The following is a 56,870-nucleotide window of genomic DNA, read 5'->3' on the forward strand; positions in this document are numbered from 1 at the left end:
AAAACGCTCGACTGGGACACCCCAGCCGAGCGCTTGCGTGATCTACTCACTACCTAGAAACCAGCACGGTGTTGCAACGACCCCTAGAAATCGCCGACAGTGGAGGGGCCAGTTTCGTTAGAGGACTGGAGCGCCGGCGCCGGGGTCGGTGCTCAGGGGGAGTGGTGCTGGGCCGCCGGTGATCTTGCGCTGACGCCGGGAGCGGCCCTCGAGGTAGCGGGCCAGCAGTGACAGCAGCGAGCAGAGCCCGATGTAGATGACCGCGACGACGATGTACGTCGGGATGTACGGGAAGCCGTACTGGAGCCGCCCACCCATCTGCTTGGCCACGTACAGCAGTTCGCCGTACGTGATGATGAACCCGAGCGCGGTGTCCTTCAGCAGTACCACGAGCTGGCTGACGATCGCCGGCAGCATCGCGCTGATTGCCTGCGGCAACAGGATCAGCCGGACCACCTGGTTCTTCCGCAGCCCGGTCGCGTACGCCGCCTCCCGCTGACCCTTCGGTACGGCGGCGATACCGGCCCGGAAGATCTCCGCGAGCACCGAGCCGTTGTACAGCGTGAGCCCGAACACGACATCCCAGAACGGGCCGATGCCGAGGTGCCACTGCAGGTTGCCGTAGTAGAAGAAGAACATCAGGATCAGCAGCGGGATCGCCCGGAACAACTCGACCACCACGGTCGCCGGTACCCGCAGCCAGGCGTGATCGCTGATCCGGGCCGCGGCGAACACTGCGCCGAAGATCAGCGCGAACACCGTCGCCAGGCCGGCTGCCTTCAACGTGTTGAGCAGACCGTGGAGCAGTTCGCGCTGGATCGAGCTGTACTCGAGCTGCACCCAGCGCCGGCTCTCGAACTGGCCGGAGGCGTTCAGCCGGTAGATGATCCAGGCGATCGCGCCCAGCACCAGCAGGAGGACCACGACGTTCAGGATCCGGTTGCGGACCTTCGCCCGCGGGCCGGGTACGTCGTACAGGACCGCACTCATCAGGCCACCGCCGTCCGTCGCTCGGCCCACCGTTGCAGGAAGACCAGGGGGGCGATCACGATCAGGAAGCCGATCGCGATCCAGAGCAGGGTGAACACCTGGTTCTGACCCCGCTCGGCCATCACCGCCGGGATCGCGCCGGCTTCGGCGACCGAGAAGCCGGCCGCGATCGTGGTGTTCTTCAGCAACGCGATCAGCACGCTGGTCAGCGGCGGGACGATCGCCCGGAACGCCTGCGGCAGAACGACGATGTTCAGCACCTGCATGAACGTCATGCCGACCGAACGAGCCGCCTCGGCCTGACCGGGCGAGATCGTGTTGATCCCGGACCGGACGACCTCGCAGATGAAGGCCGAGGTGTAGACGGTCAGCGCGGTGACCGCGGACCAGAAGTACGACGGAAGCTCGATCTGCATCTTCGGTGCGCCGAAGACCAGGAACGCGAACACCAGCGTCAGCGGAGTGTTCCGCAGGATGTTCACGTACCCGGTGCCGATGCCGCGTAACGCCGGCACCGGGGAGACCCGGAACCCGGCCAGCACGGTGCCGAGCACCAGGCTGAGCACACCGGAGACCAGGAACAGCCTGATCGTCGTCCAGAAACCGTCGACGAACAGTTCCCAGTTGTCGGTGAGGACCGAGAGCATCGCGACCTTCCAGGAGTAGGGCCAGAAGTCAGGACAGGTCCGGCCAGGGGCCGGATCAGGAGTACAGAACCCGGCCGCGGCGCCGGAGTACGACGCCGCGACCGGGGAGGAGGATCAGTACTTCTCGAGCGGCGGCGGGGTCGAGTCCGACCCCGACTTGCCGAGCGTCTCGCCGTAGATCGCCTTCCAGGTGCCGTCGGTGGCCGACGTCTCCAGGATGCTGTTCACCTTGTCCCGCAGGGCCTTGTCGGCCAGCGGCAGGCCGATGCCGTACTTCTCGGTGCTGAACGTCTTGCCGACCACCCGCAGCTCGTCCGGCGCCGTGGCCGCGTAGCCCTTGAGGATGGCGTCGTCGGTCGTGACGGTGTCGACCTTCTTGTCCAGCAGCTGCGAGACGCACTCGGAGTAGGTCTTGAACTCCGAGATGTTGCTCGCCTCGGTCAGCCCCTCGTCCTTGACCCGCTGGATCGGGGTCGAGCCGGTCGCCGAGCAGACCTTCTTGCCCTTCAGCGCGGTCTTGCCGGCGTCCATCGAGGTGTCGTCCTTGCGGACCAGCAGGTCCTGGCCGGCGATGAAGTACGGACCGGCGAACGAGACCTGCGTCTTGCGCTTGTCGGTGATCGAGTAGGTGCCGACGTAGTAGTCGATCTCACCGCCGGAGATCGCGGTCTCCCGGTTCGCCGACGGGATCTCCTTGTACTCGATCTTGTCCGGGTCCAGACCCAGGCCCGCCGAGACCATCCGGGCGACCTCGATGTCGAACCCGCAGCGCTTGCCGCTCGCGTCCTTGTAGCCGAGGTTCGGCTGGTCGGCCTTGACCCCGACCGTGACCTTGCCGGCCGACTTGATCTTGGTGAACGTCGGACTCCCGGCCACGTCCACGCCGGATGCGGTGGTGAACTTGTGCAGGTCGCCGCAGGAGTCGGACGCGTTGCCTCCGGTGCTGCCACCGGCGGCCGGCTCGTCCTTGCCACAGGCGACGGCGGTCAGCGCGAGCGCCGCGACGCCGAGCGTGGCGGCGAGGTTGCGCATTCTCATGATGAGGTTCCCCTTCGTTGGTTACAGGTACAGCGGCGGGCGGAAGAGCTGTGAACGCGTCGGCGTCAGTGCTTGAGGATCTTGCCGAGGAAGTCCTGCGCGCGCCGCGAGGTGGGGTTGGTGAAGAACGTCTCCGGGTCGGCCTGCTCGACGATCTCGCCGTCGGCCATGAACACGACCCGGTTCGCCGCACTCCGGGCGAACCCCATCTCGTGGGTGACGACGACCATGGTCATCTGCTGCCTGGCCAGGTCGATCATCACTTCGAGGACTTCCTGGATCATCTCCGGGTCGAGCGCCGAGGTCGGCTCGTCGAAGAGGATCACCTTCGGATCCATCGCCAGCGCCCGCGCGATCGCGACGCGCTGCTGCTGGCCGCCGGACAGCTGAGCCGGGTACTTCTGGGCCTGTGTGGCCACCCCCACCCGTTCCAGCAGTTCCATTGCCCGTGTCTCGGCCGTCTTGGCGTCCGTCTTGCGGACCTTGGTCGGGCCGAGGGTGACGTTCTGGAGGATCGTCTTGTGCGCGAACAGGTTGAACGACTGGAACACCATGCCGACATCGGCGCGGAGCCGGGCCAGGGCCTTGCCCTCGCTGGGCAGCGGCTGGCCGTCCAGCGTGATCGTGCCCGAATCGATGGGTTCCAGCCGGTTGATCGCACGGCAGAGCGTCGACTTACCGGACCCGGACGGTCCGATCACCACGACGACCTCGCCCTTGGCGATGGACAGGTTGATGTCCTTCAGGACGTGCAACTCGCCGAAATGTTTGTTGACGTCGGTCAGCGCTACCAGACCCGTTCTCGTCAAGGTGTCGGAATCGCTCATGGCCAGAACCTACTGGAGCCGGGGGCGAGGCCGCAGCGCTGGGTGGTTCCACGGTGGTAACGATCTGCAATGAACCGGCGCTGACTGTAGCCGGATGATCACGGATTGCGAGCAGTTGTTCGTTTGTGAGCGACCCGCCCGCTCAGGTGACGATTCCGTACTCGCGGATCTTGCGATAGATCGTCGCCCGGGACATCCCCAACGCGGCCGCGGCGGTCGTCTTGTCACCGTCGTACGTCGACAACGCGTCGACGATCGCGTCCCGTTCGAGGGCCTCGATCGGGGTCAGCTGCCGGCGCGTGGTGGCCCTGCACTCGGGCGGCAGGTCCGCGAGCTCGACCACTCCGGACCGGCGACGCCTGGAGACCGCGGTGAGGACCGCGCGGAGATGGGTGATGTTTCCGGCCCACGGCAATCGCATCAGCTGGTTCATCGTGGCAGTGGAGAAGGTGAGGCCGCTGATCCCGGCCTTCGCCAGGAGCGACCGGGCCAGCACCGGAACGTCCTCGACGTGATGTCGCAGCGGCGGCACCTCGATGGTCCGGGGAAAGAACGCCAGCAGCTCGTCGGCGATCTCCGACCGGTCGGCGGGCAGCGTGAGCGCGACCCACGCGTCCCCGGCGAATGCTCCGTCGCGGACGTTCTGCAGCAACTCGGTGAGCCCGTCGAGCACCTCGCCGCTCAGCAGGTGCGCCCGCCGGATGATCAGGTCGGCGCCGGAATCCAGTTCGGCCTGTGCCTCGGTCAGCAGGTCGTCGCCCATCGCCTCGGGATCGAGGACGACGAGCCGACGGTCAGGTGCCACATGCCGGCGGACGGCACGCAGCATGGACAGCTTGCCCGTCCCGGCTTCGCCGTCGGCGATCAGCCACTCGGCTCGGCCGCACGCCTCCAGCAGCTCTTGGGTGACGTGCTGCCAGACCGCACTCGTCCCGGTTGTCCCAGGAATCAAGGCCGCGCGGGCGACCTGAGGGCTGCGGATCGGTGCTCGTTGCTCTCTGATCTGAATGACTCCGCCGGCCAGGGTGTCGCCGAGGAACGTCGGCCGGTAGGCGAGTCGCGCGGTCGTCCCACTGGGCAGGTCGGTGATGAACACCAGTGGCTTGGTCCCGCCGCGCGCGTCCCGCGTCCTGTCGATCAGCGCCGCCTGGTCGATGGCGTCGAACCGTGCCTGTGCGTAGGCGTTCATCATGAATACCTCGTCACCGAGGGCGAGCACCGGGCCGCCGCTGTGCCGGCAGGCCGCGTAGTAGTCGCTCAGCAGCGCGTGGTCCAGCGCGTTCGCTTCCTCGACGACCCGTTCGTGGATCCGCCGCGCGGCGAGTTTGGCGAACGGCAGCAGGATCGAGTTCGAGTTCTTGGCCTGGGTGGTGATGTCGAGTACGCCGAGCAGGCCGCCGGTCACCGGATGGGTGATCGGGGCGCCGGCGCAGGAGAACATCCGCAGTTTCCCGTTGTAATGCTCGCCTCCGTCGATCTGGATCGGTCCGCACACCTCGAGCGCCGTACCGATCCCGTTGGTGCCGACCGCTGACTCGACGTACTGGAATCCGGGCGCGAGGTCGACCGAGTCCAGTCGCCGCAGCAGGGACGGATCGCCGCCGCGGCGGTCGAGGACGACGCCCTTGGCGTCGGACAGGATGATGCAGACCGGCTCGTTGTGCAGCTCCGACGACAACGCGTCGATGACCGGCCGGGCCGCCCGCATCAGCGTGGTCTCCCGGTCGATCCGGTCGAAGTACTTCGGGGCCGGGCGGTCGACGTCGACCTGCGACGCGTGCGAGCGCTCCCATGACACCCGGATCGGATCGCGGACCGGCTGTGCAGCGCCCATGGCGGCCTCCTTCACGTCCGTCACCAGCGGAACTTTCACCAACGGTAGCTCGCTGGGCTGTGACCGCCATCTCACATTGAGACACAGGGACGTCCAGCAGGCGGCTTTCATCTCGTATCAACCCGATGATGGAGGCCCACATTGAGCAGGCAGAGTCTCACCAAGGCCCACGCCAAGATCACCGAGCTGTCCTGGGAACCGACCTTCGCGACCCCGGCCACCCGGTTCGGCACCGACTACACCTTCGAGAAGGCGCCGAAGAAGGATCCGCTGAAACAGATCATGCGGTCCTACTTCCCGATGGAGGAGGAGAAGGACAACCGCGTGTACGGCGCCATGGACGGCGCCATCCGCGGCAACATGTTCCGCCAGGTCCAGCAGCGCTGGCTGGAGTGGCAGAAGCTGTTCCTCAGCATCATCCCGTTCCCGGAGATCTCCGCGGCACGGGCGATGCCGATGGCGATCGACGCCGTACCGAACCCGGAGATCCACAACGGGCTCGCGGTGCAGATGATCGACGAGGTCAGGCACTCGACGATCCAGATGAACCTCAAGCGCCTGTACATGAACAACTACATCGACCCGGCCGGTTTCGACCTGACCGAGAAGGCGTTCGCGAACAACTACGCGGGCACCATCGGCCGGCAGTTCGGCGAGGGGTTCATCACCGGTGACGCGATCACCGCCGCGAACATCTACCTGACCGTCGTCGCGGAGACCGCCTTCACCAACACGCTGTTCGTGGCGATGCCGGACGAGGCCGCGGCCAACGGCGACTACCTGTTGCCGACGGTCTTCCACTCGGTCCAGTCCGACGAGTCGCGGCACATCAGCAACGGGTACTCGATCCTGCTGATGGCACTGGCCGACGAGCGCAACCGGCCGCTGCTGGAGCGCGATCTGCGGTACGCGTGGTGGAACAACCACTGTGTCGTGGACGCGGCCATCGGCACGTTCATCGAGTACGGCACGAAGGACCGGCGCAAGGACCGGGAGAGCTATGCGGAGATGTGGCGGCGGTGGATCTACGACGACTACTACCGCAGCTACCTGCTGCCGCTGGAGAAGTACGGCCTCACGATTCCGCACGACCTGGTGGAGGAAGCGTGGAACCGGATCACCACCAAGGGCTACGTGCACGAGGTCGCACGGTTCTTCGCCACCGGCTGGCCGGTGAACTACTGGCGGATCGACGCGATGACCGACAAGGACTTCGAGTGGTTCGAGGAGAAGTACCCAGGCTGGTACTCGAAGTACGGCAAGTGGTGGGAGAACTACAACCGGCTCGCGTACCCGGGCAAGAACAAGCCGATCGCGTTCGAGGACGTCGGCTACCAGTACCCGCACCGCTGCTGGACCTGCATGGTGCCGTGCCTGATCCGCGAGGACATGGTCACCGAGAAGGTCGACGACCAGTGGCGCACGTACTGCTCGGAGACCTGCTACTGGACGGACGCGGTCGCGTTCCGCAGCGAGTACGACGGCCGGCCGACCCCGAACATGGGCCGCCTGACCGGCTTCCGCGAGTGGGAGACCCTGCACCACAACAAGGACCTGGCCGACATCGTCCAGGACCTCGGGTACGTCCGTGACGACGGCAAGACGCTGATCGGCCAGCCGCACCTGGACCTCGACGACCCGAAGAAGATGTGGACCCTCGACGACGTCCGCGGCAACACGTTCATGAGCCCGAACGTGCTGCTGAACCAGATGTCCGACGCCGAGCGCGAGGCCCACGTGGCGGCGTACAAGGCCAACGGAACCAAGCCCGCGGCCTGACATCCCCACCCTGAATTCCACTCAGCATCAGGAGGAGGCCACCATGGCCGACACCCACCGGATCCGCTTCGAACCGGTCGACATCGAGATGGACGTCACCGAGGACGACAAGATCCTCGACGCGGCGTTCCGGCAGGGCATCCACCTGATGCACGGCTGCAAGGAGGGGCAGTGCTCCGCCTGCAAGTCGTACGTACTCGAGGGTGACCTGCAGATGGAGCGGTACTCGACGTTCGCCTGCAACGATGCCGAGGTCGCTGAAGGCTACGTGCTGCTGTGCCGGGCACACGCCTTCAGCGACTGCACGATCGAGCTGCTCAACTACGACGAGGACGAGTTGCTCGGCGGCATCGCGATCCAGACCGTCGACGCCGGCGTACTGGCGATCGAGCCGGTCACGCGGGACATCGTGGCGCTGCGGTTGAAGACCGCGGTGCCGTTCGAGTTCAGGCCGGGGCAGTACGTCGACATCACGATCCCCGGCACCGACGACCACCGGTCGTTCTCGATGGCGACGACGCAGTCGACACCGGACGAGATCGAGTTCCTGATCAAGAAGTACCCGGGCGGCCGGTTCTCCGCCCTGCTCGACGGCGGGCTCGCGGTCGGCGACCGGTTGTCGCTGACCGGGCCGTACGGCTCGTCGACGCTGAAGGACGGCCATGTGCTGCCGGTCGTCTGTGTCGCGGGCGGTGCCGGGATGGCGCCGATCCTGTCGATCCTGCGGCACCTGAAGGAGACCGGCAGCACCCGTCCGGTCCGGTTCTACTACGGCGCTCGTACGGCGGCCGACCTGTTCTACCTGGATGCGATCAAGGAACTCGGTGCGGACCTGACCGGGTTCGAGTTCATCGCCTGCCTGTCCGAATCGGCTCAGGACTCGGACGGGCTCCAGGTGGAGGAGGGCAACGTCACCGAGATCGTCGAACGGCGTGAGGCGGAGCTGCACCGCAGCGAGGTCTACCTGTGCGGGCCGCCGCCGATGGTCGACGCCGCCTTGACGTTGCTGGAGGCAAGCAACGTGCCGAAGGACCAGGTCTTCTACGACAAGTTCACCAGCCCAGCTACCGATGGAGCCTGAGATGACAGAAACCACTGAGCCGAAACAGCGCAGTTTCCCGAGCATCGAGTTCACCGACTCCGAGGCCGGCGCGCTGGAGTTCCCGAGCTCGCGCAGCCGGTCGTACAACTACTACAAGCCGGCCAAGCTGCGGGCGACGATGTACGAGGACGTCACGGTCGACGTACAGCCCGACCCCGAGCGGCATCTGAGCCAGGGCTGGATCTACGGCTTCGGCAACGGCCCCGGCGGCTACCCGCAGGAGTGGACGGCCGCGAAGTCGTCGAACTGGCACGCCTTCCTCGATCCGAACGAGGAGTGGGACCAGACGATCTACCGGAACAACTCCGCCGTTGTCCACCAGGTCGACCTCTGCCTGCAGAACGCCAAGCGGGCCCGGGCCTACGACGGCTGGAACCCGGCCTGGCTGAAGTTCATCGAGCGCAACCTCGGCGCCTGGATGCACGCCGAGAACGGGCTCGCGCTGCACGTCTTCACCAGCATCCAGCGGTCCGGCCCGACGAACATGATCAACACCGCGGTCGCCGTCAACGCCGCCCACAAGATGCGGTTCGCCCAGGACCTCGCTCTCTTCAACCTGGATCTGTCGGAGGCCGTCGGGGAAGGGAAGGAAGGAAAGAAGGGCGACGGGAGGTCGGCCGACGTAGCGTTCGACGGCGCCGCCCACAAGGAGGTCTGGCAGAGCGCGCCGGAGTGGCAGCCGACGCGCGAGGTGGTCGAGCGCCTGACCGCCGTCGGCGACTGGTGCGAGCTGCTGTTCGCCACCAACATCGTCTTCGAGCAGCTGGTCGGGTCACTGTTCCGCAGCGAGCTGGTGATGCAGATCGCCGCCCGCAACGGCGACTACATCACCCCGACCATCGTCGGCACCGGCGAACACGACTACGACCGCGATCTCGCCTACACCCGCAACCTGTTCCGATTGCTGACCCGGGACTCGGAGTACGGCGAGAGCAACAAGGAGCTGTTCGGCGAGTGGCTCGCGACCTGGGTGCCGCGCTGTCTCGACGCCGCGCACGCCCTGCAACCGATCTGGTCGCAGCCGGCCGAGAAGTCCGTCACCTTCGCGGTGAGCCTGGACGCCGCCCAGCAGAAGTTCCGTTCGCTGCTCGAGGACCTCGGGCTCGACTCTCCGAAGGAGCTGGACCAGTGAGCATGCAGTTCGGATCTGACACCGAGTTCTCCAACAAGTGTGGAGTGACCCTGATGAACACGCCGATCGGCCGGGTCGTCGCCGAGGTGATGGGCGCCAAGGAAGGCGTCGAGCTGACCGAGTACCCGTCGATGATCCGGGTCGACGGGGTGGGTCTGCTCAACTTCGACTACGCGGAGCTGACCGACGCGCTCGGGTCGGAGTTCGACGGCTCGGTGTTCGAGGAGATCTCGTCGACCCACTACGGGCGGATGGTGCACCTCGACGACAAGACCATCCTGTTCGCCAGCCCCGAGGACGCCGCCGAGTACATCGGCTTCGACCTCACCACGAAGTGAGGCCGGCATGTACGAGAAGAACGGTGAGCAGTACTACGTCTGCGACGCGCACATCGCCTTGTGGGACGCGCGCCCGGAGAACCAGCGCAACATCCACGGCAAGCAGTTCATCGACTGCTTCTACGACTACCACAAGAACCTCAGCCCCGAAGAGGTCGTGTGGGACTACGACACCTACACGTACTACGGCGAGCAGAGACTGCTGAAGGACCTGTTCGAGGACGGGTACGTCGACCACGCGATCTTCCAGCCAGCGATCCTCGGCGACTTCTACAAGCGGGGGTTCGGGCAGACCGAGGACGCCCTCGCGCTGACCCGGTCGCATCCGGACAAGCTGACCTACAACCACGCGTGGGATCCGCGCCACGAGGAGGCCGGCCTCGAGCAGCTCCGCAAGGACGCCGAGCGGATGGGTCTGAAGGGCGTCAAGCTCTACACGGCCGAGTGGCACGGGGACTCCCGCGGGTGGAAGCTGGACAGCAAGTGGTCGCGGCGCTATCTCGAGGAGTGCATCAAGCTCGGCATCAAGAACGTCCATGTCCACAAGGGCCCCACCATCAGGCCCCTCGACCGGGACGCCTTCGACGTCGCCGACATCGACCAGGTGGCGACCGACTACACCGAGCTGAACTTCATCGTCGAGCACGTCGGCCTGCCGCGACTCGAGGACTTCTGCTGGATCGCCACCCAGGAGCCCAACGTGTACGGCGGTCTCGCGGTCGCGATGCCGTTCATCCACAGCCGGCCCAAGTACTTCGCGCAGATCATCGGGGAGTTGCTCTACTGGATCGGCGAGGACCGGATCCTGTTCTCCTCCGACTATGCGCTGTGGACGCCGAAGTGGCTGGTGGAGAAGTTCGTCGACTTCGAGATCCCGTCCGACCTGCCGGAGTACGCGCCGCTGACCACCGCACAGAAGAAGAAGATCCTCGGGCTGAACGCGGCGGCGCTGTACGACCTCGACGTACCGGAGGAGCTCCGGCTGCCGGCCGGGACCGGATCGCGGGAAGAAGCCGTGGCGTCATGACCGCGGTCGCCTTGTCGCCGTCGGAATCGCTGGAGTTGGAGGCCGAGGTCGTGGCGGCGCTGGCGACCGTCATCGACCCCGAGCTGGACCAGCCCATCACCGACCTCGGATTCGTCCGGTCGATCCGGATCGACGACGCCGGCGTGACCGTGCACCTGCGGCTGCCGACCTCGTTCTGTGCGCCCAACTTCGCCTACCTGATGGCATCCGACGCGGTTGACGCGCTGCGTCGGGTGCCGGGCGTGGGCGCGGTGAGTGTGCTGCTCGACGATCACCACGACTCGGACAAGATCAACGCCGGCCTGGCCGCGAACGCGGGGTACGTCGGCACGTTCGGTTCTGAGGCCGATCAGGACCTCGACGAACTCCGCCGTACCTTCCAGCGCAAGGCGCACACTGCGGCGATGGAGCGGTGCGTGATGGCGCTGCTCCGGTCCACCGGCAAGACCATCGAGGAACTGCCTGCGGTCACGCTCTGGCATCTCCCCGGTGGTCTGCAGAAGGACGCCCTGCTCCGGCGGCGGACCGACATCGGCCTCGGGATCCGGCCGGAGGACCTGGTGCTGGTCGACGACCACGGCGTACCCGTGCCGCCGGACGCGGCGCCGATGCGACTGCGGTTCGCGAAGGCGGTCCGGATCTCGGTCGAGGGCAATGCGCACTTCTGCCGCGGTCTGCTCAAGACCCGGTACGACGACGAGCCGCTGGCAACCCGCATCACCAACACGAGGAGGACCCGATGAAGGCCGTACAGGTCGTCGGCTACCACACCAAGCTTCAACTGGCCGACGTCGCCGAGCCGAAGCTCACCGGACCGCTCGACGTCGTCGTCCGGGTCGGTGGGGCCGGGGTCTGCCGGACCGACCTGCACATCCTCGAAGGACAGTGGGCCGAGAAGAGCGGCGTACTGCTGCCGTACACGATCGGCCACGAGAACGCCGGCTGGGTGCACGCGATCGGTGACGCGGTCACGAACGTTGCCGTCGGCGACAAGGTGATCCTGCACCCGTTGATCACCTGCGGCCTCTGCCGGGCCTGCCGCTCCGGCGACGACGTGCACTGCGAGGCGTCGGCGTTCCCGGGCATCGACACCGACGGCGGGTACGCCGAGTACCTGCGGACGACGGCCCGCAGCGTCGTGAAGATCGACGACTCGCTGGAACCGGCGGACGTCGCCGCGCTCGCGGACGCCGGGCTGACCGCGTACCACGCGGCGGCGAAGGCCGCGCGAGCGCTCCGGCCGGGAGCTGTCTGCGTGATCATCGGCGCGGGCGGCCTCGGACACATCGGCATCCAGGTGATGAACGCGATCTCGGCCGCGACCCTGGTCGTCGTCGACCGCAACCAGGCCGCGGTCGACCTGGCCGTCGAGATCGGCGCCGATCACGGAATCGTTGCCGATGGCACCCACGTCGAACAGGTCCGCGCGCTGACCGGCGGGCACGGCGCGGAGGCGGTGATCGACTTCGTCGGTGAGGGCGGCGCCACCGCCGACGGGATCGCGATGCTCCGCCGGGCCGGCAACTACTACGTGGTCGGGTACGGCGAGAACCTCGACGTACCGACCATCGACGTGATCTCCACCGAGATCAACTTCATCGGCAACCTGGTCGGGTCGTACAACGACCTGCAGGACCTGATGGAGCTCGCCGCGCAGGGCAAGGTAGCGCTGCACACCACGAAGTACCCGCTGGAGGAGTTCCAGCAGGCCCTCGACGACCTCGACCGCGGCCAGGTCCGCGGCCGGGCCATCCTCATTCCCCAGCAATTCCCCAGCAATTCCCAGTAGGAGGTTGACCATGGCGAAGGAACTGCGGTTCAACACCGACGCCCGGCGGTTGCTCGAGTCCGGCGTGAACGCGCTGGCCGACGCGATCAAGGTGACGCTCGGGCCCAAGGGCCGCAACGCGGTGCTGGAGAAGCTGACCGGCCCGCCGACGATCACCAACGACGGCGTCACGATCGCCCGCGAGATCCAGCTGCGCGAGCCCTTCGCGAACATGGGCGCCCAGCTGGTCAAGGAAGTCGCGATGAAGACCAACGGGGTGGTCGGCGACGGCACCACCACGGCCACCGTGCTCGCGCAGGCGATGGTGCGCGAAGGCCTGCGCGAGGTCGACGCGGGCGCCAACCCGATGCGCGTACGCCGTGGCATCGAGCGGACCGTACCGGTGGTGGTCGAGGCGCTGCGCAGCCGGGCGGTCGAGGTTCGTGGCCGCGAGCAACTGCAGCACATCGCGACCCTGGCAGCCAGTGACGACGAGGTGATCGGCGAGGTGATCGCGAACGCGGTCGACTGGGTCGGCCGCAACGGCGTCGTCACCACGGAGGAGTCCGACACGCTCGGGATGTCGGTGGAGGTTGTCGACGGCATCGAGTTCGACCACGGGTACGTGTCGGCATACATGGTCACCGACCGGGAGCGGATGGAGACGGTCTACGACCGCCCGCTGATCCTGCTGACCAACAAGAAGATCACCCAGGTGCAGGAGATCATGCCGACCCTCGAGGTGGCGCAGCGGGCGGACCGTCCGCTCGTGGTGCTCGCCGAGGAGGTCGACGGGCCCGCGCTGCAACTGCTTGTCGGCGGCAACATGCACAACACGATGCGGTCGGTCGTCGTACGGGCGCCCGGGTTCGGTCATCGGCGGATCGCCGAGCTGGAGGATCTCGCGACCGCGCTCGGCGGTTCGGTGATCGCGAAGGACACCGGGCTCGACCTGACCGATGTCACGCAGGAGTACCTCGGCTCGTGTGACCGGATCACGATCACCGAGGACACCACCACGATCGTCGGTGGGCACGGGGACGCGTCGCTGGTGGAGGCGCGGATCTCCCAGCTGGAGAAGCAGTTCGAGCGGGCCAAGATCGACGCGGACCAGGACAGCCTGCAGCTGCGGATGGCGCGGCTGGCCGGCAAGGTCGCGGTGATCCGGGTCGGCGGCGCGACGAGTGTCGAGCTGAAGGAGCGGATGCTGCGCGTCGAGGACTCGCTGGCCGCGACCCGTGCCGCTCTCGAGGAAGGCGTGGTGGCCGGCGGCGGGACGGTGCTGACGCAGGCACAGGCAGCGCTGTCGGAGTTGGAGTTGTCGGGCGACGAGGCGATCGGGCGCGACGTCGTACGGCGCGCGCTCCCGGAGCCGCTGCGCTGGATCGCGATCAACGCCGGGTACGACGGCGACGAGGTGGTGGCCCGGGTCGCGGCCTTGCCGGCGGGGCACGGTTTCAACGCCCTCACCGGCCAGTACGGCGATCTCGTCGAGGACGCCGTGATCGATCCGCTCAAGGTCACCCGGGCGGCGCTGGAGAGCGCGGCCTCGATCGCGGCGCTGATCCTCACCACCGAGACCGCCGTGGTCGAGGAGATCATCGGCAATCCCGGCGCGATCATGGCGCCCGGCTTCGGCGACCTCGCCGAGGGCATGGTCCGTCCGTCCAACATCTACTGACCGGAATGTCGCGTTGGCGAGTTGCGGTGAGTACGACGTGCGGGTCGCCGGCAGTTCTGTACCGTCAGCGACCCGCAGGTGATCGCACTGGTCGAGCAGAGCTTCGAGTCTTGGGGTCCTAGTGGGACGGCTTGCTGCCGCAGCAGCCGCCGGCGGCGATGGTTGCCGCGGTCGGCGGCTGCTTGACCACGGTCTCGACGTCGGCGAGCATCTGCCGGCGTTGCGCGGGGGAGATGACCCGGCCGCGGGTGACCACGGCGTGGATCGTGCGGCTGTTGCGGATATCCGTCAGCGGGTCCGCGTCGAGGACGACGAGGTCCGCGATCTTCCGCGGTTCCACCGACCCGAGGTCGGCTGACATTCCCAGGAACTTGGCCGGCTCGAGAGTGGCGGCGTACAGGGCCTGGCGCGTGGTGGCGCCGGCGCTGACCAGGTGCTCGAGCTCGTCGTGCAGCGCGAAGCCGGGCACGCTGTACGGCGTTCCCGTGTCGGTGCCGGCCAGGATCGGCACGTCGTGGGCGATGAGCTCGCGGACGAAGCGTTGCCGCCAGGCCCACATCTGGTGCTGGTGCGAGATCTCCTCGGCGGTGCGGTTGGCGCCGTACAGGTTCGCGATGACGTAGTCGTAGGTGCCGATCATGTCCTCGCTCATGTACTTCGTCAGCGCCGGGTCGAGCCGGGTGTAGTCGATCTGGTCGAGCACGTTGTGCATGGTCAGGGTCGGCGTGACCCGGGTGTTGTTGCGGCGCAGGGTGCCGAAGACGTCGGCGGCGAGCGCCGGGCTGTAGGTGTTGGCGGCGATCCACTCGATCGGGTGCATCTGCCGGAACCAGCTGTTGTAGTCGCCGGTGTTCACGCTGATGGCGCGCACCATCCGGCGTACCTCGGCTTCCCGGGTGGATACCGACAGGCCGAGCGAGTGGATGTGCTCGATGCTGCGCTGGCCGGCCTTGCTGACCTCCTTCGAGCTGATCGAGTCCGGGCCGTGACCGTGCACGGTGAGGCCGAGCTTGCGGGCCTCGTCGAGGATGGCGACGTACGACTCGCGGTTGAGGCGCGAGTAGACCTTCACGAAGTCGGCGCCTTCGGCCTTGACCTGCCGTACGGCGGCTCGCGCGACCGATGCATCGCGCACGACCAGGACCTGCAGCAGGTTGGGGTCCCACAGGGTCGGGTCGCCGTCGATGATCTGGCTGGCGACGATCATCCGCGGCCCGAGGAGAGTGCCGGCGTTGATCCGATCGCGCCAGTCGTACAGCATCGAGTTGCTGGCAGCCATCTCGCGGACCGTGGTCAGGCCGTTGGCCAGATAGAGCGGTGGCGACACCCGGTCGTCGCCGAGGCTGTGGACATGCATGTCGGCGAGTCCGGGGATGACGAACTTCCCGGTCAGGTCGAGCTCGACGGCGCCACGCGGAACCGGCAATCGGCCGACGCCGACGATCCGCTCACCACTGATCAGCACGGTCTGGTTCCGGTTGCGGTGGCCGGTGGCGACGTCGATCACGGTCGCGTTGACGAGAGCGGTGAGCTGACCACCGGGCTTCAGAGCGCCGGTGGCGCTCGCGGTAGTGGCTGAGAAGGAGCCGCCGGCGATGACTGCGGCGCCGGCTGCGGTACGGGCAAGAAACTGTCGACGAGAACTGTTCATGGGTTCCAGTGTTCTGCCGATGAGCTCGTCGAGCAGGGGGCGCACATCCCCTTTCGAGGTGGAGTTAACTCTCCTACCCGGCACCTTTAAGCGGCTGCTTAACAGCGGCGGTCGGGACCCTCTGGCTACCTACTGTCATTGCCATGAAGCCCCGATCCGTCGACCGCAAACAGTTGTCCTGGCTCATTGTCGTGGCGGCGGTGGTCGTGTTGGCCGTGGCGGTCGTCGTACCGAAGGTTGTGCTTGACGCGCAACTGGAGTCGGGGACGCGCTGGACGAGTGCGCTGGCGGACAAGGACGTGGATTATCCGGGGATCGAGTCCTGGGTGGTGGGCGACCGGATCTACGTGGCCAGCGAGCAGGTACCGATGCGGTCGTACGAGCGGGCGACGGGCCGGGTGATTGCGACGTACCCGACGGCCCGATCCAATCGAGGGGCCGTCACGGCCGATGGTTCGGTGATCGGCTGGGTGACCGCCGACCCCGAAGACAACGTGAAGCCCTCGGTCACCCTCTACGCGCCGGACGGGCACGTGCGCTGGACGAAGCCGTTCGCGGGGATCGCGATGTCCACCAGCTTGGAGTCCTGGACGCCGGTGGTTGCCGCGGCTGCCGGTCTCGTCGTACTCGCGGATTGCCGTGACCCCCACGGTGAGCCGTACGGAGCGTGCACCTGGACCGGTATCGATGAGGCGGGAAAGACGGTGTGGAGCCAGCAGGACGACGGGTCGGCTCGTGGCGGCGTTTCCAACACGCTGCTCTTCAACCGAACCCGTCCGCTGCTTCCGTCGGTCTTTCTCGGCATCCACACCACGAAGGGCGGCGATGAGTACGTGGTCCGGTCCGCCGCGGACGGGCGCGAACAGCTACGCCACCCCCATCAGATCCTGGGCAGTTCCGGCACGGTGGGAGATCTCGTGGTGTTCGCCGAGGACTCCGGCGGCTGCCGGTTGCTCGGGTACCGAGGTGGCAAGCAGGCGTTCAGTACCCAGGGCATGCCGTGTTTGACGGAGGACGGCCGTGATTGGGCCGGGCGCCTGCGCATCATCGGCGATCGCGCCTATCTCGATGACATCGCGGGTAACGGGCGGACGGTCAGCCTGACGGACGGAAGCTGGCGGGTAGTGACCGGAGTGTCATCATCCGGGGCGGACGATGCACCGACCGCGGTCGGCGCCGATGTGATCGTCCAGCACGACGGCCGGAAGATCACGGCGACCGATGCGGGCAGCGGCGAGGTGCTGTGGACGAGGAAGTTCGCCGGGAAGGTGCTGGGGGTCGTAGTGGACAACGGCGGCGTCCTGGTCCAGAGCGAGCCCGCGAGCCATAACCCATTCCTGTTCAAGCAGGACGAATACAGTCGCCTGACCACGCTCGACTCCCGAACGGGCCGCATCACCGGCCGCTTGCTGACCCACGGCGGCAACCCGGTGCGCTGCCGGTCGATCGCGCCGGGCCAGAGCATCGTGATCCCGTTCGACCTCCGCTCGGTATCGCTGCTCGGCGCATTCTGAGCCTGGTGCGGTGAGGACGTACTCTTGGTGGCTGTTATGCGTACTTATGAGGTCCGCACCTACGGGTGTCAGATGAATGTCCACGACTCCGAGCGCCTGCGAGGGCTGCTGGAGGACGCTGGGTATGTCCGCGCGCCCGAGGGCGACGAGGCCGACGTGGTCGTCTTCAACACGTGCGCGGTCCGGGAGAACGCCGACAACAAGCTGTACGGCAACCTCGGCCACCTGGCGCCGGTGAAGGCGCGCAAGCCCGGCATGCAGATCGCCGTGGGTGGATGCCTGGCGCAGAAGGACAAGGCGTCCATCACCAAGAAGGCGCCGTGGGTCGACGTCGTGTTCGGCACCCACAACATCGGGTCGCTGCCGGTGCTGCTGGAGCGGGCCCGGGTGCAGGAGGAGTCTCAGGTCGAGATCCTCGAGTCGCTGGACGTGTTCCCGTCCACGCTCCCGACCCGGCGCGAATCGCCGTACTCGGCCTGGGTCTCGGTGAGCGTCGGCTGTAACAACACCTGCACATTCTGCATCGTGCCGGCGCTGCGCGGCCGGGAGAAGGACCGCCGTCCGGGCGACGTCCTGGCCGAGGTCGAGGCGCTGGTCGGTGAGGGTGTCCTCGAGATCACCCTGCTCGGTCAGAACGTGAACTCGTACGGCGTGGAGTTCGGCGACCGTTATGCGTTCTCGAAGCTGCTGCGGGCGTGCGGTGGGATCGACGGTCTGGAGCGGGTCCGGTTCACCTCGCCACATCCGCGTGACTTCACCGCGGACGTGATCGAGGCGATGGCCGAGACGCCGAATGTGATGCACTCGCTGCACATGCCGCTGCAGTCCGGCTCGGACGCTGTTCTCAAGGCGATGCGGCGTTCTTACCGCCGGGACCGGTACCTGAAGATCATCGAGGACGTCCGGGCCGCGATGCCGGACGCGGCGATCACGACCGACATCATCGTCGGATTCCCCGGGGAGACCGAGGAGGACTTCCAGGGCACGCTCGACGTGGTCCGGCAGGCCCGGTTCGCGGGTGCGTTCACCTTCCAGTACTCCAAGCGTCCTGGCACGCCGGCCGAGTCGATGGAGAATCAGGTGCCGCGCGACGTCGTACAGGATCGGTACGAGCGTTTGGTCGCACTGCAGGACGAGCTGGCGTGGGACGAGAACAAGTTGCTCGTCGGGCGGTCGCTCGAGGTGTTGGTTGCCGAGGGCGAGGGTCGGAAGGACGCGGCCACGCATCGCCTGAGCGGTCGCGCTCGTGACAATCGGCTCGTCCACTTCGCGCTGCCCGAGGGTGTCGAGAGGCCGCGACCGGGTGACCTGGCAACGGTCGAGGTCACATACGCGGCGCCGCACCACCTGGTCGCGGACGTTTTCGGTTCGGTACGACGCTCCCGCGCCGGCGACGCGTGGGAACGCGCGCAGGACGCCCCGCTCGAGGCACCTGGCGTGATGCTGGGGATGCCGACCATCGGGGCCAAGCCGCTGGAGCCCGCAGTGGGTGGCTGCCAGGTCGGATGACGGCCGAGGGGGAGGGAACACCCATGGGGTCAGAGGGGCTTGGGGCTCGGTTGGGGCGGGCCAGTGCGGACGTCACTCAGCGGACTTCGCCGTACCTGCCGCCGGGCGCGAAGCCGTTCGCGTTCGGGCGGGATGCGGACGTCTACGCGATCGACGACGAGTGGGTGCTGCGGCGGTACCGCGACGGATATCCGGTGCGGGACGAAGGCGACTTCATGCGCTGGGTGGCGAAGTACGACTACCCGGTGCCGGCGGTGCGCGACATCGACGGACCGGACATGGTGCTGCAGCGGCTGAACGGGCCGACCCTCGCGGATGCGGCGATCGCCGGCGACTTCACTGCCGCCGAGCTCGGCGAGATCCATGCCGACCTGCATCGGCGGCTGCAGGCAATCCCGGCTCCCAGCGGCACCCCGGGGCTGGTCGTCGTCCACGGTGATCTGCACCCGTTGAACGTGATCGCCACCGCGGACGGCCCGGTCGTGATCGACTGGCGTAACGCGGTCGAGGGTACGGCGGAGTTCGACGTTGCGATGACCGCGATCATCTTCGCGCAGGTCGTACTCGATCCGTCGTTCGCGGACCTGTCGCCGTTGCTCCGCGAGGCACTGGGTGTCTACCTGGCCGAGTCGATCGATCCGTCAGCTGGGTTGGCGGATGCGCTGGCCGAGCGCGGGCGCAACGTCACGCTGAGCCCGGAGGAGCTGGCCCTGCTCCCAGCACAGGAATCGCTGATCCTTTCGCACCTTTGATACTGCGACCCTTGTGCCGGTCAGGTTGTGGGGACCTCGGACATCTCCTGATATGTCCGAGGCCCCCACGCCTTGTCCCCAGTCCCCAGTCTCAGGCGTTCAGGAACTGTGACGGCTTGAGCGCGCGGGTGACGATCCGCAGCTCACCGATGTTGCCGCCGAAGCCCTGGTCGATCGCGTTGGCGTAGTGACCGGCGCCGACGAGCCACGGCTTGCCGGCTGTGGCCAGGCCGTTCGACGGGGTGGCCGGGTTACGGAGCAGCTCCGAGGAGTCGACGTACAGGGTGCTGCGCTTGCCGTCGTTCACGATCGCCAGGTGGAACCAGCGGCCGGCAACCAGCTCGTGGCCCCAGTTCGTGAAGGTGTCGTTGCGGTTCGCCGGGTACACGGCCCACTGCATTTCGCGCCCACCGGAGAAGCCGAGCTTGACCGTCGGCTCGTCCGGGTCGCTGCCGGTCTTGCCCGCGTCCCGCCCGCTGCCCAGCCGGCAGAGCAATCCCTCCCAGGAGTGGTCCTGCCCGTCGTCGGCCAGCTTCACGAACGCCTCGATCGTGTAGCCCTTCGCAAACGTCATCGCGTTCAGCGGTGCGGTGTCCACGGTCTGGAGGTAGCCGCCGCGGGCCGGGTTCTTGCCGCCCGGGAAGAGCCAGCTCGCGTGCCCCGGCTGGTCCGGGTGGTACTCCGCCGAGACACTCGGCGAGTCGCCGCCGAGTTGCTTGCGGAGCAGGTCGTTGCCCTGACCGGACTGGTCCTTCACCGTGTCCGTGACCGGTCCGTCGAAGCGCCAGTACGCCGCCGTACCGGGAATGACGAGCTGCTTGGCCGGACGGGCCGGGCGGACCGCGACCGGAGCGAACTTCTTGAACCGCTCGTCGAAGTCGATCGGGATGCCGAACCGGTTGACGTCGCTGGTCAGCTCGATCTCACCCTCGGCGAGCTCGTTGCGCCGGGCCGGATCCTGGCCCATGATCCACGGCGAGATCGTCTCGACGTCGATCGTGTTCCGGGCCAGGTCGAAGTGGTACAGCCGGACCATGCCCGATCCGCCGTAGAACCGGTCCTGGTAGTTCGTGATGTGCAGGTGTACGTCGTTCCCGGCCGCGTTCTTCTGGGTGGTCCGGCCGGGTGGCCAGTAGTGCCCGTTCATCGTGAGGAAGATCTGGTCGTTGTCCTTGATCAGCTGGTCCCAGACCCGGTTGCCGTGATCGCTGAAGTAGGCGACCCCGTCCGGGCCGTCGGCACCCACGATCTCGTGCGTGGTCAGGATGACCGGCAGCTTCGGGTGCGCCGCGATCACCGCGCGGGCCCAGGCGAAGCTCGCGTCGGACGGCCGCCAATCCATTGCCAGCAGCAACCACTGCCGCCCGGCCGCCCGGAACACGTGGTAGGAGTTGTAGCCGTTCTCGGTCGATCCGCCGTACGTCGGCATCCAGCGGAACCGTCGCGGGCTGAACGTGTCGAGGTACGGCGACGGGCCGCGGGAGTCGTCCTTCGACCCGTCGATGTCGTGGTTGCCGGCCAGCACCGAGTACGGGAACCGGGCCCGGTCGAGGATCTTGAAGACCGGGTCGGCCTGGGCGAACTCGCTCGCCAGCGCGTTCTGCACCACGTCACCGAGGTGCGCGATGAACACGATGTTCTGCTCGCTGCGCTGGTCGATCAGGTACTCGAACGTCGCACTCAGCGGAGCGGGGTCACCCCGATCCTCGTCGAACTGGTACTGCGTGTCCGGCACGATCGCCAGCGTGAACCGTGGGTGCTCGGGATCGATCCGTCCCGCCGTGCCGTAGTTCGAGCCGGTGCTCGACGTTCCGGTGTTTGACGTTCCGGTGCTCGACGCGGCTGCTTCGCCTGGGTTGAGCACACCGGGGGCGATCACCGCACCCGCGCCGAGTGCGCCCACCTGCAGGAGCCGCCGTCGGCTCGTTCCGTCCTGCTGCTGTTCCATCGCCGCCTCCACATGCTTCGCTGACACCGCAGCGACTCTAGAGCCGGTCACCCCAGCGGCCGGTGAACGGCAGAAGAACCCTCCGCGAGGGTGAGAAGGCCGACTCAGTCGAAGCCCATCGCGATCACGGCCGGTAGACCATCGCCGTACAGCCCCGCGAGCACCGTCGCCTCGTGCGGCACCACCGGATCCGGCAACTCGTCCAGCGGGAACCAGCCCAGCCCCTCGGCCTTGTCCGGCTCCATCACCCGAGGCTCACCCGACCACCGCGTCGTCGTGAAGAAGAAGTCCACCCGCTCGTCGATCGGATCCCCGTTCCCGCCGGTCCGATGCAATGCGGTCACCGGGACGAGATCCTTCGGGTCGATCTCCACCCCAACCTCTTCCCGCACCTCCCGCACAGCCGCCGCCAACGCCGACTCACCCCGCTCCACGTGCCCCGCCGGCACCGCCCAAAACCCATCCATGTACCCGGTGTTGGCCCGCAGCAACATCAACACCTCATCCCCCCGCCGCAACACCACATAAGCCGCCGGCACCACCCAAAACCGATCCATCCCCAGACCCTAACCACCCCCACAGACAAACCTCCGGCGGCTCCTGTCCCACGCAAGCGCCGTCGCCACCGACGCGCGTGGTGGGCTTGGGGGTGGCGCCCGCCCGCGGTTGCCCGCTTTGGGCGACTTTGTGCACCGTGTCCGTACGGCGACTCACCCTGCGTACGGATCTGGTGCACAAAGTGGGCCTGGTGCCGGGCGCCGGTTGGCCGGCGTCGTGGGGGGCGGGGGTGGGGGTGGTGCTTGGGGGTAGCTAGGGGGTGGTGGGGTGGGGTGTGGTTAGGGCGGTGCGTAGTTGGGTGGTGGTGGGGATCGGGGTGAGTTGGCCGGTGGGGGCTCGGTAGAGGCGGCAGGACAGGGAGGGGGTGGGGTTGTCGGGGGAGGCGAAGGGGTCGGTGCCGTCGACGAGGAGGGTTGGGGAGCCGGTCATGCCTGACGCCAGTGCCTCGGCGTCGGTGGTGATTTCGTGGGTGGTGACTGGGAGGTCGGTGACCTTGGCGAGGCGGTCGAGAAGGGGTGCGAGGTTGGGGCAGCCGGGCACGTGCAGGACCTCGAGGCGCGGAGCGTTCATCCGAGGGCCTCGAGGAGGGCGCAGGTGCGGCTGGTGGGAGGTAGGTCGCAGGTGTCGATCAGGTCGGCTAGGGAGTCGCGCATTCGTTGCAGGTCGGCGATCCGGCTGTCCAGGTCGGCCTTGCGGTGTTCCGCGAGTACGCGGGCTGTGTCGCACGCGTCCGGCCCGCCGTTGCTGAGATGTAGCAGCTCCGCGACCTCGTCGAGGGTGAATCCGAGCTCCTGCGCACGCTTGATAAATCGGAGTAACTCCACAGCGTTGCTCGGGTAGTCTCGGTACCCGCCGTTCGTCCGCGGCGGCCGCTCGAGCAGCCCGCGGCGTTCGTAGTACCGCAGCGTCTCGGTGTTGACCCCAGCCCGCCCCGCGAGTTCGCCAGTTCGCATGCCCCCATCGTGAACCCCGGACCCAACTACAGAGTCAAGGGTGACCGATGTGGAGTGAAGTACAGCCGCCGTCGTCGGCCGAGGTGAGCGCCGCCTTCGGTGTCGCCGTGGAAGAATTGCGGGCACATCCGGGTGGGTTCGAGGCTGACGCGTTTAGCGACGGACGCTGGTTTGTGAAGCTCTGGCGGCAGGAGCCTGACAGCGACGCCGCACTGGCGCTCACCGCTGAGCTGGCGGATCGAGGAATCCTCGTCCCGGCGGCACAACGAGCCCTCGACGGCTCGTACACCGCCGAGTACCTCGGCCGCCGCTACGCGGTGTTTCCGTACGTCGAGGGCCGCCAAGCAACCTGGAACGACGCGAACGAGCTCGCGCGGGCGATGCGCGCCGTCCATGAGATCGACGATCTGATCCTGCCCCGCACCGAGATCCACGAGGGGTGGATCGACGCGCTGCGGGATCGGCGCGACCACCCGTGGATCCGTGCCTGGCGCGACGAGATCCTGGCCGCTGTCGACCGGCTCGAAGCGGCGATCGAGAAGGCCCGCGCGACCGACGTACCTCACGTCGTCTGCCACCGCGACCTGTTCCCGCACAACGTTCTCGTCGATCGCGACGGTCGGGTCGTAGCGCTGTTGGACTGGGGTCACACAGTGCTGGCACCGCGCGAACACGACCTGTTCATGGGGTTGTGCGGACCTGATCCGGTCCGCTTCCTGCGCGCCTACCAGGCGGAAGGTCTCAACTTCACCCACCTCGAGTACGCCCGCCTCGCCCGATCCCTGCGCGACCTCGCCGCACGCGTCTGCGGCGAGGTCGACCAGGAAGGCATCAAGACCTGGGGAATCGACGGCCTGCGCCGAGCAGACGCCGACCTCGACCTGGCCCGCCCGTTCTGCGCCTAGCTACTGGTTATCGCGGTGAGCTCGACTTCGAGGACTGCTCCGGGGAGGAAGAGGCGGGAGACTTCGAGGGTGGTGCTGGCCGGGGGTGGGGTCACTCCGTGGAACACCTTGCCTCGGACTGCGCCGTACGCCGGGAGGTCGTCGAGGTTGGTCATGAACGTTCGGATGTGTACGACGTCGCCGAATCCCGCACCGTGTGCCGCGAGGAGACCGCCGATGACCTCGAAGATGCGCTCGCTCTGGGCACCGGCGTCGCCGGGTGCGACGACCTCGCCGGCGTCGTCCACGGCGACCTGGCCGGCGAGGATCAGGAGTGCGCCGCCGTTGATGTTGATGCGGGCGACGTTGGCGAAGCGATCGGCGAACGGCGCGGCGACCGACGCAGGGTTGTCGAGAGTGAGTTTCATGAGGTCTCCAAGGGGATCAATGCGCTGACATCGGCGCTGGGGTCGATTGCAGCGTCGAGAAGTTGCAGGGTGGCCTGAGCGACCGGTGCCTCAGCTGAGACCGTGCGCAAGGCGAGCCGAGCATCCTTACCGGCCAGCGAGAGAGCGAAGCGGGCATCCGTGCGACCGGCTCGTTGAAGGGCGCCGCTCAGCGGTCCGCCGGCAAGTACCTCGATGGCCACCGCCCGATCGACGCCAAGACCGTCTGACACCGCCAACGTGTCGTGGAGCGCGCCGAGGGCGGTGAGCATCGCGGTATTGACCACGAGCTTGAGCGCGGACGCGGCGCCGACCGGACCGCAGTCGCGCACGGTGCCGAGGTCCTTCAGCAGCGAAGGGCCGTTGCCCGCGGCAAAGATCATCAGAGTCCCGGTCTCGGCCGCACCCACACTGCCGGCGAACGGAGCGTCGACGTACGAGATCGACGGAGGCACTCGGGCAGCAAGAGCGCGGGTCTCGTCGGGTCCGATCGTGGACATCTGCGCGAGCGTCGCACCCGCCCGCATCGCCGTGACCGCGCCTCCCTCGAACAGGGCGCTCTCCACAGCCTCCGCATCGGTGAGTACGACGATCACCACCTCGGCATCGCGAACCGCCGAAGCCGGCGTCTCCGCTACGACCGCACCCAGCCCGGAAGCCTTGGCCGGAGTCCGGTTCCAGACCACGACCCGATGCCCAGTCGCCATCAGTCTCCGCGTGATCGCGGCTCCCATGAATCCGGTCCCGAGGACCGCGATGTCTGCCATGACCGCAACGATAGGAAGGCGAGCTGCCATGCCACAAATGAATGTCTGGCATGACTGAAATGCGCGAGTAGCATGCCAGTGTGGATACGCAACTGCTGGAGATCTTCCGTACGGTCGCACGCTACGGATCGATCACCACCGCGGCCAGGCAGCTGAACTTCACCCAGTCGGCCGTCTCCCGTCAGATCGCCGCACTGGAGACGGAGCTGGGCGTCCGCATCGTTGACCGGCTGCCGCGCGGGGTAGCGCTGACGGAGGAAGGTCGGACGCTCCTGAGCCATGCGGAAGCGGTCCTCGACCGGCTCGCTGCTGCCGGCCGAGACCTGGACGCGCTGAAAGGGCTCGGCAGCGGGCGAGTGCGCGTGGGTGCGTTCCCGACCGCGGTCGCAGCCCTGGTGCCACGAGCGATCGCGTCGTTCCGCCAAGCTCATCCAGACGTCGCGGTCTCGTTGGTCGAGGGCCTGACTCCTGGCCTGCTGGAGCACCTGATCACCGGTGACGCCGATGTGGCCGTTGTCAGCTCAGCGCCGGCCAAGGACCTCAATCGGACTCGCTTCGAGCTGCACCACCTGGTCGATGAGCGGCTGATGGTGGCGGTGCCGCGCGATCACCGGCTTGCGCGCCGGCGCACTGTGCGGCTCCGGGAGTTGGCCGACGACGCCTTCGTCGTCGGTTCGGCGACCGCGGAGGAGACCCTGCTCCGGGCCAGCCTTCCGAGCGGATTTCAGCCGAAGATCGACATCGTTGCGGCCGAGTGGACCGGGAAGCTCGGCTGTGTCGCCGCCGGCCTCGGCGTGGCCCTCGTCCCCGCCCTCGCCTTACGCGGCAAACCGGCCGACATCGCGTTGCTGCACCTGCATGCCGACGACCAGTCGGTCCGGCAGGTGTACGCCGCGACCGTCGCCGGCCGCAGCCTCCCACCGGCCGTGGCGGGTCTCATCGATCACCTCGACGCAACTGTCAAAGGTCTGCAGACCTGACGAAGGGCCGCAAGCGAGGCTTGCGGCCCTTCGGTGTGGCGCTCAGGCGGGCTTGTTGTCGGGGATGTCGTCGTTCTGGCCGTCGAGGCCGTCCAGGCCGTCCTTGGCCTTGTCGACACCCTGGTCGATCTTGTCGCCGTACTTGCCGCCCGTCTTGTCGTCGACGAAGTCGCCGGCCTTGTCCAGTCCTTGGCCGACCTTGTCGCCGTGCTGGTCGACGAGGTCCTCGGCCTTGTCCTTCAGGTCCTCGGCCTTGCCCTTGAACTTGTCGAAGATGCCCATCTCGGGGCTCCCATTCCTGCGTAGTTGAGTGCTAACAGACAGCTAGCGAGGATCTTCGCATCTGCGCGACTCGAACTGTGGGATCTCCGCGAGCGCCATGCGGGCGGTCTCAGGAGCCGTCGCCCGTGGGCTCCGACTCTACGTCACCGCCGCTGTCGGTACCTTCGTCGCCGTCGAACTCGACGTCACCGCCGGAGTCGGACTCCACATCGGCGCTGAACTCGACGTCGCCCCCACTCTTCGACTCGACGTCACCGCCGCTCTTGAACTCGACGTCACCGCCGCTCTTGGCCGCGAACTCGTCGGACTCTTCCTCGAACGGAGTAGTCACAGGTTTCCTCCCGTAGAAAATTGTCGAACGGGAGCGTGTCTACCGAACATTCAGGGTCATCCACAAGGCGGGCCGGACCCTCTTGGCGCACTCTTCATGAGACCCCTGTCAGACTGGGCCGGTGGCCGAACCACTCGTCGTCGCGGTCGTCGGCCCCACCGCGGCCGGTAAGTCCGACCTGTCCGTTGCCCTGTGCAAGCGGCTGGGCGGTGAGGTGGGCGGTGAGCTGGGCGGTGAGGTGGTGAACGCCGACGCGATGCAGGTCTACCGCGGGATGGACATCGGTACGGCGAAGATCAGTCCGGCCGAACGCGACGGCGTACCGCATCACCTGCTCGACGTCCTCGACGTGACCGAGACCGCGACCGTCGCCGAGTTCCAGCAACTCGCCCGGGCCGCGATCGACGACTGCGTCACCCGTGGCAGGGTCCCTGTGCTGGCCGGCGGGTCCGCGCTGTACATCCGCGCGATCCTCGACGACTTCGTCTTCCCGGGCACCGACGCGACGGTCCGGGCGAGGCTGGAAGGTGAGCTGGCGGCCGAGGGCTCGGGCGCGCTGCACGAGAAGCTCGCAGCGATAGACCCGAAGGCCGCGGAGCAGATCCTGCCCAGCAACGGCCGGCGGATCGTCCGGGCGCTCGAGGTCATCGAGATCACCGGCGGCCCGTACGTCGCCACCCTGCCCGCGCATCGCTACGTCTATCCAGGCGTGGTTCAGCTCGGTCTCGACGTACCGCGGCCCGAGTTGGACGAGCGGATCGGGCGCCGGGTGGACCGGATGTTCGACGCGGGTTTCGTCGACGAGGTGCGAGGTCTGCTCAACAACGGTTTGATTGAGGGGAAGACGGCCAACCGGGCGCTCGGGTACTCGCAGGTGATCGCGTTGCTGAACGGTGAGATCGACGAGGTGGAGGCGCGGGAGCGAACCGCGCAGGCCACGCGACGGTTCGCGCGCCGGCAGGACTCGTGGTTCCGTAAGGACCCACGCATCACTTGGCTCCCGTACAACGATCCCGACCTGCTGGACAAGGCAATCCAGGCCATAGCCGAAGGCAACCGACGCGGGCCGCTTGACGTAGTTGGGATGAAAGAAGGCCTGGGGGCCGTAGATGCGAGGGGGTGACCGTGAGGCTGAGTTCCGCGAGTACCTGCTCGCGGACCGCACCCGACTGATGCGTACGGCGCTCCTGCTCACCGCGGGAGACCGGTACACCGCGGAGGATCTGGTGCAGACCGCCTGCACCCGGGTGTACGTGCACTGGCACCGGATCACGCACGAAGGCGCCGGGCCGTACGCGCATCGCATCCTCGTCAACGCGTTCCTGGACGAGCGCCGCCGGGCCGGCCGCCACCCCGAGGTGGTGACCGCGGAGACGCTCGAACCGCGGTTGTCCGACGACGCGGATCCCGCCGACACCCTGGCCGTTCGCGGGGCGTTGCTCGATCTCGCGCCGCGGCAGCGGGCCGTGCTGGTGCTGCGGTATTTCCAGGATCTCGACGTGGCGACCTGCGCGAAGATCCTGGACTGCACCGAGGGGACCGTGAAAAGCCAAACGGCAAAAGCTTTGAAACGTTTGAAAGACCTGATGACCGAGGAAACGGATCGTACGACGGGGAGTAGTTGAGAACACCGTGGATGAAGTCAAGAGGCTCTTGGAGGGGTTCGTCGACACAGCGGCCGACGGACTTCCGGAGGCTGACATCGAGGCCGACGTCGCCCGCGGCCGGCGCGCGCTGCGCCGGATCAAGCGACGGCGCCGGGTGACCGGCGTGCTGTGCGTCGCCGCCGTATCGGCCGCCGTCCTCGCGATCGGCAATCAGGTGAAGTGGTGGGGGACCGGCAGCACCGAGGTCGCCGGTGGAGCGACCGACAGCGACACGGCGCCGGCGAGCACCGCGCCGGCGACGACGGCGTCTTCGGCACCCGCATCCGGCGAGACGATGTCGATGTTCGGCGCGTCCGTGACCGAGCTGGTGGCGAACAAGCGCTCCTGGACCGCGATCACCTGCGCCCTCGCACCGAAGGGCTGGAGCCCGGAGACCCCGATCACCGGCGGCCGCGTCGTCCTCTCGCAACCGCAGATGCGGACCACCGCCGACACCGCAGCCAAGGTCGTGCTGCAGGCGACCCCGCAGGCCCGCAGCCTGAGCGCGGTCCGGGTCAGCCAGGGTGCCGGCAAGATCTTCCACATCGGCACCCTCGACGGCCGCTTGACCGGACAGGTGAAGCTCGCGGACCAGTGGCTGTTGGTGGAGCTCCCGACCGGCACCGTCGACTGGCCCGACGACGTCCTGCGTCGCTTCATGGACTCCTGCACGGTCAACTGACGCTCCCGCACGGTGAGTTAAGACTGGCGCGAAGCCCGTTGGTGGGATAGCAAGGGGCTTGTCCCTGTCGCCGACGCCCCGCGGGAGTACTGGTGAAGAAGCTGGTCGCATCGCTGTCTGCAGGTGCCCTTGTTCTGGCTGGTCTGAGTACGAGCGCCGCCGCGAGCCCACCGAAGCCACCGGTGAAGAACCCGACCGCGATCGGGTTCGGGGGAGCGGTTGCCTCGGTCGACGCGGACGCGACCGCCGCGGGGCTCGGTGTACTGCGACGTGGCGGCAACGCGGTCGACGCAGCCGTCGCAACCGCGGCCGCTCTCGGCGTGACCGAGCCGTACTCGGCGGGAATCGGCGGCGGCGGGTATTTCGTCTACTACAACGCCAAGACCCACAAGGTCGCCACGATCGACGGTCGCGAGACCGCGCCGGCGACGATGCCGTCGGACGCCTTCATCGACCCGAAGACCGGCAAGCCCTACAACTTCACGCCGGAGCTCGTCACGTCCGGTGTGTCGGTCGGCATCCCCGGCACGCTGGCCACCTGGGACTCGGCCCTGCGTCAGTGGGGTTCGTTGTCGCTGAAGAAGGCACTCACGCCGGCCGCCGACCTCGCCGATCGCGGTTTCGTGGTGGACAACACGTTCAACCTCCAGACGCAGGAGAACAAGGCGCGCTTCGCGGCGATCGTGCCGACCGCCAAGCTGTTCCTGCCCGGCGGTGACGCGCCGAAGATCGGCACGGTCTTCAAGAATCCGGAGCTGGCCGACACCTACCGGATGCTCGGCCAGAAGGGCGTCTCGGCCTTCTACAGCGGTGCGCTCGGCAATGAGATCGCGGCCACCGTGAAGAACCCGCCGAAGACCGCAACCGCCACGCTGCCGGTGATGCCCGGATACCTGACCACCAACGACCTCAAGGCCTACAAGCCGTTGGACCGTGTCCCGACGAAGGTCCGGTACGACGGCCTGGACGTCTACGGAATGGCACCGTCCTCATCCGGCGGTACGGCGGTCGGCGAGGCGCTCAACATCCTTCAGCCGAAGCACCTCAAGCAGCTCAGCACGACGGACTACCTGCACAACTATCTCGAGGCATCCGCGCTGGCGTTCGCGGACCGAGCGGCGTACGTCGGTGATCCTGCCTTCGTGAACGTGCCGACCAAGGAACTGACCTCGCGTGGCTTCGGCGCCGAACGCTCCTGCCAGATCAACCCGGACAAGGCGGCCGTCAAGCCGGTGCCGGCTGGATCGCCGGACGGCGACTACCAGCACTGTGCGCAGGGTGCCGCGACCACGCAGCGGCCGGACACCGAGGGCAAGTCGACGACGCACCTGGTCACCGCGGACAAGTGGGGCAACGTCGTCTCGTACACGCTGACGATCGAGCAGACCGGTGGCAGCGGCATCACCGTTCCCGGTCGCGGGTTCATCCTGAACAACGAGCTGACCGACTTCTCCGCGGTCTACGACCCCGCCGACCCGAACCGGATCCAGCCGGGCAAGCGGCCGCGGTCGTCGATCTCGCCGACGATCGTGCTGCGGGGCGGTAAGCCGTACCTCGCGCTCGGTTCGCCGGGTGGGTCGACCATCATCACGACGGTTCTGCAGACGCTGACGAACCGGCTCGACCGCGGCATGACCCTGCCAGAGGCGATCGCCGCACCGCGCGCGTCCCAGCGCAACACCGCGTCCGTGACGGCCGAGCAGTCGTTCATCGACAAGTACGGCGCCGCCCTGGGGACGTACGGCCATACCTTCACGCCGGCCGGGGCTCCCGGGACCTCGGCGGCCGAGATCGGTGCCCTCGAGGGGTTGGAATTCCTACCCGGCGGCGCGATCCTCGCAGCGGCCGAACCGACCCGTCGCGGCGGCGGATCGGCGGCGACCGTCAAACAGCTGTGGCCATAATCAGAGCGACAGGATGATGGCGGCGACCAGGTCGGCTCGTTCGGCCAGGCTCGCCGCGATCACCTGCTCGTGGACGGCATGGGCGCCTTGACCCACCGGCCCCAAGCCGTCCAGGGTCGGCACGCCCAGCCAGCCGGTCAGATTCGTGTCGGCGGCGCCGGAAGCCGCCGCGCCCCCAACCTTCTGACCAATCGATCGCCCGGCCGCAACGACCTTCGCCAACAGCTCGTCAGTACCGGCAGACGGCTCCCAAGCCGGTCGGCTGGACATCACCCGCACCTCCAACTCGGCACCCGCACGCACAGCCGACAGGTCCGTCACGGCACCAAGCACCGCCCGCTCGGTCTGCGGATCAACGAACCGGAACCCGATATCCGCCGCGGCAGACCCTGGTACGACGTTCGTCCGCCCGCCGCCCGTGATCGTGCCGACGTTGCACAGGACGTCGTCGTACCGGTCGACCACCGCGCGGACCGCGATCAGCTGATCGACCAGCTCGTCGATCGCCGACACCCCACTGTCCGGGTCGAGCGCGGCGTGCGCCTCCCGGCCGGTGACCTCGACCCGGACGCGCGTGCTGCCCCAACGAGAGGTCTTCAGATCCCCGTTCGGATGCGGCGGCTCGAGCCCGAACGCGGCGAACACCCCCGCCGACTCGGAGGTGACAAGCTCACGTGCCGACGGCGAACCGACCTCCTCATCGGCGACCACCACAACCCGCACCGGTCGATGGTCCAGCGTGCGCACCCGAGCGAGCGCTGTCTCGAGGACGACCAGTCCGCCCTTCATGTCGAACACCCCGGGGCCATGAATCACCCCATCCTGCGAACGCCAGGTCAGCTGCCCGACCGGCCAGACCGTGTCGTGATGCCCGAGGAACAGCAGCGGCGCAGCACCAGCACGACCGGGGAAGTCCGCGACCACATGGTCGCCGGTCGGTGCCACCACTCGCCGCGTGGTGCCGCCGAGCTCGTCGTACCGCTGCACCAGGCGGTCGGCGAACGCGTTCAGCGCCTGGGCGTCGCCGGTCGGGGTCTCGTGCTCGACGTACTCCCGCAGGCGGTCGATCATGATAGTCAACGTATCACTATCCGCTTGGCTGTTGACTAGGCTGAGACCGGCGGGATGTACTCAGGATATGAATCGTATCCTCGAAGCCGGCCACGGCTTCAGGGCAGTCTCGCTGACCACTCAGGCACGGTACGCCGAAGCCGCCGTGCTGTATCGCGAGGTGTTCGACTACCAGGACCCCGACTATGCGCTCAATCCCCGGCTGCTCGGCGCATTGACGAGCAACGGCGGTTCGGTGGTCGGCGTGCTCGATGCGGACGATCGGCTCGTCGCCTTCGCCTACGGCTTCTGCGGGACCGACCGGCGCGGGTATTACCACTACTCGCAGTCGGCCGTCGTCGCTGTCGACCGACAGGGGCAGGGCCTCGGGCGGATGCTCAAGCAGGCGCAGCGAGAAGTTGCCCTCAGCCACGGGATGACGCGGATGCGCTGGACCTACGACCCCTTCCAGGTGCGCAACGCGCACTTCAATCTGGATGTCCTCGGCGCCCGCGGCCGCTGGTACGCGCCGGACATGTACGGGCCGGGCGGCGACCGCCTGGTCGTCGAATGGGACCTGACCCGTGAGCCCGCTCCCTGTGAAGAGGTCGCCGAGCTGCCGGTGAACGACGACTTGCGGCGCGGCTTCATGGAGTTGCTGGACAAAGGTCTGGCCGCCATCTCCTGCCGCCAGTTGCCGGACGGGACCGCGGCCTACTACTTCGGGTCGGTGGCGAATGCCTGACGACCCGCGCAATCGCGAGCTCGCCAGCCCACCCGAGCGGTACGACGCCCGCCTGCAGAGGCGCTCGTCGACGGTCCTGCAGCGTCGCGTGGTGGAGCAGGAGCGGGCCACGATCGAGGAAGCCCTCGACCTGATCGGCGCCGACGGCTCGATCGCGGAGGCGGCCGCGCGGATCGTGGCGGCCCGTCGCCGCTTCATCATCGGCTCGGCGAAGTCGTTCTCGTACGCGTCGCTGCTGGCCTTCGACCTCGGTGTCGGGCTGTCCCAGGTCACGCTGATCGACGGCACGGTCGTGCGCGGTGTCGACGTACTGTCCGATGTCCGGCCGAACGACCTGATGGTCGCGTTCTCGTTCCGTCGCTATCGCCGCGACACGGTCGAGATCGCGCGCCGATTCACCGAGGCCGGTGGTGAGCTCGTCGCCGTGACGGACTTCGAGGATGCGCCGTTGGCCAAGCTCGCCGACCAGTGCATCTACGTGGCCACCGGGAGCGCGTCGTACGTCGACTCTCCGACCGTCGTCGCGTCCGTGCTGCATGTGCTGGCGACCCTGACCACCGCGAGCGCGAAGGGCGCCCGGCGGCGACTGGTCGAACGCGACCGGCTGAACACCGAGCTGGGCTTGTATGTCAGCTGAGTTGAAGATTGCGGCTGCCCGGCTGCATCGGGTCCGGATGCCGCTGGTGCACGAGTTCCAGACCAGCTCGCATCGAAAGACGTTCCTCGATCACATCCTGGTCGAGCTCGAGGATGCGTCGGGTGCGGTCGGCTGGGGCGAGATCGCTTCGCCATCGGATCCCTACTACGCGCCGGAAACCGTCGAGACCTGCTGGCACATCGCCGACCAGTACCTGTTGCCCGGGATCATCGGCCGGGTGTGGGAGCGGCCCGAAGACATCGCCCAGACCTGGGCGAAGGTCCGCGGCCATCACTTCGCCAAGGCGGGCGTGGATGTGGCTGCCTGGGTCTTGTGGTCCCAGATCCACGGGGTCTCACTCGCGAACGCCCTCGGCGGGACGAGGACCGAGGTCACCGCCGGCGTCTCGCTGGGGATCGAGCCGACGATCGACGCGCTGCTCACCGAGGTCGAACGGCAGACGGCGGCCGGGTGTCCGCGGGTGAAGCTGAAGATCGCGCCGGGCTGGGATGTCGAACCGGTCCGGGCCGTGCGCTCGGCGTACCCGAAGCTGGAGCTGCAGGTCGATGCCAACGGCATCTATACCGAGGCGAGAGCCCTGCAGGCGTTGGACGAATTCGGACTGGCGATGATCGAGCAGCCGTTCGCGCCGCGTGATCTGCTGGCGCATGCGCGGCTCCAGCGGTCGATCTCGACGCCGGTGTGTCTGGACGAGAGCATCGAGACGCTCGACGATCTGGAGACGGCGCTGTCGCTCGGGGCCTTACAAGTGCTGAATATCAAGGTGTCGCGGATGGGCGGGCTGACCGCCGCCCGCGCCGCACACGACCGGGCGCGGGCGGCGGATATCCCCGTCTGGTGTGGCGGGATGCACGAGTTCGGCGTCGGCCGGGCGGTGAACGTCGCTGTCTCCAGCCTCCCCGGGTTCACCCTCCCATCGGATGTGTCCGCCTCGGAGAAGTACTACGCCCGGGACATCGTCGAACCCGCCGTCGTGGCCGTCCAGGGCGTCGTACAGGTGCCCACGGCAACTGGGCTGGGGCATCTCGTCGACGCGGACCTGATCGCGGCGAACACCGTGGCCGTCCGGTCCTACTGACCAGACCAGCTGCAGGGAATCCGTGAGACCTTCCGGTGTGAAGGTAGTCGATGCCACGGGCAACATTATCGCGCCCGCTTCGATGGAGCTTGGCTCACACCCGGGTCTCAGTCTGCACTCAACACTGCCCTTACAACGTTGAACCTACTGTTGTTTGAAGCGCTTCGGCTCGCTGGGCAACGGGGGAGGCGACGCGGCAGGCTCATCCACGGTCGGCTCGAGCCATCCGTCGTACTCGGCCAGCAGCTCGTCGACCTCTTTCGGGTCGGCATCGTGCAGTACGACGACCCACGGATGGTCCTCGTCGTCGTCCTCACCATGGAATCGGCCGCGCCGCACCTCACCGCCCAGCCGCGCTACGACCGCCGAGGCGTCCTCACGCTCCCAGAAGTAGGCAATGAGCTCCACGACGCACACCGTACCCTTCTGCCATGAGCACGTTTCCCTGGTTGAAGGGGCACGGCACGGAGAACGACTTCGTGGTGCTGCCCGACCCCGACGGTTCGGTCCACGGGGACCTGGATGCCGCGCTGGTGCGCTTCCTCTGCGATCGCCACGCGGGTCTCGGTGCGGACGGCGTTCTGCGGGTGATCCAGGGCGACCGGCAGTCGTACGTCGAGGACGGCGGCGACTGGTTCATGGACTACCGCAATGCGGACGGTTCGATCGCGGAGATGTGCGGGAACGGCGTGCGCGTGTTCGTCCGCTACCTGGCCGAGGCCGGGTTGATCGGTTCCAAGCCGGTCCGCGTCGGGACCCGGGCCGGCGTCAAGGACGTCGTACAGAACGACGACGGCACGCTGACCGTGGATATGGGTGAGCCGACGCTCCCCGGGCCGGCCGGCATCGTCGTGGACGCGAACGGGCACCAGTGGCCGGCCGTGCACGTGGACATGGGCAATCCGCACGCTGTCGCCTTCGTGGACGACCTACGTGAGCCCGGCAACCTCTGTGACCAGCCCACCTGGTCACCACAGGATGCCTTCCCCCACGGCGTCAACATCGAGTTCGTCGTACGACGGGGGCCCGGCGACGTCCAGATGCGGGTCCACGAGCGCGGATCGGGGGAGACGCGGTCCTGCGGGACCGGGACGTGTGCCGTGACCGTGGCGGCCGCCCGGGCTGCCCGGGACGGGCTTCCGGTCACCTATCGGGTCGGCGTACCAGGCGGTGAAGTCAGCGTGACGTGGCGTGCGGACAACCATCTGGAGCTGACCGGGCCGGCCGTTCTGCACGCTCGCGGTGAGTTCGATCGCGCCTGGCTCCCCGCCTGAACGGGGAATTCGGGTAGTGCGTGGGGCGTTGACTCAGTTAATCGGGTCGCCTGTACTGGTGGCCCGTGCCACGATGGAAGGTATATGACGACCCAACCTAATGCATTTGACGAGACCACCGACGTCGAACTCGACCTGATCCAGGGCGATGACTCAGGCGATTCGTCGACGGGTCACGACTCAGAACTGTCCACCGAGGGCCTCGAGCTGGAGGAGCGCCAGGCGCTTCGCCGCGTCGTGGGCATGTCGACCGAGCTGACCGACATCAGCGAGGTCGAGTACCGCAAGCTGCTGCTCGAGCGGGTGCTGCTGGTCGGCGTCTGGACCGAGGGCAGCGCCGAGGACGCAGAGAACTCGCTGGCCGAGCTGAAGCTGCTCGCCGAGACCGCCGGTTCCGAGGTTCTGGACGGCGTGATCCAGCGGCGGAAGAAGCCCGACGCGGCGACCTTCATCGGTTCCGGCAAGGTGGCCGACCTGCGCAACCTGGTCGCGTCGCTCGGCGCCGACACCGTGATCGCCGACGGTGAGCTGGCTCCCGCGCAGCTGCGCAACCTGGAGGACAAGCTCAAGGTCAAGGTGGTCGACCGGACCGCGCTGATCCTGGACATCTTCGCGCAGCACGCGAAGAGCAAGGAAGGCAAGGCCCAGGTCGAGCTGGCCCAGCTGCAGTACATGAAGCAGCGCCTGCGTGGTTGGGGTGGAAACCTGTCCCGCCAGGCCGGTGGACGCGTCGGTGCGGCCGGTGGCGGTATCGGTGGCCGTGGCCCCGGTGAAACCAAGATCGAGACCGATCGGCGCCGGATCAACACCAAGATCTCCAAGCTGCGCCGTGAGCTGAAGGACATGAAGGGCACGCGGTCGACGATGCGCCAGGAGCGCCGCCGGCATTCGATCCCTTCGGTCGCGATCGCGGGCTACACCAACGCCGGCAAGTCCTCGCTGCTGAACAAGATCACCGGCGCGGGTGTCCTGGTCGAGAACGCACTGTTCGCGACCCTGGACCCGACGACCCGGCGTACGACGACCTCCGACGGGCGCGTGTACACGTTCACCGACACCGTCGGGTTCGTCCGGCACCTGCCGCACGACATTGTCGAGGCGTTCCGCTCGACGCTGGAGGAGGTCGCGGACGCGGATCTGCTGCTGCACGTGGTCGACGGTTCACACCCCGACCCGCTGGCTCAGATCCAGGCGGTCCGCGAGGTGCTCAACGAGATCGGCGCTGCCGACGTCCCGGAGATCATCGTGATTAACAAGGGCGACATCGCCGACCCGATGGCGCTGGCTCCGATCCTGCACCGCGAGTCGCAGGCGATCGTCGTTTCCGCGCACACCGGCGAAGGAATCGACAAGCTCCGCACGCTGGTCGAGGCCGCACTGCCTCGCCCGGACGTGGCCGTCGATCTGCTGCTCCCGTACGACCGGGGTGACCTGGTCTCCCGGATCCACTCCGAGGGCGCGGTGGACCAGCTCGAGCACACGGCAGACGGTACTCGCGTGACTGCCCGGGTCCACCCGGGTCTGGCCGGCGACCTCACGCCGTACCAGGTCGCAGCGGCTCAGTAAGACACGAAGAACAACCCCCAGGACCCTGCGGTCCTGGGGGTTGTTTGCTGTCGTGCCTACTTGCGCTTCGAGACCTGGACCTTCATCGTGGTGCCGTTCTTGGAGACAACCTTGATGTTGACTCCGTTGTTCGGGACCTGGACGCTACTCGTCGGCTGGTCCGCCGACCAGTAGGACTTGCTGTCGTTGAAGGTCGGAGCGGCGTTCTGGCCACGGATGTAGCTGGCCTGGCCGTTGAAGTGCAGCGTGAACGAATCCGCCTTCTCCAGCCCGAACGGAGCGTCGTACGCGCCGATCCGCGGACGCCACAGCGTTCCGTCGATCCGGTTGATCGGCGTCGGGTGCGAGTCGACCGGCAGGATCAGACCGGCGCCCGGGTGCACGCTGGTGTTGTTGTCGGCCTGCGAGGTGTCCCAGTACCAGACCAGCAGACCGTCCTGGTACGGGAAGTGCTCGACCTTGTCCGGCAGAGTGGTGTTCCAGCCGAAGTTGTACGGGCCGGTCTTCAGGTACTGGTCGTGGTCGATGTAGTTGATGTTCGCCGCGAGGTAGTAGTTGTCGAACAGGGTCGTGAACGACGAACCCGCCGCGGAGAACCCGTTCAGCGTCCAGCCGTCGGGCGAGGTCTCCGCACCGGAGCTGACCACCGTCGTCGCGCCGGACGTCACCTTGATGTCGTCGGCGAAGAAGCCGATACCGCCGGCGGCCGGGTCGGTCGCGTAGCGGAACTGCAGCGTGATCGTCTTGCCGGCGTACGCCGACAGGTCGAACGTGGCCGGCACCCAGCCGTTGCTCTTGCCGTCGATGCCGTTGCCTTCGGCATCCTTGGTGATGCTGCCCTTGATCGGCGTGAGGCCGCTGCCGTCGTTCACGTCGACGTAGGCGTAGTCACACGGGTCCGGGCCGCAGTCCTCGATGTCCCAGTTCGCCTGGAAGGTCAGGCTCGCGGGCTGGCCCGCCGGCAGCGTGACCGAACGGCTCATGGTGTGGGTGAAGTTGTTGCCCTGACCGCTCCACCAGGACTTCGTCCCGACCGCGGGCGGCACCAGCTGGTGGACGACCTGTTTCTTCGGCAGCGTCACCACCAGGCTCTGCGCCTTCTTGGAGTTGTACTCCTGTGGGCCGAGGTCGACGGTCCGGTTCTGGCCGGAGTTGACGATCTCGTAGTCGAGCCAGCCGAGCTGCAGCTTGTCCCACGGACCCATGCTCTGGACCCGCTCGCCGATCCCGCCGTCGGTGGCCGAGCTGACCCGGTTCTGGGCCATCACCGTCCACCAGTTGACGCCGTTCTCGCCGCCGGCGGTGTCGTACTCGTCCGGCAGACCGAGGTCGTGGCCGTACTCGTGCGCGAAGACCGCGACGCCGCCGTTCTCCGGCTGGATCGTGTAGTCGCCGACGTACATGCCGGTGGTACCGATCTGGGCGCCACCGCGCGGGTTGTTCGCCGGGCCGCCGGGGAACTGGACCGACCAGCGGTGCGACCAGATGGCGTCCTCGCCCTGGTACGGGTCACCGTCGGCCTGGTCGCCGCCGGCGTGCACGATCTGGAAGTGGTCGATGTACCCGTCCGGCTCGTTGAAGTTGCCGTCGTGGTCGTAGTCGTAGCGGTCCCACTGGTCGAAGGTCTTCAGGTCCGCGGTGATCTGCGCCTGGGTGCGGCCCTTCGCCTGCTGGTCGACGACCCACTGGTTGACCGCGTCCTGGACCAGGTTCCAGGTGTTGTTGCAGACGTTGCCGGTACACGGCTTGCCGTTGGACCGGCCGTACCGAGCTTCGTTGTACTTGACCTTGACCCAGTCGGTGACCTCACCGGACACCGAGTACCGGCCGGAGGACTGCTTCTCGTAGAACTCCTTGACCGAGTTCCCGTTGCCGAAGTACAGGTCCTGGAAGTGCTGCTGGCTGTAGTCGGCCTGCCAGATCGTGGAGTTGTCCACCGAGCGGTCCGGGGCCGGGATCTGGTTGTGCAAGGGGCCGTCGAACCGGGTCGGGCCGGGGATCGACGGGGCCGTGTCCTGGTCCGGGTAGTCCGGGTGGCGCTCGTTACCGAACTCGGCCAGCACGACGAAGATCCGGTCGGTCTTCTCCCGGGACAGCTCGACGTACTGGTCGACCTTGCCCTTGGCGTTCTTGGTGGCCTTCGCGCTCTTCGGCGCGGGCGTGGTGCCGAGGTTGACCACCGTGCTGCCGTTGCGCTGTTCGGGCTTGGCCTGTCCGTTGAGGACCTTGGTCAGCGCCTCCTGCCGCAGGTCACGACGCTTGTCCTCCTGCGGGCTGGACAGCTCGTCGGACGTCTGAGCCGGCTCACTGGCGGTGGTGGCCGTGGGCGCTGCTTGCGGCGGCGGGGCGGCGGCGCCGGACGAGGCCATACTCAGTCCGAACGTCGCCGCAAGGGCCAGGCTGAACAGCCCGGCGGGTAGCTTGCGCACGATTCCCCTCCATGCTGGATCGGTGCCCGCCGCGTATGGTGACGCGGCGTGACCAGGTGCTCCCCCGAGCGTGTTTTGCGCGAGAGTACGGGGAAAATCGGCCGAGCTGAAGTGGAATCGGGAAAATCCGGGAAAGGTGCGGGGAATCCTGCACGAGTGGAACTACTCAGGCATCGCAGCCTCCTTCGTTGGCAGACTGGCCCGGTGGAGCGCGAGCCGGTCGACCTGCTGCAGCCGCTGTGGCGTGCCCTGGTGGCGTTCCGCATCATCACCTGGGGATTCGCCTGCCTCGGCGTCTGGACCCGGTGGGACGGGATCGTCCGGCCGTCCGGAGCGGTGCTGCAGTTGGCCGTGATGGGTGTCTGGACGGTCATCTCGTCGATCGGCTACAGCCGGCGCTGGGGGCGGCGGAACACTCGCCTCGCGTTCGCCGATCTGGTCGTGACGATCGGCTGCATGTACGCGACCCTCTGGGCGCAGCCGCTGATGGACATCCGGGGCGGTGCGTCGGTGTTGACCTCGGTGTGGGCGGCCGGACCGGTGCTCGCACTCGCCATCTCCCGTGGTCGGGACGGCGGGCTGCTCGGAGCCGCGACCATCAGCCTCGCGCTGCTTTCCCTACGCGGCTTCGACAATGCGTCGCGCATCCTCAGCAACGTCCAGCTCCTGCTGGTGTCGGGGCTCGTCGTCGGGTACGCCGCCTCGACCATGCGGCGGGCCGGAGCCCGGCTGCGCTCGGCGATCGCCACCGAGAGCGCGACCGCGGAGAGACTTCGGCTCAGCCGGTCGATTCACGACGGGGTACTGCAGGTGCTGGCGCAGGTGCAGCGTCGCGGTACGACGATCGGTGGTGAAGCGCTCGAGCTGGCTCAGTTGGCGGCCGAGCAGGAAGTTGCCCTGCGCACCTTGATGTCGGCGCGTTCGGCTGTTGCCGATGATGATCGCGTCGATCTGTGCGGGCTGCTGTTGCCTCTCGCCACTACTCGGGTCGATGTGGTGGTGCCGGCCGGACCGGTGTTGTTGCCGGTGGCCACCGCTGTGGAGTTGGTTGCCGCGGTCAAAGAAGCTCTGAGTAACGTGATCAAGCATGCCGGCGGTGAGGCGCGATCCTGGGTGGTGGTCGAGGACCTCGGCACCGAGGTGGTGGTCTCGGTCCGCGACGACGGGATCGGTACGACGGTGGCCCGCCTCGAGCAGGCCCGTGTCGACGGGCACCTCGGCGTGAGCCAGTCGATCCGGGGCCGCATCACCGACCTGGGTGGCACAGTCACAGTCCGGACCGCTCTGGGTGACGGAACCGAGTGGGAGTTGAAGGTGGCAACGAAATGACCCGAGTGATGATCGTCGACGACCATCCGATGTGGCGCGAGGGCGTGGCGCGTGATCTGGGCAGTCGTGGATACGACGTCTGTGCCACGGCCTCGGATGTGTCCAGTGCCGTGAAGATCGCGTTGGCGACCCGGCCGGACGTGGTGGTGATGGATCTGCAGCTCGGCGATGGTTCCGGTGTCGACGCGACCCGCGAGATCACCTCGGCCCTGCCGGACACGCGCATACTGGTGTTATCGGCCAGCGCTGAGCAGGACGACGTACTGGCTGCGGTCAAGAACGGCGCGTCCGGGTATCTGGTCAAGTCGGCGTCACTGGACGAGTTCGACGACGCCGTACGCCGAACCGCCGAAGGGGATGCGGTCTTCAGCGCCGGCCTGGCCGGTCTGCTGCTGGGTGAGTACCGCCGCCTCGGCACGACCGGTCCAGAGGTGCCGCACCTGACCGACCGAGAAACAGAGATCCTCCGCCTGGTCGCCCGCGGCCTCACCGCCCGCCAGATCGCAACCCGCCTGGTCCTGTCCCACCGAACCGTCGAAAACCACGTCCAAAACACCCTCCGCAAACTCCAACTCCACAACCGCGCCGAGCTAGTCCGCTACGCCATCGAAAACCTGGCGTGATGTGCAGTTCGACAGGAGGTGTTGGGGTTGCTTAGTTTGTCGGCCGCTCAGCGGGGCTTGGATGAGCGGCCGACGGTCCGACACCTCCTGTCGAGCTGGCACGTAGTTGTTAGAGCCCGTTGGTGAAGAGCAGGCGGTTTACTGTGCTGCCGGTGGAGCCGCCACTCACGACGTTGGGGGTGGCGTTCGTCTCGATGTAGGACTTGACCGTGGCGGGGGTCGCGGATGGGCTTGTCTGTAGGTAGAGCGCGGCGACGCCCGCGACGTGCGGCGTTGCCATCGACGTGCCGTTGTAGGAGCCGGTGGTATTACCGGGCAGCGTGGACACGATGTCGGAGCCCGGTGCGTACACGTCCACGCACGGGCCAGTGCTCGAGTACGACGCTCGCGCATCGGTCGACGTGGATGCGGCCGTGACCAGTGCGGTCTCGATCTTGCGGGGGAGCAGATTGCAGGAGTTTGCCCCGGTGTTCCCGGCAGATGCGGCCAAGAAGACCCCGGAGTTGATCATTGCGCGGAGTGAATTCTCCAGTGTGGTGTTGGCAGGGAAGTTCCAGGACGCATTTGCGACAGCGGGCTTCACCGCATTGCGAGTCACCCAGTCGACGGCTGCGATCGCGGCTGACGCCGTACCGCCACCGCTGCAGTTCAGCCACTTCACACCATGCAGCCGGACACTCTTGGCCACGCCGTACGACGCGGAGCCGATGGTGCCGGCCACGTGGGTGCCATGGCCGTTGCAGTCGGTGTTGTTGGTGTCGAGGCCGTTGAAGTCGAACGTGGCCCGGCCACCGAAGTTCGGGTGGCTCGGGTCCACGCCGGAGTCGATGATGTACGCGTTCACGCCGGATCCGGTGCGGGTGTAGGTGTACGACGCGGACAGCGGCAGGTTGCGCTGGTCGATCCGGTCGATACCCCACGCCGGCGGATTGGGCTGGGTGGTGTCGAGCGCGTTCTCGACGTACACGTCCTGAGAGATCGCGACAACATCGGAACTCTTGCGCAGCTCGGCCAGCTGGGCCGCGGAGAGCTTGGCGCTGAATCCGTTGATCGCCGTGCTGAACTGGCGCTGCGCGGTGATCCCGCTCTTGGCCCGCGCACCCTTCTTCAGTTCGACGATGTACGTATCCGGGATAGCGGTCACGCCAGGCTCGGCCTGGGCGAACTGAACCGGGACGAGCTTCTGTGGCTCGGGCGCGGCACCGGCAACGCCTGCTGTGGTTGTGAGGACGAGGGCGGCTGTGAGAGTGAGAATGACGCGACGCATGGTTCCTCCTCAAGGAACGGTCACCCACCGGGGCGGAGGGGTGATCACCATCGGCCGGTAGGCGCCTACGGACCGAGGTGGGGAGAAGCTAGGGCGGCCACACCTGACGCGTCAATCAATTCGGCCGCCCGATGGTGCCATGGCACTGCCCAGTCGCGACTCAGTCGCTTTTACATTCGCCGCAAATGCGAATTGGTCGCCTATGCCTAGACTGTCCGCTCACGCTCGCGTGAATGCTCTCTGTCACGACATCCGCACCGCGGGTGCCCAGCTCCGGAGGCTGTAGTGAACCGGTCGTCCCTCATCCGTGCCCTGATCGCCTTCGCAGTCCTGGCGGCCTCGACGTACGTCGTGCTGACCGCCCGGCCACAGCTCGGCCTGGACCTGCGCGGCGGGACGCAGATCGTCCTGGAGGCGAAGGACTCACCGACGGTCAAGGCGACCAAGGAGACCACCGACAAGGCCACTCAGGTGTTGCACCGGCGGATCGACGCCCTCGGCGTCAGCGAGCCGAATGTGACGCGTCAGGGTGAGAACCGGATCATCGTCGAGCTGCCCGGTGTGCAGGACCCGCGCGAAGCGGCCAAGGTGATCGGCAAGACCGCGCAGCTCACGTTCCACGAGGTGCTCGACCAGGTCGCCGAAAAACCCGCGAAGCCTGCCGCAGGGGATCTGTATCTGCCGAGCGAGAGTGGGCAGGGATTCCTGCAGCTGGCCAAGCCGGCGATGACGGGCGAGCTGGTCAGCGGTGCCGAGGGGCGGCTGGATCCGCAGCAGATCACGCAGGGCTGGTTCGTCGAGATGAACTTCAAGGGCGACGGCGGCAAGATCTGGGCCGGCATCACCGGCAAGGCCGCGTGCAACCCGGTCAACACCCCGCCCCGGCTGATCGCGATCGTGCTCGACAACGAGATCATCAGCTCGCCGCAGGTCGATCCGAACGGCGGCAACCAGCTCTGCAACGTCGGCATCGGCGGCGGTACGACGACGATCTCGGGCAGCTTCACCGAGCCCGAAGCCAAGGACCTGGCCGCGCTGATCTCCGGTGGCGCGCTGCCCGTGCCGGTCCAGGTGATCGACCAGCGCACGGTCGGTCCGTCGCTCGGCCAGGACGCCATCCAGGCCAGCGCGCTCGCCGCGATCATCGGGCTGGCGCTGACCGCCTTGTTCATCGTGATCGTCTACCGCCTGGTGGGCCTGATGGCCGTGCTCGGCCTGATCGGGTACGCCGGGATGTCGTACGCGGCACTCACCGCACTCGGAGCCACGCTCACCTTGCCCGGTCTGGCCGGCTTCGTGCTGGCCATCGGCATGGCGGTCGATGCGAATGTCCTTGTCTTCGAGCGGGCCCGTGAGGACTACATCGCCGGTCGCACCGACGGGTTGCGTCGCTCGCTGCGTAGTGGCTTCCAGAATGCGCTGTCCGCGATCGCGGACTCCAATGTCACCACCCTGCTCGCCGCGGGACTGCTGTTCTTCCTGGCTGCCGGTCCGGTTCGTGGCTTCGGTGTCACGCTGTCGATCGGTGTGCTCGCCTCGATGCTGTCCGCGCTGGTCGTGACGCGAGTGCTCGCGGAGTTCCTTGTTTCGCGTGGATTCGTACTGCGTCGCCCCGGCCTGAGCGGGATCGCCGGCCACGGCCGCGTGCGGGTCTGGCTCGAGGCGCGGCGACCGGCGCTGATGAAGCACAGCCGTCGATGGCTGACGATCACCGCGGTGGCGATCGTCGTGGCTTTCGCGGGCGTCGCCGTACGCGGTCTGAATCTTGGCATCGAGTTCACCGGTGGGCGGCTGCTCGAGGTGAGCACCGCCCAGCGGATCACACCGGACCAGGCGCGGGCTGCCGTCGCCGAAGCCGGTTATCCGAGTGCCGTGGTGCAGGCATCGGGTGCGGACGACATCACCGTGCGGACGGAGACGATCAGCGACGACGAGGCCGAGAAGATCCGCGAGTCCATCTCCCGGATCGGCGGCGGTACCGAGCTCGTTCGCAACGAGAGCATCGGTCCGTCACTGGGTGAAGAGCTCCGCAACAAAGGCCTCATTGCCCTAGGCATCGCATTGCTCGCCCAACTCGCGTATCTGGCGATCCGTTTCCGCTGGACATTCGGTGCCGGCGCGGTGCTCGCCCTGGTGCAGAACGTCGCGGTCGTGGTCGGCGTGTTCGCCTGGACCGGCAAGCCGATCGACGGGATCTTCCTGGCCGCGATCCTCACGATCATCGGCTACACCGTGAACGACTCGGTCGTCGTCTTCGACCGCATCCGCGAAACCCGCAACGCCCGGTCGACGGAGAACCTCGGCCCGGTCATCGACACCGCCATCGTCAACGTGCTCCCACGCACGATCAACACCGGTATCTCCACTCTCTTCATCCTCGCGGCCCTGCTCTTCCTGGGCGGCGATTCCCTGGCCGACTTCGCCCTCGCCCTGCTCCTGGGCATCCTCGTCGGCACGTACTCCTCCAACCTGACCGCGGCGCCCTTGCTGCTGGAGCTCGAACGCCGCTATCCCGCCCCACCCCCACGCTCCAAGCGCGCCCAGGTCGACCGGGACGCTCAGCCCGACCGCGGGGCCGTGGTCTGACTCAGCGGTCTCTCAGGTTGGCGGCCGTAGCCTTCGGGACCGTGCAAACACGAGTGTTCGCGGCCCCGAAGGTTCCCGCGGTCTTCTTTATGTTCTGGGTGATCAAGCTACTGACGACCGGGATCGGGGAGACCGCCTCGGACTTCCTCGGCACCATCAGCATCCCGCTAGCCGCGGTCATTGGAGTCGGCGGCTTTTTTACTGCCCTCTACCTGCAACTGAAGGCCGATACCTACCATCCGGTGCGCTACTGGACCACGGTCCTCGGCGTCGCGCTCTTCGGCACGATGATCGCCGACGGACCACACGTCGCGCTCGGGACGCCGTACTGGTTCGACTCCATCGTCTACCTCGTCCTGCTGTGCGGCCTGCTGACCTGGTGGCGGCGCAGCGAGGGAACCATCTCGGTGCACTCGATCACCACGGCCCGCCGCGAGCGGTTCTACTGGGGTGTTGTCCTGCTCACCTTCGGCCTCGGTACCGCCGTCGGTGACGCCACCGCGATCGACTTCGGCCTCGGCTTCACCTGGTCGATCCTGCTCTTCGGCGTGCTCATCCTGGTACCGCTCGCCCTGTGGAAGCTCGGCCTCAACGTCACGGTCGCGTTCTGGGCGTCGTACGTGCTGACCCGGCCGCTCGGCGCCTCGGTCGCAGACTGGCTCGGGAAGGGTACGCACGACGGCGGCGTCGGCTGGGGACTCGGTCCTGTCACCGGGGTCGGGCTGCTGCTCTTCGCGGTGTTCGTCGCCTACCTGGCTGTGACCCACCGCGACGTCGACCATGCGGCCGCGCATGCTCGTGAGGCTGCCCTCGACCCAGCGCGCTGACGGGGTTATCCACACCCGGTCCGGCCGGACCGGAAATCTGTCGGCCTGCCGGGCTAGGGTGTGGCGGTGGGTGTTGACGTACGCGAACTGCTCGAAGCCGCTGTCTCCGGGATTGCCGGGCAGACCCGACCTGGCCAGGTGGAGATGGCCGAGGCCGTCAACACCGCTATGCACGACGGCTCGCATCTCCTCGTCCAGGCGGGGACCGGCACAGGGAAGTCGCTCGGGTATCTCGTTCCCGCGCTGCTGCACGCCATCGAGGACCGCCGCGTCGTCGTCTCCACCGCGACTCTGGCTCTGCAATCCCAGCTTGTCGACCGCGACGTGCCTGCGCTTCTGGACGCCACGGAGAAGCTGCTGCCGCGCAGACCGTCGTACGCGATCCAGAAGGGCCGCAACAACTACGCCTGCCTGCACCGGATCCGCGAGGGTGCGCCGGACGAGGACGGCATGCTCATCGACGTTCCGCCGCCCGGACAGGTCGGTCAGCAGGTGCTCGAGCTGCGCGACTGGGCCGAGCAGCAGTTGCGCGACGGCGAGGCCGGCGATCGCGACCACGCGCCCTCGCATCAGTACCAGGCCTGGTCCCAGGTCGCCATCGCCGCCCGTGAGTGCCTCGGCGCGCAGAAATGCCCGTACGGCGAGGAGTGCTTCGCGGAGAAGGCCAAGGAGCAGGCCCGCAAGGCGGACATCGTCATCACGAATCACGCCCTGCTCTCGATCGACGCCTTCGAGAACCGCACTGTTCTGCCCGAGCACGACGTCGTCATCGTCGACGAGGCCCACGAGCTCCCGGCTCGGGTCACCGGCGCCGCGGGCGACGAGCTCTCGCCGCAGTCGGTCGAGCGCGCCGCCAAGCGAGCCCGCCGCTTTGTCGACGACGACAAGGCCGATGACCTGATCGACGCCTCCGACGCGCTCCGGGCCGCCCTCGACGGCACCCGCGAAGGCCGGATCGAAGCCGCGAACGGCCCTGTCCTCGAGGCGGCCGCCCTCGTCCGTGACGCCGCCCGCGCGCTGTACTCCGACCTCAACAAGAAGTCCGACGACAAGGACGACGACCCCGACGGCGCCAAGCGACAGTCGAAGGGCGCGGTCAAGGAGGTCTTCGACGTCTCCGAGCGCGTCGCCGCGCTCAGCGACCTCGACGTCGTCTGGATGATCGACCGCGACCGCTTCGGCCGCGAGCTCCGGATCGCGCCGCTCACGGTCGCCGGCCTGCTGCGCGAGCTCGTGCTGAAGGACCGTACGGCGGTGCTCACCTCGGCGACCCTCACCCTCGGCGGCGACTTCGACTCGATCGCCCGCCAGGTCGGCCTCCGCCCTGCGGACCGGCTCGAGGACGACCAGGAAATGCCGGAGCTCGAGGACTCCGAGACCGCGCCGCTGCCGTGGCGCGGTCTCGACGTGGGTTCCCCGTTCGAGTACGAGAAGCAGGCGATCCTGTACGTCGCCAAGCACCTGCCGCCGCCGCATCGCGACGGACTCGGGCAGAAGCAGTTCGACGAGATCATCGATCTCGTGACCGCTGCCGGCGGCCGGACCCTCGGTCTGTTCTCGTCCCGTCGAGCGGCCGAGGCAGCAACGGCCGCGGTCCGGGAGGCGACCGACCTGACGATCCTCTGCCAGGGCGACGCGCAGCTGGGAGAGTTGGCCCGCGAGTTCGTCGACGATCCGGAGACGTCGCTGTTCGGGACGCTGTCGTTGTGGCAGGGGATCGACGTACCGGGCTCGACCTGCAACCTCGTGATCATCGACCGCGTCCCGTTCCCACGTCCGGACGAGCCGCTGATGGCCGCACGGCAGCGCGCAGTGGACGAAGCGGGCGGGAACGGGTTCATGGCCGTTGCCGCGACCCACGCCGCGCTGCTGATGGCGCAGGGGACCGGCCGGCTGATCCGCCGCAGTTCCGATCGTGGCGTGGTCGCGATCCTGGATCCCCGCATCGTCACCCAGCGGTACGGCGGGTTCCTGCGCGCCTCCTTGCCCCCGATGTGGCCGACCGCCGATCGTGAGAAGGTGCTCGGCGCGCTGAAGCGATTGCAATCCACATGAGCCCGAACGGTCCTCCGGTGCTGCCGATGATGGCAGCGCTGGGGGAGATGCCGTCGGGTCCGGGCTGGTCGTACGAGATGAAGTGGGACGGCATCCGCGTCATCGCCGAGGTCGACGCCGGCGTCTGCCGGTTGTGGTCGCGCAACAGCCGTGACGTGTCCGGCGGATACCCCGAGCTGGTCGGCCTGGCGGAGGCGCCTGGCCTGCGGTTGCCCGCCGTACTGGATGGCGAGATCGTCACCCTGGACGAGAACGGCGCACCCTCGTTCGGCCTGCTGCAACGACGGATGCACGTCCGCGACCCGCGTCACCTGCGCCACCTGATCACCGAAGTCCCGGTCTCGGTGCGGCTGTTCGACATCCTCCGCTTCGACGGGGAGTGGTTGCTAGAGGCAACGTACGACGATCGTCGCGGACTCCTCGATTCCCTCGAGATCGGCGACCCGTTCTGGGAGATCCCACCGGCCTACTCCGACGGCGAACAAGCACTGGAGTTGTCAGCCTCGACAGGGCTCGAGGGCGTGGTCGCGAAGCGGCGGAAATCGCGCTACCTGGCCGGCCGGCGCAGCAGCGACTGGATCAAGGTCAAGCCGGTGAAGACGCGCGACGTGATCCTCTGCGGTTGGCATCCGGGCGAGGGAAATCGCCAAGGCAGGATCGGCTCGTTCTACTGCGGCGCGTACGACGAACCCGGCGGTGAGCTCGTGTTGATCGGCAAGGTCGGCTCCGGCCTCGACTTCGCGACGCTCGATCTGCTCAGCGCGGAGCTGGCCGGTCTGGAGATCGACGCCCCGCCGTTCGATCCGGCCACCATCCCTACGTCCGACCGTCGCCGCGCCCATTGGCTCGACCCGGTCCTGGTCGCCGAAGTCACCTTCTCCGGTTGGGCCGCCGACGCCCGTCTGCGGCATCCCGTGTGGCGAGGTCTTCGCCTGGACATCGATCCAGACTCCGTCCTAGTCGACCGCGACTAGCACCACCACCGGCGCCCACCCCCGTCCGGGCTCGCCGCGCAGCTCCGATCGCCGTGCGGCCCCCGTGTCCGGCCAATTTCCACTTTGTGCACCACATCCGTGTCCTGGGAGCGACGGCGTGCGGATCTGATGCACAAAGTCGGCCGTAGGAGGGGCTCGTCGGCTCTTCGGGTCGGCGATCGTGCCGATGCTTGGGCAGGTTCGCGTGCAGAGGAGGTGCCGGCGACCACGCATTCAGGACATGCAGGGGTGGCGAGAAGTTGTTCGGAATGCGGTGCGAGCTCTGCGGCGGTGAGACGTCGAGTGTTCAGATGTCTCAGAAAACAAGGGTTTTCGGCCAATGCCGGCAGGAACCTCGGGCGGTGGTCAAACAACTGTTGCGTACGGCCCCGATTCCGTGCGGTGGGTCAGTCGTTCGCTTCCCGGGACGGCGCGGGCACTGCCAGCGCGGTCTCGATCTTGTCGGCCAGCTTCTCCGGGGTGTGAGTCGGCGAGTAGCGCGCGATCACCCCACCGTCGCGGCCGATCAGGAACTTGGTGAAGTTCCACTTGATCCGACCGCCGAGCAGGCCGCCCTGCTCACGCTTCAGCCAGTTGAACAGCGGAGGCGTCTTGGATCCGTTGACGTCGATCTTGGAGAACATCGGGAACGTGACGTGGTAGATCGTCGAAACGTAGTTCGCGATCTCGGCCTCGTCACCAGGCTCCTGGTGGCCGAACTGGTCGCAGGGAAAGCCAAGCACCGAAAAACCCTGTCTCCGGTAGGTCTTGTAGAGCCGTTGGAGACCGGCGTACTGCGGGGTCTGGCTGGACTGCGAAGCCGTGTTCACCACCAGGAGCACCTGGTCGCGGAAATCGGCAAGAGACTGTTCATTGCCTTCGATCCGGCGCATGCTGAAGTCATAGACAGTCGTCATGACTCAATGCTGACACGACACGCCCGAGTTCGCTCGCCGTCTGAGATGTCAGACTCGGCGCAGAACTGTTACGACCTTTCCGAGAATGACCGCGTCCTTGCCGTCGATCGGCTCGAAGGCAGGGTTGTGCGGGAGCAGCAGGATCTCGGTCTTGGTCTTCTTGAACGTCTTCACCGTCGCCTCGCCGTCGATCATCGCGGCCACGATGTCGCCGTTCTCCGCGGTCTGCTCCTGGCGCACGACCACCCAGTCGCCGTCGCAGATGGCCGCGTCGATCATCGACTCGCCCTTGACCTTCAGCATGAACAGCGTGCCTTCGCCGACCATTGCCTTGGGCAACGGGAAGACCTCTTCGATCTCCTGCTCGGCCAGGATCGGGTTACCGGCGGCGATCTGGCCGACCACCGGCACGTAGACCGCGTCCGGATGCGCGTCGCCCGCACCAGTTTCGTCGTACGACGTCTGTCGCACCGAGCCGAGGGCTGATCGCCGGGCCGCCGCGTCGACCTCGCCCGGATAGCGCACCTCGATGGCGCGCGGGCGGTTCGGGTCGCGGCGGAGCAGGCCCTTCTGCTCCAGCACCCGCAGCTGATGCGACACCGACGACGAACTGGTCAGGCCGACCCGCTCGCCGATCTCACGCATCGAGGGAGGGTAGCCGCGCCGGTCGACCGAATCACGGATGACGTCGAGCACGCGTCGCTGCCGCGGCGTCAGGCCGGTCGCGTCTGCGGGGCCGTCCGGCAGCTCGGCGACGGTTGGCTCGGTCTGGTCCGCCGCCTCGCCGGCCTTCACGGCGCGGCGCTCGTCCTTGCTGGAACCGCTCGGCGTCCTGGCCATCGGTGGTGCTCCCTCAGGTCGGGCCGGTGGTCGCACACCGGCCAAAAGCTTGCTCGACTGACATGACCGTAGACCGAATCCTGAGATTCTTCAAACATCTGTTCGAAGGCGTGTCGGTTCGCACATCTGTTCGTGTGTCGGGTTATAAGGCGCAGTGAAGTCCGGGAATTTCCTTGGCGTGTCGTGGTTGGAAGAGGTTGCGTCCAGAGTGCCTGACCGGTAATCATTCGTACAGGCGTTCGATCGAACAGGTGTTCGGGCCGATGGTTTTCAGAAACTGTCGGAGGCGCCCGATAGACAGAGATCGACACCGCAGGACGTGGACTGGACTAGGTTCTGGAGGATCCGATGAGCACAACGGCTCTCGCAACGGATGCACTGGCTGGAGATGTGCCGGCTGGAGATGCACTGGTAGGGCGCGGGGCGCCTGAGGTTGCGCCGTCCCCGGGTGGCGCGCCGCGTCGCCGCCGGATCGCCGGCACCACCACCGAGCCACTTCCGGTCCGCGCCTGCTCCGGCGAGGTCCTCGGCCGCGAGGCCGACGCAGCCCGCCGTGGCCGCACGGACCTCCGCCTCGTCGACGACCACAACGCGACCCCGGCATCCGCGCGGGTCCGCCGCCTGGCCGTGGCCGAGGAGCCGGCGTCAGCGCGGGCTGGCCGTTTGGCCGGGACTGATGAGCCGGTGTCGGCGCGGGCACGCCGTCGGGCGGTTGCTGAGGTTGAAGCGCCGGCGTTGCGACTGACCCGGCGTGGCCGGATGCTGCTGACCGCCGTCTCGGTGATCATCTTCGGCTCCGCGGTCGCCGTCCTCGGCCTGCGGGTTGCCGGGGTGCTCGAGCCGGGTCCCGACTTCTCCCACACCGTCTCGGTGCAGGTCGCTCCCGGCCAGACGCTGTGGTCGATTGCCCAGAGCACCAATCCGTCGCAGGACCCTGCGACCGTCGTCGAGAAGATCGCCGATCTCAACAAGCTCGCCAGCTCAGCCGACGTGGTCCCCGGCCAGACGCTGCAAATTCCTATCGCTCGCTGAGCCACTCCGCCTTCAAGAGCGCGTAGACGAATTCGTTCGCCCACTCGCCTTTGAAGAAGAGCGCTTCGAGGTGATGAGCCTCGCGCCGCATCCCCAACCGTTCCAGTAATTGTGCAGACGCGGTGTTCCGGTCATCCAGAACCGCAATGATCCGGTGCAGCCCGAGATCCTCGAACCCGAGCCGCAGCATCTCCCGTGCAGCCTCGGCGGCAAGCCCTTTGCCCTGATAGTCGGTGTGCAGGGCGAATCCGATCTCGCCCTGCTGATCAAGCTCGCTCGCCCAATTCAACAGCACCTCGCCAATCACGCTCCCGCTCTCCCGGAGCACGATCGCAAGCACCAGCCACTGCCCGGGTGCAGTCAGTTCTCCCTGCGGCAGCTTCTTCTCCAGCGCAGTACGTGTCTGCTCGCGATCCCGCACCGGCCAGGGTGTGTACCGCACCACCTCGGGTCGCGAGTGAAATGTGAACAGATCGTCCAAGTCCTCCATCCGATGCGGCCGCAACTCCAGCCGTTCGGTCCGCAGTGGATAGTCCGGCCGGAATCCAGCCATGAGCACCGTCCTCGGGGTAGCGCCTACTTGACTGTGTCCAGCCATAGGCCGGCGTAGCGGGGGCCGTCGACAGCTGTCGCCACGTGGACGACGGTTGGCGAGGGGCCGTGCGGGTCGCTGGTGAGGTCCGCGGCCCAGTCGCGGGTGTCGACGATCGTTCGGCCGCGGGACCAGGTCCCGGACAGCTCCACCCGGAGGGGGAATCGCTCGGTCGTCAGCCCGGACGGATCGATCACAGCACACACCGCACCGCCGTCGCCGATACTTGCTCCGTCGGCCTTGTAGAGCTCACTGCGCTTCTCGATCAGCTTCCGCGCGAGCTCCGCCGAAGGTGGCCCACCCAGCTGACGGGCCTGCTCCAACGTCACCACCACGTCGTAGAAGACATCCAGGCCGTACATCGTCACTGGCACGCCGAGCTCGCCGGCCGCGGTGAGCACGATCGCCGCCGCCTCCGGATCGGTCCAGATGTTGAATTCCGCCGACGCGGTCGCGTTCCCGATCCCAGCGGCGCCGCCCATGAACACGATCTCGCGCAATCCCGCGGCCGCTTCGGGATACGTGCGCAGCAGTAGCGCGATGTTCGTCATCGGCGCCAACGGAATGAGTGTCACCAGTTCGCCAGTTGCCGCGGCGTCCTGCAGTACATCGCGAAGTAGTTCGACTGCATGCCGCGCGTCCGTCGTACGACTCGATCGTGGCCAGTCCAGGTCGCCGAGTCCGTCGACCCCGTGGACGTGCGGCGCAGTCCGGACCGGCTGAAGCAGTGGCAGCGCCGCGCCCCGAGCGACCGGGACGTCGGACCGGCCTGCGGCTTCGAGCACGGTCAGGGTGTTGATCACCACGTCGTCGATTCCGACGTTGCCGCCGACACAGGTCACTGCCTTCAGGTCGAGGTCGGGATGCCGAGCCGCCAGCAACAGCGCGCATGCGTCGTCCAGGCCCGTATCGACGTCGAGAATCACCGGCTTCATCCCGCCATCCTCACCCATCCCGGGTCCCCTCGGCACGGCTCTCCGCGTGCACACCGCGCTCCCTCGGCGCCGCCTCCCTGCAAATGCTGGGTTCCTTTGTCGTTGGCAGGTAGTTCATCACTGGATCGAATGGTGTTCGAGTTGCTTTTCTACGGTCAAGACTTGTGTCGATCTTCATCCGTGATCCCGGTGCACCGCTGCGGGTGTGGGCCCATCGCGGTGGCTCGTCGTCGGCTCCCGAGAACACGGCCGCATCCGACGAGGTCGCGCGGCGTGCCGGGGTCGAATGGATCGAGACGGACGTGCAGCCGACCAAGGACGGCGTACCTGTGGTCCTCCACGACGAGACCGTCGACCGAACCACCAACGGCACCGGACCTATCCGATCGTTGACAGCGGCTCAGGTGGCTGAGTTGGACGCCGGCTCGTGGTTCGCGCCGATGTTCGCCGGTCAGCGGGTGCCGACGCTCGCGGCGCAGCTCCACGGCCTGAGGACGCGCGGCGGGAATCTGCTGCTCGAGCTCAAGGGTGTGCACCCGCCGGAGTCGATCGCGCGGATCGTCGAGGAGATCCACCGCCAGGAGATGAGCGGCCGCGTCTTCGTGCAGAGCTTCGAGCCGCAGCAGCTGCGATGGGTCCGTGAACTCGCCCCCGAACTGCCCCTCGGCCTACTCCGGGCCACGCTCGACCCCGATCCGGTCGCGATGGCCAAAGACCTCGACCTGACGGCTTACAACCCGTCGGAGTCCGCCTTCCTGACCCGCCCGGCCATCGTCGCCGAGCTGCACGCGGTCGGGGTCGCGATCAACATCTGGACTGTCGACGATCCGGCCGGCTGGGCAGTCCTGGAGCGCGCCGGAGTCGACGGAATCATCACGAATCGCCCGGCCGAACTCACCGGCTGGAACGCCGCGCTCACCCACCGCCTCATCAGCCGCTGACACCCCGCACCCCGTCGAGCGCGAGGGTCCCGCCGTACGCCGTCGTCCGGCCGGTGCGGAGCCCGTAGTTTGCGCCTCGATCGGCCCGTTCCGGTGGCGCCACGCGGGAGTACACAGGCCCGCGCGAGTGTTGAAACAAGTGTGGGCAGACGAGACGCGCCCGCGATCCGGGCGTTCTTGCAAACTGTCGGCGCAGCGATCTAATATCCCTAGATGTAGTGGTTACACGGGTGTAATTTTCCACAGGTAGTGGTCAGTTGCACACAGGTCATACACAAGTTGTCCCCAGGTTGATCCACAGGCCACGCCGTGAGCGCGGTCGGAAACGCCGCCTCGGCGGCCCACGGGAGGAGTGATTCGTCGTGCACTGTCCGTATTGCCGTCACGCCGATTCCCGGGTCGTCGACAGCCGCGTGGCCGAGGACGGCGGAGCGATCCGCCGCCGCCGGCAGTGCCCGGTCTGCGAGAAGCGGTTCACCACCGTCGAGCAGATGCAGCTCACGGTCGTGAAGCGCTCCGGCGCGACCGAGCCGTTCAGCCGGGAGAAGGTCATCAACGGGGTCGGAAAGGCGTGCAAGGGCCGGCCGGTGAACGCCGACCAGCTCGCGCGGCTCGGACAGAAGGTCGAGGACGCGCTCAAGGGCAGCGGCTCGCCGGAGGTTCCCGCGCACGAGGTCGGACTGGCGATCCTCGGGCCGCTGCGGGAGCTCGACGAGGTCGCGTACCTGCGCTTCGCGAGCGTGTACCGGCAGTTCGAGTCCGCCGACGACTTCGAGACCGAGATCGCGCTGTTGCGGGCCGAGAAGGAGCCTCAGGGCACCGAGCCGGACCAGCTGAAGCCGACCCAACAGACATAAATCGGGGATAGAGCAGGACCTGCACCACCAGCACCATCTGGCGTTACCAACGGGGCGGTCCCGACAGACCGCGGCAGTACAGGCGCAGTACGGACGCTCTGCGGATTCAGGGCAGACACAGGCGAGGAGCAACCATGACAGAGACGGTGACCGGCCACTCGGGGTCGACCAAGAGGTCGACGGCCGGGTTCCGAGGGCGCAAGAACGCGCCCGCGGGACTCACCATCGAGCGTGTTTTCAGCACCGACGGCGTGCACCCGTACGACGAGGTGACGTGGGAGCGGCGCGACGTCGTACAGCAGAACTGGAAGACCGGTGAGACCGTCTTCGAGCAGCGCGGGGTCGAGTTCCCCGACAGCTGGAGCGTGAACGCCTCCACCATCGTCACCACCAAGTACTTCCGTGGTGCGGTCGGTCACGACAACCGCGAGTGGAGCCTGCGCCAGCTCCTCGACCGGGTCGTGAAGACCTACCGCAAGGCCGGTGAGGAGCACGGGTACTTCGCGACCCCGGCCGACGCCGAGGTCTTCGAGCACGAGCTCACCTGGATGCTGCTCCACCAGTACTTCAGCTTCAACTCGCCGGTGTGGTTCAACGTCGGCACCGCGTCGCCGCAGCAGGTGTCGGCCTGCTTCATCCTCGCCGTCGACGACTCGATGGACTCGATCCTGAACTGGTACAAGGAAGAGGGCCTGATCTTCAAGGGCGGCTCCGGTGCCGGTCTGAACCTGTCCCGGATCCGCTCGTCCAAGGAGCTGCTGCAGTCCAGCGGCGGGACGGCGTCGGGCCCGGTGAGCTTCATGCGCGGCGCGGACGCGAGCGCCGGCACCATCAAGTCCGGTGGCGCCACCCGGCGCGCGGCCAAGATGGTCGTGCTCGACGTCGACCACCCCGACATCGAGGAGTTCGTCGAGACCAAGATGCGCGAGGAGGAGAAGATCCGGGTCCTGCGCGACGCGGGCTTCGACATGGACCTCGGTGGTCGCGACATCACCTCGGTGCAGTACCAGAACGCGAACAACTCCGTCCGGGTGACCGACGAGTTCATGCGGGCGGTCGAGGAGAAGGGCGACTTCGGGCTGCGGGCGCGGCTGGACAACTCGGTGATCGAGACCGTCGACGCGCGTCAGCTGTTCGACAAGATCTCCCAGGCCGCGTGGGCCTGTGCCGACCCGGGCCTGCAGTACGACGACACCATCAACGACTGGCACACGACGCCGGAGACGGGCCGGATCACGGCCTCCAACCCGTGCTCGGAGTACATGCACCTGGACAACTCGTCCTGCAACCTCGCCTCGCTGAACCTGATGAAGTTCCTCCGCGAC

General features: G+C 67.4%; 54 protein-coding genes (1 of these 54 running past the window's edge). 32 read left to right on the forward strand and 22 right to left on the reverse strand.

The window, feature by feature from the left end; translation table 11 throughout:
- Nucleotides 1-117: 117 nt before the first annotated feature.
- From ACWF4Z_RS34790 to ACWF4Z_RS34810, 5 genes are all read right to left on the reverse strand, one after another.
- On the reverse strand, nt 118-990 hold the full coding sequence (locus tag ACWF4Z_RS34790; protein WP_452247463.1) for an amino acid ABC transporter permease: 873 nt from the start codon (nt 988-990) through the stop codon (nt 118-120).
- The gene (locus tag ACWF4Z_RS34795; protein ID WP_452247464.1) at nt 990-1,637 is read right to left on the reverse strand and encodes an amino acid ABC transporter permease; all 648 of its coding nucleotides are present in this window, start codon (nt 1,635-1,637) and stop codon (nt 990-992) included. Before ACWF4Z_RS34795 ends, ACWF4Z_RS34790 begins: the two co-directional genes overlap by 1 nt.
- Before the next feature lie 114 nt (nt 1,638-1,751).
- On the reverse strand, nt 1,752-2,675 hold the full coding sequence (locus ACWF4Z_RS34800; protein ID WP_452247465.1) for a glutamate ABC transporter substrate-binding protein: 924 nt from the start codon (nt 2,673-2,675) through the stop codon (nt 1,752-1,754).
- Nucleotides 2,676-2,740: 65 nt separating this feature from the next.
- The gene (locus tag ACWF4Z_RS34805) at nt 2,741-3,502 is read right to left on the reverse strand and encodes an amino acid ABC transporter ATP-binding protein (protein WP_452247466.1); all 762 of its coding nucleotides are present in this window, start codon (nt 3,500-3,502) and stop codon (nt 2,741-2,743) included.
- A gap of 142 nt (nt 3,503-3,644) precedes the next feature.
- Nucleotides 3,645-5,360 (reverse strand): sigma-54-dependent Fis family transcriptional regulator, encoded by a 1,716-nt coding sequence (locus ACWF4Z_RS34810; RefSeq protein WP_452247467.1) that lies wholly within the window; start codon nt 5,358-5,360, stop codon nt 3,645-3,647.
- 117 nt (nt 5,361-5,477) lie between these two features.
- Between ACWF4Z_RS34810 and ACWF4Z_RS34815 the strand changes: the two genes are divergently transcribed.
- The 8 genes from ACWF4Z_RS34815 to groL are packed head-to-tail and all read left to right on the forward strand — an operon-like array spanning nt 5,478 to nt 14,163.
- Nucleotides 5,478-7,115 carry a hypothetical protein gene (locus ACWF4Z_RS34815; RefSeq protein WP_452247468.1) on the forward strand — a complete coding sequence of 546 codons (1,638 nt, stop codon included), beginning with the start codon at nt 5,478-5,480 and terminating at the stop codon, nt 7,113-7,115.
- A gap of 43 nt (nt 7,116-7,158) precedes the next feature.
- Nucleotides 7,159-8,196, forward strand: coding sequence for an FAD-binding oxidoreductase (locus ACWF4Z_RS34820; protein WP_452247469.1), 1,038 nt, complete (start codon nt 7,159-7,161; stop codon nt 8,194-8,196).
- Between the two features lies 1 nt (nt 8,197).
- A complete protein-coding gene (locus tag ACWF4Z_RS34825; protein ID WP_452247470.1) occupies nt 8,198-9,349 on the forward strand; it encodes an aromatic/alkene monooxygenase hydroxylase subunit beta in 1,152 nt (383 codons plus the stop codon).
- Between the two features lie 2 nt (nt 9,350-9,351).
- Complete coding sequence (mimD, locus tag ACWF4Z_RS34830; RefSeq protein WP_452247526.1) at nt 9,352-9,687, forward strand: propane 2-monooxygenase effector subunit MimD; 336 nt, start codon at nt 9,352-9,354, stop codon at nt 9,685-9,687.
- Nucleotides 9,688-9,694: 7 nt separating this feature from the next.
- On the forward strand, nt 9,695-10,714 hold the full coding sequence (locus tag ACWF4Z_RS34835; RefSeq protein ID WP_452247471.1) for an amidohydrolase family protein: 1,020 nt from the start codon (nt 9,695-9,697) through the stop codon (nt 10,712-10,714).
- Entirely contained in the window at nt 10,711-11,457 is a 747-nt protein-coding gene (locus ACWF4Z_RS34840; RefSeq protein WP_452247472.1) for an iron-sulfur cluster assembly protein, read from the forward strand. The genes ACWF4Z_RS34835 and ACWF4Z_RS34840 overlap by 4 nt, the downstream gene beginning before the upstream one ends.
- Nucleotides 11,454-12,503, forward strand: coding sequence for an NAD(P)-dependent alcohol dehydrogenase (locus ACWF4Z_RS34845; protein ID WP_452247473.1), 1,050 nt, complete (start codon nt 11,454-11,456; stop codon nt 12,501-12,503). The genes ACWF4Z_RS34840 and ACWF4Z_RS34845 overlap by 4 nt, the downstream gene beginning before the upstream one ends.
- Nucleotides 12,504-12,513: 10 nt before the next feature.
- Nucleotides 12,514-14,163, forward strand: coding sequence for a chaperonin GroEL (gene groL, locus ACWF4Z_RS34850; RefSeq protein ID WP_452247474.1), 1,650 nt, complete (start codon nt 12,514-12,516; stop codon nt 14,161-14,163).
- Nucleotides 14,164-14,281: 118 nt separating this feature from the next.
- Here the strand turns inward: groL and ACWF4Z_RS34855 are convergent, their stop codons facing one another.
- Nucleotides 14,282-15,814, reverse strand: coding sequence for an amidohydrolase family protein (locus ACWF4Z_RS34855; RefSeq protein WP_452247475.1), 1,533 nt, complete (start codon nt 15,812-15,814; stop codon nt 14,282-14,284).
- Nucleotides 15,815-15,957: 143 nt separating this feature from the next.
- Between ACWF4Z_RS34855 and ACWF4Z_RS34860 the strand changes: the two genes are divergently transcribed.
- The 3 genes from ACWF4Z_RS34860 to ACWF4Z_RS34870 are packed head-to-tail and all read left to right on the forward strand — an operon-like array spanning nt 15,958 to nt 19,589.
- Nucleotides 15,958-17,328 carry an outer membrane protein assembly factor BamB family protein gene (locus ACWF4Z_RS34860; RefSeq protein ID WP_452247476.1) on the forward strand — a complete coding sequence of 457 codons (1,371 nt, stop codon included), beginning with the start codon at nt 15,958-15,960 and terminating at the stop codon, nt 17,326-17,328.
- Nucleotides 17,329-17,364: 36 nt separating this feature from the next.
- Complete coding sequence (gene miaB, locus ACWF4Z_RS34865; RefSeq protein ID WP_452247477.1) at nt 17,365-18,837, forward strand: tRNA (N6-isopentenyl adenosine(37)-C2)-methylthiotransferase MiaB; 1,473 nt, start codon at nt 17,365-17,367, stop codon at nt 18,835-18,837.
- 23 nt (nt 18,838-18,860) lie between these two features.
- Nucleotides 18,861-19,589, forward strand: coding sequence for a phosphotransferase (locus ACWF4Z_RS34870; RefSeq protein ID WP_452247478.1), 729 nt, complete (start codon nt 18,861-18,863; stop codon nt 19,587-19,589).
- 91 nt (nt 19,590-19,680) lie between these two features.
- On the opposite strand, the gene ACWF4Z_RS34875 is transcribed toward ACWF4Z_RS34870, so the two are convergent.
- The 4 genes from ACWF4Z_RS34875 to ACWF4Z_RS34890 form a co-directional block, all read right to left on the reverse strand.
- Nucleotides 19,681-21,564: a LamG-like jellyroll fold domain-containing protein gene (locus ACWF4Z_RS34875; RefSeq protein ID WP_452247479.1), complete on the reverse strand. Its 1,884-nt coding sequence runs from the start codon at nt 21,562-21,564 to the stop codon at nt 19,681-19,683.
- Nucleotides 21,565-21,641: 77 nt separating this feature from the next.
- On the reverse strand, nt 21,642-22,094 hold the full coding sequence (locus tag ACWF4Z_RS34880; protein ID WP_452247480.1) for an NUDIX hydrolase: 453 nt from the start codon (nt 22,092-22,094) through the stop codon (nt 21,642-21,644).
- 253 nt (nt 22,095-22,347) lie between these two features.
- A complete protein-coding gene (locus ACWF4Z_RS34885; RefSeq protein WP_452247481.1) occupies nt 22,348-22,665 on the reverse strand; it encodes a hypothetical protein in 318 nt (105 codons plus the stop codon).
- Complete coding sequence (locus ACWF4Z_RS34890) at nt 22,662-23,048, reverse strand: MerR family transcriptional regulator (protein ID WP_452247482.1); 387 nt, start codon at nt 23,046-23,048, stop codon at nt 22,662-22,664. Before ACWF4Z_RS34890 ends, ACWF4Z_RS34885 begins: the two co-directional genes overlap by 4 nt.
- Before the next feature lie 47 nt (nt 23,049-23,095).
- On the opposite strand from ACWF4Z_RS34890, the gene ACWF4Z_RS34895 reads away from it, so the two are divergent.
- Nucleotides 23,096-23,953 carry an aminoglycoside phosphotransferase family protein gene (locus tag ACWF4Z_RS34895; protein ID WP_452247483.1) on the forward strand — a complete coding sequence of 286 codons (858 nt, stop codon included), beginning with the start codon at nt 23,096-23,098 and terminating at the stop codon, nt 23,951-23,953.
- Here ACWF4Z_RS34895 and ACWF4Z_RS34900 read toward each other — a convergent pair.
- Together ACWF4Z_RS34900 and ACWF4Z_RS34905 are read right to left on the reverse strand one after the other, a co-directional pair.
- Nucleotides 23,950-24,360 carry a Rid family hydrolase gene (locus ACWF4Z_RS34900; protein ID WP_452247484.1) on the reverse strand — a complete coding sequence of 137 codons (411 nt, stop codon included), beginning with the start codon at nt 24,358-24,360 and terminating at the stop codon, nt 23,950-23,952. The two genes, ACWF4Z_RS34895 and ACWF4Z_RS34900, sit on opposite strands and share 4 nt — an antisense overlap.
- Complete coding sequence (locus ACWF4Z_RS34905) at nt 24,357-25,145, reverse strand: NAD(P)-dependent oxidoreductase (protein WP_452247485.1); 789 nt, start codon at nt 25,143-25,145, stop codon at nt 24,357-24,359. Before ACWF4Z_RS34905 ends, ACWF4Z_RS34900 begins: the two co-directional genes overlap by 4 nt.
- A gap of 80 nt (nt 25,146-25,225) precedes the next feature.
- Here ACWF4Z_RS34905 and ACWF4Z_RS34910 point away from each other — a divergent pair, with 80 nt between their 5' ends.
- Nucleotides 25,226-26,125, forward strand: a complete 900-nt coding sequence (locus ACWF4Z_RS34910; protein ID WP_452247486.1) for a LysR family transcriptional regulator — start codon at nt 25,226-25,228, stop codon at nt 26,123-26,125.
- Nucleotides 26,126-26,167: 42 nt separating this feature from the next.
- On the opposite strand, the gene ACWF4Z_RS34915 is transcribed toward ACWF4Z_RS34910, so the two are convergent.
- Both ACWF4Z_RS34915 and ACWF4Z_RS34920 read right to left on the reverse strand, forming a co-directional pair.
- Nucleotides 26,168-26,407 (reverse strand): antitoxin, encoded by a 240-nt coding sequence (locus tag ACWF4Z_RS34915; RefSeq protein ID WP_452247487.1) that lies wholly within the window; start codon nt 26,405-26,407, stop codon nt 26,168-26,170.
- Between the two features lie 109 nt (nt 26,408-26,516).
- Nucleotides 26,517-26,738: a hypothetical protein gene (locus ACWF4Z_RS34920; RefSeq protein WP_452247488.1), complete on the reverse strand. Its 222-nt coding sequence runs from the start codon at nt 26,736-26,738 to the stop codon at nt 26,517-26,519.
- A gap of 121 nt (nt 26,739-26,859) precedes the next feature.
- Here ACWF4Z_RS34920 and miaA point away from each other — a divergent pair, with 121 nt between their 5' ends.
- From miaA to ggt, 4 genes are all read left to right on the forward strand, one after another.
- A complete protein-coding gene (miaA, locus tag ACWF4Z_RS34925; protein WP_452247489.1) occupies nt 26,860-27,861 on the forward strand; it encodes a tRNA (adenosine(37)-N6)-dimethylallyltransferase MiaA in 1,002 nt (333 codons plus the stop codon).
- Nucleotides 27,848-28,363, forward strand: a complete 516-nt coding sequence (locus ACWF4Z_RS34930; RefSeq protein ID WP_452247490.1) for a sigma-70 family RNA polymerase sigma factor — start codon at nt 27,848-27,850, stop codon at nt 28,361-28,363. Before miaA ends, ACWF4Z_RS34930 begins: the two co-directional genes overlap by 14 nt.
- Before the next feature lie 7 nt (nt 28,364-28,370).
- Nucleotides 28,371-29,066, forward strand: coding sequence for a hypothetical protein (locus ACWF4Z_RS34935; RefSeq protein WP_452247491.1), 696 nt, complete (start codon nt 28,371-28,373; stop codon nt 29,064-29,066).
- Between the two features lie 92 nt (nt 29,067-29,158).
- Nucleotides 29,159-30,970: a gamma-glutamyltransferase gene (gene ggt / locus ACWF4Z_RS34940; protein WP_452247492.1), complete on the forward strand. Its 1,812-nt coding sequence runs from the start codon at nt 29,159-29,161 to the stop codon at nt 30,968-30,970.
- Here the strand turns inward: ggt and ACWF4Z_RS34945 are convergent, their stop codons facing one another.
- A complete protein-coding gene (locus ACWF4Z_RS34945; RefSeq protein ID WP_452247493.1) occupies nt 30,971-32,041 on the reverse strand; it encodes a M20/M25/M40 family metallo-hydrolase in 1,071 nt (356 codons plus the stop codon).
- Between the two features lie 67 nt (nt 32,042-32,108).
- Between ACWF4Z_RS34945 and ACWF4Z_RS34950 the strand changes: the two genes are divergently transcribed.
- The 3 genes from ACWF4Z_RS34950 to menC are packed head-to-tail and all read left to right on the forward strand — an operon-like array spanning nt 32,109 to nt 34,501.
- The gene (locus tag ACWF4Z_RS34950) at nt 32,109-32,765 is read left to right on the forward strand and encodes a GNAT family N-acetyltransferase (RefSeq protein WP_452247494.1); all 657 of its coding nucleotides are present in this window, start codon (nt 32,109-32,111) and stop codon (nt 32,763-32,765) included.
- Nucleotides 32,758-33,402: a MurR/RpiR family transcriptional regulator gene (locus ACWF4Z_RS34955; RefSeq protein ID WP_452247495.1), complete on the forward strand. Its 645-nt coding sequence runs from the start codon at nt 32,758-32,760 to the stop codon at nt 33,400-33,402. Before ACWF4Z_RS34950 ends, ACWF4Z_RS34955 begins: the two co-directional genes overlap by 8 nt.
- Entirely contained in the window at nt 33,392-34,501 is a 1,110-nt protein-coding gene (gene menC / locus ACWF4Z_RS34960; protein WP_452247496.1) for an o-succinylbenzoate synthase, read from the forward strand. Before ACWF4Z_RS34955 ends, menC begins: the two co-directional genes overlap by 11 nt.
- Nucleotides 34,502-34,645: 144 nt before the next feature.
- Here the strand turns inward: menC and ACWF4Z_RS34965 are convergent, their stop codons facing one another.
- Nucleotides 34,646-34,909, reverse strand: a complete 264-nt coding sequence (locus ACWF4Z_RS34965; protein WP_452247497.1) for a hypothetical protein — start codon at nt 34,907-34,909, stop codon at nt 34,646-34,648.
- A gap of 23 nt (nt 34,910-34,932) precedes the next feature.
- Here ACWF4Z_RS34965 and dapF point away from each other — a divergent pair, with 23 nt between their 5' ends.
- On the forward strand, nt 34,933-35,775 hold the full coding sequence (gene dapF, locus ACWF4Z_RS34970) for a diaminopimelate epimerase (protein ID WP_452247498.1): 843 nt from the start codon (nt 34,933-34,935) through the stop codon (nt 35,773-35,775).
- Nucleotides 35,776-35,859: 84 nt separating this feature from the next.
- A complete protein-coding gene (hflX, locus tag ACWF4Z_RS34975; RefSeq protein ID WP_452247499.1) occupies nt 35,860-37,341 on the forward strand; it encodes a GTPase HflX in 1,482 nt (493 codons plus the stop codon).
- A gap of 56 nt (nt 37,342-37,397) precedes the next feature.
- On the opposite strand, the gene ACWF4Z_RS34980 is transcribed toward hflX, so the two are convergent.
- Nucleotides 37,398-39,770: an immune inhibitor A domain-containing protein gene (locus ACWF4Z_RS34980; RefSeq protein WP_452247500.1), complete on the reverse strand. Its 2,373-nt coding sequence runs from the start codon at nt 39,768-39,770 to the stop codon at nt 37,398-37,400.
- Between the two features lie 204 nt (nt 39,771-39,974).
- Between ACWF4Z_RS34980 and macS the strand changes: the two genes are divergently transcribed.
- Nucleotides 39,975-41,099 (forward strand): MacS family sensor histidine kinase, encoded by a 1,125-nt coding sequence (gene macS / locus ACWF4Z_RS34985; RefSeq protein WP_452247501.1) that lies wholly within the window; start codon nt 39,975-39,977, stop codon nt 41,097-41,099.
- Nucleotides 41,096-41,722, forward strand: coding sequence for a response regulator (locus ACWF4Z_RS34990; protein WP_452247502.1), 627 nt, complete (start codon nt 41,096-41,098; stop codon nt 41,720-41,722). Before macS ends, ACWF4Z_RS34990 begins: the two co-directional genes overlap by 4 nt.
- A 109-nt stretch (nt 41,723-41,831) precedes the next feature.
- On the opposite strand, the gene ACWF4Z_RS34995 is transcribed toward ACWF4Z_RS34990, so the two are convergent.
- Complete coding sequence (locus ACWF4Z_RS34995; RefSeq protein ID WP_452247503.1) at nt 41,832-42,989, reverse strand: S8 family peptidase; 1,158 nt, start codon at nt 42,987-42,989, stop codon at nt 41,832-41,834.
- Nucleotides 42,990-43,274: 285 nt separating this feature from the next.
- Here ACWF4Z_RS34995 and secD point away from each other — a divergent pair, with 285 nt between their 5' ends.
- Genes secD through ligD form a run of 4 tightly spaced genes read left to right on the forward strand, consistent with a single transcriptional unit; the run spans nt 43,275 to nt 49,431 of the window.
- Complete coding sequence (gene secD, locus ACWF4Z_RS35000; protein WP_452247504.1) at nt 43,275-45,575, forward strand: protein translocase subunit SecD; 2,301 nt, start codon at nt 43,275-43,277, stop codon at nt 45,573-45,575.
- A 41-nt stretch (nt 45,576-45,616) separates the two neighbouring features.
- Nucleotides 45,617-46,402 (forward strand): COG4705 family protein, encoded by a 786-nt coding sequence (locus tag ACWF4Z_RS35005; protein ID WP_452247505.1) that lies wholly within the window; start codon nt 45,617-45,619, stop codon nt 46,400-46,402.
- A gap of 60 nt (nt 46,403-46,462) precedes the next feature.
- Complete coding sequence (locus tag ACWF4Z_RS35010) at nt 46,463-48,457, forward strand: ATP-dependent DNA helicase (protein WP_452247506.1); 1,995 nt, start codon at nt 46,463-46,465, stop codon at nt 48,455-48,457.
- Nucleotides 48,454-49,431: a non-homologous end-joining DNA ligase gene (ligD, locus tag ACWF4Z_RS35015; protein WP_452247507.1), complete on the forward strand. Its 978-nt coding sequence runs from the start codon at nt 48,454-48,456 to the stop codon at nt 49,429-49,431. The genes ACWF4Z_RS35010 and ligD overlap by 4 nt, the downstream gene beginning before the upstream one ends.
- A 407-nt stretch (nt 49,432-49,838) precedes the next feature.
- Here ligD and ACWF4Z_RS35020 read toward each other — a convergent pair whose 3' ends face one another.
- Both ACWF4Z_RS35020 and lexA read right to left on the reverse strand, forming a co-directional pair.
- Nucleotides 49,839-50,348, reverse strand: a complete 510-nt coding sequence (locus tag ACWF4Z_RS35020; RefSeq protein ID WP_452247508.1) for a glutathione peroxidase — start codon at nt 50,346-50,348, stop codon at nt 49,839-49,841.
- Between the two features lie 48 nt (nt 50,349-50,396).
- Nucleotides 50,397-51,188, reverse strand: coding sequence for a transcriptional repressor LexA (gene lexA / locus ACWF4Z_RS35025; protein WP_452247509.1), 792 nt, complete (start codon nt 51,186-51,188; stop codon nt 50,397-50,399).
- Between the two features lie 348 nt (nt 51,189-51,536).
- On the opposite strand from lexA, the gene ACWF4Z_RS35030 reads away from it, so the two are divergent.
- Nucleotides 51,537-52,220, forward strand: a complete 684-nt coding sequence (locus tag ACWF4Z_RS35030) for a LysM peptidoglycan-binding domain-containing protein (protein WP_452247510.1) — start codon at nt 51,537-51,539, stop codon at nt 52,218-52,220.
- Here the strand turns inward: ACWF4Z_RS35030 and ACWF4Z_RS35035 are convergent.
- Entirely contained in the window at nt 52,207-52,818 is a 612-nt protein-coding gene (locus ACWF4Z_RS35035; RefSeq protein ID WP_452247511.1) for a GNAT family N-acetyltransferase, read from the reverse strand. The genes ACWF4Z_RS35030 and ACWF4Z_RS35035 overlap by 14 nt on opposite strands.
- Nucleotides 52,797-53,747 (reverse strand): nucleoside hydrolase, encoded by a 951-nt coding sequence (locus ACWF4Z_RS35040; RefSeq protein WP_452247512.1) that lies wholly within the window; start codon nt 53,745-53,747, stop codon nt 52,797-52,799. Before ACWF4Z_RS35040 ends, ACWF4Z_RS35035 begins: the two co-directional genes overlap by 22 nt.
- A gap of 164 nt (nt 53,748-53,911) precedes the next feature.
- Here ACWF4Z_RS35040 and ACWF4Z_RS35045 point away from each other — a divergent pair, with 164 nt between their 5' ends.
- From ACWF4Z_RS35045 to ACWF4Z_RS35055, 3 genes are all read left to right on the forward strand, one after another.
- Nucleotides 53,912-54,688, forward strand: coding sequence for a glycerophosphodiester phosphodiesterase (locus ACWF4Z_RS35045; RefSeq protein WP_452247513.1), 777 nt, complete (start codon nt 53,912-53,914; stop codon nt 54,686-54,688).
- 362 nt (nt 54,689-55,050) lie between these two features.
- On the forward strand, nt 55,051-55,545 hold the full coding sequence (gene nrdR / locus ACWF4Z_RS35050) for a transcriptional regulator NrdR (protein ID WP_452247514.1): 495 nt from the start codon (nt 55,051-55,053) through the stop codon (nt 55,543-55,545).
- 134 nt (nt 55,546-55,679) lie between these two features.
- Nucleotides 55,680-56,870 carry the beginning of a vitamin B12-dependent ribonucleotide reductase gene (locus tag ACWF4Z_RS35055; protein ID WP_452247515.1) on the forward strand. 1,722 nt of this gene lie beyond the right edge of the window, so 1,191 of the gene's 2,913 nt are visible here — the first part of the coding sequence; its start codon is at nt 55,680-55,682; the stop codon falls past the right edge of the window.

This window comes from Kribbella sp. NPDC055071 (assembly GCF_053608045.1).

Coding starts and splice junctions, on each gene's coding strand:
- ACWF4Z_RS34790 (WP_452247463.1), bottom strand. CDS start 990: ATGAGTGCGGTCCTGTACGACGTACCCGGCCCGCGGGCGAAGGTCCGC.
- ACWF4Z_RS34795 (WP_452247464.1), bottom strand. CDS start 1,637: ATGCTCTCGGTCCTCACCGACAACTGGGAACTGTTCGTCGACGGTTTC.
- ACWF4Z_RS34800 (WP_452247465.1), bottom strand. CDS start 2,675: ATGAGAATGCGCAACCTCGCCGCCACGCTCGGCGTCGCGGCGCTCGCG.
- ACWF4Z_RS34805 (WP_452247466.1), bottom strand. CDS start 3,502: ATGAGCGATTCCGACACCTTGACGAGAACGGGTCTGGTAGCGCTGACC.
- ACWF4Z_RS34820 (WP_452247469.1), top strand. CDS start 7,159: ATGGCCGACACCCACCGGATCCGCTTCGAACCGGTCGACATCGAGATG.
- ACWF4Z_RS34825 (WP_452247470.1), top strand. CDS start 8,198: ATGACAGAAACCACTGAGCCGAAACAGCGCAGTTTCCCGAGCATCGAG.
- mimD (WP_452247526.1), top strand. CDS start 9,352: ATGCAGTTCGGATCTGACACCGAGTTCTCCAACAAGTGTGGAGTGACC.
- ACWF4Z_RS34835 (WP_452247471.1), top strand. CDS start 9,695: ATGTACGAGAAGAACGGTGAGCAGTACTACGTCTGCGACGCGCACATC.
- ACWF4Z_RS34840 (WP_452247472.1), top strand. CDS start 10,711: ATGACCGCGGTCGCCTTGTCGCCGTCGGAATCGCTGGAGTTGGAGGCC.
- ACWF4Z_RS34845 (WP_452247473.1), top strand. CDS start 11,454: ATGAAGGCCGTACAGGTCGTCGGCTACCACACCAAGCTTCAACTGGCC.
- groL (WP_452247474.1), top strand. CDS start 12,514: ATGGCGAAGGAACTGCGGTTCAACACCGACGCCCGGCGGTTGCTCGAG.
- ACWF4Z_RS34855 (WP_452247475.1), bottom strand. CDS start 15,814: ATGAACAGTTCTCGTCGACAGTTTCTTGCCCGTACCGCAGCCGGCGCC.
- ACWF4Z_RS34860 (WP_452247476.1), top strand. CDS start 15,958: ATGAAGCCCCGATCCGTCGACCGCAAACAGTTGTCCTGGCTCATTGTC.
- miaB (WP_452247477.1), top strand. CDS start 17,365: ATGCGTACTTATGAGGTCCGCACCTACGGGTGTCAGATGAATGTCCAC.
- ACWF4Z_RS34870 (WP_452247478.1), top strand. CDS start 18,861: ATGGGGTCAGAGGGGCTTGGGGCTCGGTTGGGGCGGGCCAGTGCGGAC.
- ACWF4Z_RS34880 (WP_452247480.1), bottom strand. CDS start 22,094: ATGGATCGGTTTTGGGTGGTGCCGGCGGCTTATGTGGTGTTGCGGCGG.
- ACWF4Z_RS34885 (WP_452247481.1), bottom strand. CDS start 22,665: ATGAACGCTCCGCGCCTCGAGGTCCTGCACGTGCCCGGCTGCCCCAAC.
- ACWF4Z_RS34890 (WP_452247482.1), bottom strand. CDS start 23,048: ATGCGAACTGGCGAACTCGCGGGGCGGGCTGGGGTCAACACCGAGACG.
- ACWF4Z_RS34895 (WP_452247483.1), top strand. CDS start 23,096: ATGTGGAGTGAAGTACAGCCGCCGTCGTCGGCCGAGGTGAGCGCCGCC.
- ACWF4Z_RS34900 (WP_452247484.1), bottom strand. CDS start 24,360: ATGAAACTCACTCTCGACAACCCTGCGTCGGTCGCCGCGCCGTTCGCC.
- ACWF4Z_RS34905 (WP_452247485.1), bottom strand. CDS start 25,145: ATGGCAGACATCGCGGTCCTCGGGACCGGATTCATGGGAGCCGCGATC.
- ACWF4Z_RS34915 (WP_452247487.1), bottom strand. CDS start 26,407: ATGGGCATCTTCGACAAGTTCAAGGGCAAGGCCGAGGACCTGAAGGAC.
- ACWF4Z_RS34930 (WP_452247490.1), top strand. CDS start 27,848: ATGCGAGGGGGTGACCGTGAGGCTGAGTTCCGCGAGTACCTGCTCGCG.
- ACWF4Z_RS34945 (WP_452247493.1), bottom strand. CDS start 32,041: ATGATCGACCGCCTGCGGGAGTACGTCGAGCACGAGACCCCGACCGGC.
- ACWF4Z_RS34950 (WP_452247494.1), top strand. CDS start 32,109: ATGAATCGTATCCTCGAAGCCGGCCACGGCTTCAGGGCAGTCTCGCTG.
- ACWF4Z_RS34955 (WP_452247495.1), top strand. CDS start 32,758: ATGCCTGACGACCCGCGCAATCGCGAGCTCGCCAGCCCACCCGAGCGG.
- menC (WP_452247496.1), top strand. CDS start 33,392: ATGTCAGCTGAGTTGAAGATTGCGGCTGCCCGGCTGCATCGGGTCCGG.
- dapF (WP_452247498.1), top strand. CDS start 34,933: ATGAGCACGTTTCCCTGGTTGAAGGGGCACGGCACGGAGAACGACTTC.
- hflX (WP_452247499.1), top strand. CDS start 35,860: ATGACGACCCAACCTAATGCATTTGACGAGACCACCGACGTCGAACTC.
- ACWF4Z_RS34990 (WP_452247502.1), top strand. CDS start 41,096: ATGACCCGAGTGATGATCGTCGACGACCATCCGATGTGGCGCGAGGGC.
- ACWF4Z_RS34995 (WP_452247503.1), bottom strand. CDS start 42,989: ATGCGTCGCGTCATTCTCACTCTCACAGCCGCCCTCGTCCTCACAACC.
- ligD (WP_452247507.1), top strand. CDS start 48,454: ATGAGCCCGAACGGTCCTCCGGTGCTGCCGATGATGGCAGCGCTGGGG.
- ACWF4Z_RS35020 (WP_452247508.1), bottom strand. CDS start 50,348: ATGACGACTGTCTATGACTTCAGCATGCGCCGGATCGAAGGCAATGAA.
- lexA (WP_452247509.1), bottom strand. CDS start 51,188: ATGGCCAGGACGCCGAGCGGTTCCAGCAAGGACGAGCGCCGCGCCGTG.
- ACWF4Z_RS35030 (WP_452247510.1), top strand. CDS start 51,537: ATGAGCACAACGGCTCTCGCAACGGATGCACTGGCTGGAGATGTGCCG.
- ACWF4Z_RS35035 (WP_452247511.1), bottom strand. CDS start 52,818: ATGGCTGGACACAGTCAAGTAGGCGCTACCCCGAGGACGGTGCTCATG.
- ACWF4Z_RS35040 (WP_452247512.1), bottom strand. CDS start 53,747: ATGAAGCCGGTGATTCTCGACGTCGATACGGGCCTGGACGACGCATGC.